At 61.1% G+C, this 56,355-nt stretch carries 57 protein-coding genes; 32 read left to right on the top strand and 25 right to left on the bottom strand.

The annotated features are described in order from the left end of the window. Positions 1–248: 248 nt before the first annotated feature. The 4 genes from infA to trxB all read right to left on the bottom strand — a co-directional run bounded on the left by infA (position 249) and on the right by trxB (position 3,046). Positions 249–467, bottom strand: coding sequence for a translation initiation factor IF-1 (gene infA, locus AB4Z35_RS23475; protein WP_002553999.1), 219 nt, complete (start codon positions 465–467; stop codon positions 249–251). A 111-nt stretch (positions 468–578) separates the two neighbouring features. Next, positions 579–1,286, bottom strand: coding sequence for an arginyltransferase (locus AB4Z35_RS23470; protein WP_008000853.1), 708 nt, complete (start codon positions 1,284–1,286; stop codon positions 579–581). 57 nt (positions 1,287–1,343) lie between these two features. Continuing rightward, positions 1,344–2,024: a leucyl/phenylalanyl-tRNA--protein transferase gene (gene aat / locus AB4Z35_RS23465; protein ID WP_442099691.1), complete on the bottom strand. Its 681-nt coding sequence runs from the start codon at positions 2,022–2,024 to the stop codon at positions 1,344–1,346. Positions 2,025–2,086: 62 nt separating this feature from the next. After that, complete coding sequence (gene trxB / locus AB4Z35_RS23460) at positions 2,087–3,046, bottom strand: thioredoxin-disulfide reductase (protein ID WP_008000849.1); 960 nt, start codon at positions 3,044–3,046, stop codon at positions 2,087–2,089. 298 nt (positions 3,047–3,344) lie between these two features. Here trxB and AB4Z35_RS23455 point away from each other — a divergent pair, with 298 nt between their 5' ends. The 6 genes from AB4Z35_RS23455 to cysG all read left to right on the top strand — a co-directional run bounded on the left by AB4Z35_RS23455 (position 3,345) and on the right by cysG (position 10,999). After that, the gene (locus tag AB4Z35_RS23455; RefSeq protein ID WP_277529934.1) at positions 3,345–5,756 is read left to right on the top strand and encodes a DNA translocase FtsK; all 2,412 of its coding nucleotides are present in this window, start codon (positions 3,345–3,347) and stop codon (positions 5,754–5,756) included. Between the two features lie 67 nt (positions 5,757–5,823). After that, positions 5,824–6,447 carry an outer membrane lipoprotein chaperone LolA gene (gene lolA, locus AB4Z35_RS23450; protein WP_223461587.1) on the top strand — a complete coding sequence of 208 codons (624 nt, stop codon included), beginning with the start codon at positions 5,824–5,826 and terminating at the stop codon, positions 6,445–6,447. Positions 6,448–6,610: 163 nt separating this feature from the next. Beyond that, a complete protein-coding gene (locus tag AB4Z35_RS23445) occupies positions 6,611–7,933 on the top strand; it encodes a replication-associated recombination protein A (RefSeq protein WP_015094400.1) in 1,323 nt (440 codons plus the stop codon). Continuing rightward, positions 7,933–8,307, top strand: coding sequence for a fluoride efflux transporter CrcB (crcB, locus tag AB4Z35_RS23440; RefSeq protein ID WP_442099690.1), 375 nt, complete (start codon positions 7,933–7,935; stop codon positions 8,305–8,307). Before AB4Z35_RS23445 ends, crcB begins: the two co-directional genes overlap by 1 nt. A 16-nt stretch (positions 8,308–8,323) precedes the next feature. Beyond that, positions 8,324–9,604: a serine--tRNA ligase gene (serS, locus tag AB4Z35_RS23435; RefSeq protein WP_442099689.1), complete on the top strand. Its 1,281-nt coding sequence runs from the start codon at positions 8,324–8,326 to the stop codon at positions 9,602–9,604. After that, a complete protein-coding gene (cysG, locus tag AB4Z35_RS23430; protein ID WP_442099688.1) occupies positions 9,605–10,999 on the top strand; it encodes a siroheme synthase CysG in 1,395 nt (464 codons plus the stop codon). A gap of 134 nt (positions 11,000–11,133) precedes the next feature. On the opposite strand, the gene AB4Z35_RS23425 is transcribed toward cysG, so the two are convergent. The 8 genes from AB4Z35_RS23425 to AB4Z35_RS23390 form a co-directional block, all read right to left on the bottom strand. Beyond that, a complete protein-coding gene (locus tag AB4Z35_RS23425) occupies positions 11,134–12,135 on the bottom strand; it encodes a glutathione S-transferase family protein (protein WP_442099687.1) in 1,002 nt (333 codons plus the stop codon). A gap of 91 nt (positions 12,136–12,226) precedes the next feature. Next, the gene (locus AB4Z35_RS23420; RefSeq protein ID WP_442099685.1) at positions 12,227–13,228 is read right to left on the bottom strand and encodes a glycosyl transferase family protein; all 1,002 of its coding nucleotides are present in this window, start codon (positions 13,226–13,228) and stop codon (positions 12,227–12,229) included. Beyond that, entirely contained in the window at positions 13,225–13,560 is a 336-nt protein-coding gene (locus AB4Z35_RS23415; RefSeq protein ID WP_046037873.1) for a TusE/DsrC/DsvC family sulfur relay protein, read from the bottom strand. Before AB4Z35_RS23415 ends, AB4Z35_RS23420 begins: the two co-directional genes overlap by 4 nt. Then, positions 13,557–13,850: a sulfurtransferase complex subunit TusB gene (tusB, locus tag AB4Z35_RS23410; RefSeq protein ID WP_442099683.1), complete on the bottom strand. Its 294-nt coding sequence runs from the start codon at positions 13,848–13,850 to the stop codon at positions 13,557–13,559. The genes AB4Z35_RS23415 and tusB overlap by 4 nt, the downstream gene beginning before the upstream one ends. Then, positions 13,850–14,212, bottom strand: a complete 363-nt coding sequence (tusC, locus tag AB4Z35_RS23405; RefSeq protein ID WP_008000828.1) for a sulfurtransferase complex subunit TusC — start codon at positions 14,210–14,212, stop codon at positions 13,850–13,852. Before tusC ends, tusB begins: the two co-directional genes overlap by 1 nt. Before the next feature lies 1 nt (position 14,213). After that, positions 14,214–14,606 carry a sulfurtransferase complex subunit TusD gene (gene tusD / locus AB4Z35_RS23400; RefSeq protein WP_442099693.1) on the bottom strand — a complete coding sequence of 131 codons (393 nt, stop codon included), beginning with the start codon at positions 14,604–14,606 and terminating at the stop codon, positions 14,214–14,216. A 207-nt stretch (positions 14,607–14,813) separates the two neighbouring features. Beyond that, positions 14,814–15,143 (bottom strand): DUF6388 family protein, encoded by a 330-nt coding sequence (locus AB4Z35_RS23395; protein WP_108230654.1) that lies wholly within the window; start codon positions 15,141–15,143, stop codon positions 14,814–14,816. 20 nt (positions 15,144–15,163) lie between these two features. Then, positions 15,164–15,412: a hypothetical protein gene (locus AB4Z35_RS23390; protein ID WP_008000820.1), complete on the bottom strand. Its 249-nt coding sequence runs from the start codon at positions 15,410–15,412 to the stop codon at positions 15,164–15,166. A 148-nt stretch (positions 15,413–15,560) separates the two neighbouring features. Between AB4Z35_RS23390 and AB4Z35_RS23385 the strand changes: the two genes are divergently transcribed. Further along, positions 15,561–15,911, top strand: a complete 351-nt coding sequence (locus tag AB4Z35_RS23385; RefSeq protein ID WP_442099680.1) for a hypothetical protein — start codon at positions 15,561–15,563, stop codon at positions 15,909–15,911. Between the two features lie 105 nt (positions 15,912–16,016). Here the strand turns inward: AB4Z35_RS23385 and AB4Z35_RS23380 are convergent, their stop codons facing one another. Further along, positions 16,017–16,442 (bottom strand): GNAT family N-acetyltransferase, encoded by a 426-nt coding sequence (locus AB4Z35_RS23380; RefSeq protein ID WP_033052504.1) that lies wholly within the window; start codon positions 16,440–16,442, stop codon positions 16,017–16,019. 166 nt (positions 16,443–16,608) lie between these two features. Here AB4Z35_RS23380 and AB4Z35_RS23375 point away from each other — a divergent pair, with 166 nt between their 5' ends. Then, positions 16,609–17,202 carry an NUDIX domain-containing protein gene (locus tag AB4Z35_RS23375; RefSeq protein ID WP_442099678.1) on the top strand — a complete coding sequence of 198 codons (594 nt, stop codon included), beginning with the start codon at positions 16,609–16,611 and terminating at the stop codon, positions 17,200–17,202. Here AB4Z35_RS23375 and AB4Z35_RS23370 read toward each other — a convergent pair whose 3' ends face one another. Beyond that, the gene (locus AB4Z35_RS23370; RefSeq protein ID WP_442099676.1) at positions 17,203–17,715 is read right to left on the bottom strand and encodes a methylated-DNA--[protein]-cysteine S-methyltransferase; all 513 of its coding nucleotides are present in this window, start codon (positions 17,713–17,715) and stop codon (positions 17,203–17,205) included. Between the two features lie 136 nt (positions 17,716–17,851). Between AB4Z35_RS23370 and ggt the strand changes: the two genes are divergently transcribed. Beyond that, positions 17,852–19,579, top strand: coding sequence for a gamma-glutamyltransferase (gene ggt / locus AB4Z35_RS23365; protein ID WP_442099674.1), 1,728 nt, complete (start codon positions 17,852–17,854; stop codon positions 19,577–19,579). 69 nt (positions 19,580–19,648) lie between these two features. Next, positions 19,649–20,182 (top strand): cysteine hydrolase family protein, encoded by a 534-nt coding sequence (locus AB4Z35_RS23360; RefSeq protein WP_442099672.1) that lies wholly within the window; start codon positions 19,649–19,651, stop codon positions 20,180–20,182. A 508-nt stretch (positions 20,183–20,690) separates the two neighbouring features. Here the strand turns inward: AB4Z35_RS23360 and AB4Z35_RS23355 are convergent. Next, a complete protein-coding gene (locus AB4Z35_RS23355; RefSeq protein WP_442099671.1) occupies positions 20,691–21,593 on the bottom strand; it encodes a LysR family transcriptional regulator in 903 nt (300 codons plus the stop codon). Between the two features lie 199 nt (positions 21,594–21,792). Between AB4Z35_RS23355 and AB4Z35_RS23350 the strand changes: the two genes are divergently transcribed. From AB4Z35_RS23350 to AB4Z35_RS23320, 7 genes are all read left to right on the top strand, one after another. Further along, positions 21,793–23,292 (top strand): purine-cytosine permease family protein, encoded by a 1,500-nt coding sequence (locus AB4Z35_RS23350; protein WP_442099669.1) that lies wholly within the window; start codon positions 21,793–21,795, stop codon positions 23,290–23,292. After that, entirely contained in the window at positions 23,289–24,131 is an 843-nt protein-coding gene (locus AB4Z35_RS23345) for a nitrilase family protein (protein ID WP_442099667.1), read from the top strand. Before AB4Z35_RS23350 ends, AB4Z35_RS23345 begins: the two co-directional genes overlap by 4 nt. 87 nt (positions 24,132–24,218) lie before the next feature. Continuing rightward, positions 24,219–25,238 (top strand): helix-turn-helix transcriptional regulator, encoded by a 1,020-nt coding sequence (locus AB4Z35_RS23340; protein WP_442099665.1) that lies wholly within the window; start codon positions 24,219–24,221, stop codon positions 25,236–25,238. A 201-nt stretch (positions 25,239–25,439) separates the two neighbouring features. Next, positions 25,440–27,236, top strand: a complete 1,797-nt coding sequence (locus AB4Z35_RS23335) for an amidohydrolase (protein ID WP_442099663.1) — start codon at positions 25,440–25,442, stop codon at positions 27,234–27,236. A gap of 18 nt (positions 27,237–27,254) precedes the next feature. Beyond that, entirely contained in the window at positions 27,255–28,994 is a 1,740-nt protein-coding gene (locus AB4Z35_RS23330; protein ID WP_442099662.1) for an amidohydrolase, read from the top strand. 109 nt (positions 28,995–29,103) lie between these two features. Continuing rightward, the gene (locus tag AB4Z35_RS23325) at positions 29,104–29,844 is read left to right on the top strand and encodes a TorF family putative porin (protein ID WP_442099660.1); all 741 of its coding nucleotides are present in this window, start codon (positions 29,104–29,106) and stop codon (positions 29,842–29,844) included. A 46-nt stretch (positions 29,845–29,890) separates the two neighbouring features. After that, entirely contained in the window at positions 29,891–31,279 is a 1,389-nt protein-coding gene (locus tag AB4Z35_RS23320) for a purine-cytosine permease family protein (protein WP_442099658.1), read from the top strand. A gap of 87 nt (positions 31,280–31,366) precedes the next feature. Here the strand turns inward: AB4Z35_RS23320 and AB4Z35_RS23315 are convergent, their stop codons facing one another. The 7 genes from AB4Z35_RS23315 to AB4Z35_RS23285 all read right to left on the bottom strand — a co-directional run bounded on the left by AB4Z35_RS23315 (position 31,367) and on the right by AB4Z35_RS23285 (position 38,609). After that, positions 31,367–32,083, bottom strand: coding sequence for a L,D-transpeptidase family protein (locus AB4Z35_RS23315; protein ID WP_442099656.1), 717 nt, complete (start codon positions 32,081–32,083; stop codon positions 31,367–31,369). Further along, positions 32,080–32,838: a M15 family metallopeptidase gene (locus AB4Z35_RS23310; RefSeq protein ID WP_442099655.1), complete on the bottom strand. Its 759-nt coding sequence runs from the start codon at positions 32,836–32,838 to the stop codon at positions 32,080–32,082. Before AB4Z35_RS23310 ends, AB4Z35_RS23315 begins: the two co-directional genes overlap by 4 nt. A gap of 33 nt (positions 32,839–32,871) precedes the next feature. After that, a complete protein-coding gene (lipA, locus tag AB4Z35_RS23305) occupies positions 32,872–33,861 on the bottom strand; it encodes a lipoyl synthase (protein ID WP_442099653.1) in 990 nt (329 codons plus the stop codon). A gap of 179 nt (positions 33,862–34,040) precedes the next feature. Continuing rightward, a complete protein-coding gene (glyA, locus tag AB4Z35_RS23300) occupies positions 34,041–35,297 on the bottom strand; it encodes a serine hydroxymethyltransferase (RefSeq protein WP_218496242.1) in 1,257 nt (418 codons plus the stop codon). Positions 35,298–35,329: 32 nt separating this feature from the next. Continuing rightward, positions 35,330–35,713 carry a glycine cleavage system protein GcvH gene (gcvH, locus tag AB4Z35_RS23295; RefSeq protein WP_008000464.1) on the bottom strand — a complete coding sequence of 128 codons (384 nt, stop codon included), beginning with the start codon at positions 35,711–35,713 and terminating at the stop codon, positions 35,330–35,332. A gap of 403 nt (positions 35,714–36,116) precedes the next feature. Then, the gene (locus tag AB4Z35_RS23290; protein WP_442099652.1) at positions 36,117–37,625 is read right to left on the bottom strand and encodes a sigma-54-dependent transcriptional regulator; all 1,509 of its coding nucleotides are present in this window, start codon (positions 37,623–37,625) and stop codon (positions 36,117–36,119) included. A gap of 69 nt (positions 37,626–37,694) precedes the next feature. Beyond that, on the bottom strand, positions 37,695–38,609 hold the full coding sequence (locus AB4Z35_RS23285; protein WP_007987347.1) for a LysR family transcriptional regulator: 915 nt from the start codon (positions 38,607–38,609) through the stop codon (positions 37,695–37,697). Positions 38,610–38,760: 151 nt separating this feature from the next. Between AB4Z35_RS23285 and speB the strand changes: the two genes are divergently transcribed. The 5 genes from speB to AB4Z35_RS23260 all read left to right on the top strand — a co-directional run bounded on the left by speB (position 38,761) and on the right by AB4Z35_RS23260 (position 45,543). Next, positions 38,761–39,762 (top strand): agmatinase, encoded by a 1,002-nt coding sequence (gene speB / locus AB4Z35_RS23280; RefSeq protein ID WP_442099651.1) that lies wholly within the window; start codon positions 38,761–38,763, stop codon positions 39,760–39,762. Between the two features lie 68 nt (positions 39,763–39,830). Continuing rightward, complete coding sequence (locus AB4Z35_RS23275) at positions 39,831–41,342, top strand: aldehyde dehydrogenase family protein (RefSeq protein WP_442099650.1); 1,512 nt, start codon at positions 39,831–39,833, stop codon at positions 41,340–41,342. A gap of 253 nt (positions 41,343–41,595) precedes the next feature. Continuing rightward, complete coding sequence (locus AB4Z35_RS23270; RefSeq protein WP_442099649.1) at positions 41,596–43,170, top strand: purine-cytosine permease family protein; 1,575 nt, start codon at positions 41,596–41,598, stop codon at positions 43,168–43,170. A 17-nt stretch (positions 43,171–43,187) separates the two neighbouring features. Beyond that, the gene (gene betA, locus AB4Z35_RS23265; RefSeq protein ID WP_442099692.1) at positions 43,188–44,876 is read left to right on the top strand and encodes a choline dehydrogenase; all 1,689 of its coding nucleotides are present in this window, start codon (positions 43,188–43,190) and stop codon (positions 44,874–44,876) included. Positions 44,877–45,084: 208 nt separating this feature from the next. Continuing rightward, positions 45,085–45,543, top strand: a complete 459-nt coding sequence (locus AB4Z35_RS23260; protein ID WP_442099647.1) for a GNAT family N-acetyltransferase — start codon at positions 45,085–45,087, stop codon at positions 45,541–45,543. A gap of 1 nt (position 45,544) precedes the next feature. Here AB4Z35_RS23260 and AB4Z35_RS23255 read toward each other — a convergent pair whose 3' ends face one another. Next, the gene (locus tag AB4Z35_RS23255; protein ID WP_008002848.1) at positions 45,545–45,862 is read right to left on the bottom strand and encodes an NIPSNAP family protein; all 318 of its coding nucleotides are present in this window, start codon (positions 45,860–45,862) and stop codon (positions 45,545–45,547) included. Positions 45,863–46,092: 230 nt separating this feature from the next. Here AB4Z35_RS23255 and AB4Z35_RS23250 point away from each other — a divergent pair, with 230 nt between their 5' ends. Together AB4Z35_RS23250 and AB4Z35_RS23245 are read left to right on the top strand one after the other, a co-directional pair. Then, a complete protein-coding gene (locus AB4Z35_RS23250; protein WP_442099645.1) occupies positions 46,093–46,755 on the top strand; it encodes an ATPase in 663 nt (220 codons plus the stop codon). 68 nt (positions 46,756–46,823) lie between these two features. Next, the gene (locus AB4Z35_RS23245; protein WP_008002852.1) at positions 46,824–47,162 is read left to right on the top strand and encodes a hypothetical protein; all 339 of its coding nucleotides are present in this window, start codon (positions 46,824–46,826) and stop codon (positions 47,160–47,162) included. A gap of 316 nt (positions 47,163–47,478) precedes the next feature. Here AB4Z35_RS23245 and ppk2 read toward each other — a convergent pair whose 3' ends face one another. Continuing rightward, entirely contained in the window at positions 47,479–48,396 is a 918-nt protein-coding gene (ppk2, locus tag AB4Z35_RS23240; protein ID WP_008002853.1) for a polyphosphate kinase 2, read from the bottom strand. Positions 48,397–48,573: 177 nt separating this feature from the next. On the opposite strand from ppk2, the gene AB4Z35_RS23235 reads away from it, so the two are divergent. The 4 genes from AB4Z35_RS23235 to AB4Z35_RS23220 all read left to right on the top strand — a co-directional run bounded on the left by AB4Z35_RS23235 (position 48,574) and on the right by AB4Z35_RS23220 (position 51,008). Beyond that, positions 48,574–49,503 (top strand): Ppx/GppA phosphatase family protein, encoded by a 930-nt coding sequence (locus tag AB4Z35_RS23235; protein ID WP_442099644.1) that lies wholly within the window; start codon positions 48,574–48,576, stop codon positions 49,501–49,503. Positions 49,504–49,526: 23 nt separating this feature from the next. Continuing rightward, the gene (locus AB4Z35_RS23230; RefSeq protein WP_442099643.1) at positions 49,527–49,970 is read left to right on the top strand and encodes an arsenate reductase ArsC; all 444 of its coding nucleotides are present in this window, start codon (positions 49,527–49,529) and stop codon (positions 49,968–49,970) included. A 62-nt stretch (positions 49,971–50,032) separates the two neighbouring features. Beyond that, positions 50,033–50,431, top strand: coding sequence for a DUF1801 domain-containing protein (locus AB4Z35_RS23225; protein WP_442099642.1), 399 nt, complete (start codon positions 50,033–50,035; stop codon positions 50,429–50,431). A gap of 187 nt (positions 50,432–50,618) precedes the next feature. Then, on the top strand, positions 50,619–51,008 hold the full coding sequence (locus tag AB4Z35_RS23220; protein ID WP_442099641.1) for a c-type cytochrome: 390 nt from the start codon (positions 50,619–50,621) through the stop codon (positions 51,006–51,008). Here the strand turns inward: AB4Z35_RS23220 and AB4Z35_RS23215 are convergent, their stop codons facing one another. Further along, positions 51,009–51,866 (bottom strand): LysR substrate-binding domain-containing protein, encoded by an 858-nt coding sequence (locus tag AB4Z35_RS23215; protein ID WP_008002864.1) that lies wholly within the window; start codon positions 51,864–51,866, stop codon positions 51,009–51,011. Positions 51,867–52,000: 134 nt separating this feature from the next. On the opposite strand from AB4Z35_RS23215, the gene AB4Z35_RS23210 reads away from it, so the two are divergent. Genes AB4Z35_RS23210 through AB4Z35_RS23195 form a run of 4 tightly spaced genes read left to right on the top strand, consistent with a single transcriptional unit; the run spans position 52,001 to position 56,242 of the window. Continuing rightward, positions 52,001–53,053 carry an agmatine deiminase family protein gene (locus AB4Z35_RS23210; protein ID WP_442099640.1) on the top strand — a complete coding sequence of 351 codons (1,053 nt, stop codon included), beginning with the start codon at positions 52,001–52,003 and terminating at the stop codon, positions 53,051–53,053. 4 nt (positions 53,054–53,057) lie between these two features. Next, the gene (gene aguB, locus AB4Z35_RS23205; protein ID WP_442099638.1) at positions 53,058–53,966 is read left to right on the top strand and encodes an N-carbamoylputrescine amidase; all 909 of its coding nucleotides are present in this window, start codon (positions 53,058–53,060) and stop codon (positions 53,964–53,966) included. 1 nt (position 53,967) lies between these two features. Beyond that, complete coding sequence (locus AB4Z35_RS23200; RefSeq protein ID WP_442099636.1) at positions 53,968–55,068, top strand: extracellular solute-binding protein; 1,101 nt, start codon at positions 53,968–53,970, stop codon at positions 55,066–55,068. Positions 55,069–55,117: 49 nt separating this feature from the next. Beyond that, entirely contained in the window at positions 55,118–56,242 is a 1,125-nt protein-coding gene (locus tag AB4Z35_RS23195) for an agmatine deiminase family protein (RefSeq protein ID WP_442099635.1), read from the top strand. The last annotated feature ends 113 nt before the right edge of the window (positions 56,243–56,355 follow it).

Raw genomic sequence — 56,355 nt, 5'->3', positions numbered from 1 at the left:
GTGTCAGCTTGCACATTTCTTGAATGTGCCACCCTCATCGCGAGCAAGCTCGCTCCCACAGGAGGGGTATCAAATCGCGCACAAACAAAAACGCCCGGCATAAGCCGGGCGTCTTGTATTGACTTGCGTAGCGAGTGGGCCCTGTCTCTGTAGGAGCGAGCTTGCTCGCGATGTTCGTCAATGATGATGCGGGGACTCTGACTTGACGCGGTGCCCTCAGGTTTTTCGCGAGCAAGCTCGCTCCTACCTTAGCGAGCGCGGTAAGTGATGCGCCCTTTGCTCAAGTCATAGGGAGTCAGCTCTACGCGCACTTTGTCGCCGGTAAGAATACGGATGTAGTTCTTGCGCATCTTGCCGGAGATGTGCGCGGTTACGACGTGCCCATTTTCCAACTCCACGCGAAACATGGTGTTGGGCAGGGTGTCGACGACAGTGCCTTCCATTTCGAAGCTGTCTTCTTTCGACATGCAGTAAAGCCCTCGGTGTCCAGTGAATGGCCCGGTGCAACTGCGCCAGGCAAAAGCGGCGTGCATTGTGCCCGAAAAGTGGGGTTCAAGCCAAGGGGTTTAGGGTGCGCTCTAGTTCAGGACAACCCAGCGCTGGTTAACCAGCAGTTCAATGGGGCGATACTGGGTCTTGTAGTTCATTTTTTTGCAGTTTTTGATCCAGTAGCCCAGATAGACCGCATCCAGCCCCAGGCGCCCGGCCTCGGCGATCTGCCAGAGGATCGCGTAGCGTCCCAGGCTGCGACGTTCTTCGTTGGGTTCATAGAAGGTGTACACCGCCGACAGACCGTTCGGCAGAAGATCGGTGACGGCGATCGCCAGCAGCCGGCCGTCGAGACGGAATTCGTAGAACCGGGAAAACGGCAGGTCGCGCACCAGGAATGTGGAAAACTGATCGCGGCTGGGCGGGTACATGTCGCCGTCGGCATGCCGTTGTTCGATGTAGCGCTGATAAAGATCGAAATACTCTTCGTTGAAACCTGGCTTGGCGGGGCGTACCTGCAAGTCGGCGTTGCGCTTGAAGATGCGTTTCTGCTGACGGTTGGGGGTGAATTGCGCTACAGGAATGCGCGCCGGAACGCAGGCATTGCAATTCTGGCAATGCGGCCGGTAGAGATGATCGCCACTGCGACGAAACCCCATCTCCGACAGGTCTGCGTAGACATGCACATCCATGGGCTGGCTAGGGTCGAGGAACAGGGTTGTGGCCTGCTCCTCGGGCAGATAACTGCAAGAGTGCGGCTGAGTGGCATAGAACTTCAAACGCGCCAACTCGGTCATGATCAACCCTCGGGGTAGTGCTTTGGATTAAGTGTAAGCCACGCTGGCAAAAGTCGCTCAGCAAACCCAGGTGGCAGAGTTGGGTTGGTCCAGGTGCCTGACCAGATAGTTGGCAAACTCGCGGCGGGGTATCGCCCGGGCTCCGAGACTGTGCAGGTGGTCGGTAGGCATCTGGCAATCGATCAGCACAAAACCGGAGTCTTTCAGATGCCGGACCAGGGTGGCAAAGCCGAATTTCGAGGMATTGTCCGTGCGGCTGAACATGGACTCGCCAAAAAACAACTGGCCCATCGCCAGGCCATACAAGCCGCCGACCAGTTCGTCCCCGTCCCACACTTCCACCGAGTGCGCGTGACCACGCCTGTGCAGCTCTATGTAGGCGTCCTGCATCGCGTCGGTGATCCAGGTGCCGTCGGCGTGATCCCGGGGGGCGGCACAGGCGCGGATGACGGCGGCGAAGTCCTCGTCAAAGGTCACTTGATAGCGTTGCTGGCGCAGCAGTTTGTTCAGGCTGCGCGAGACGTGCAATTCGTCGGGAAACAAAACCGTGCGCGGGTCCGGAGACCACCAGAGGATCGGCTGGCCTTCGGAAAACCAAGGAAAGCACCCGTGGCGATAGGCGTTGATCAACCGATCAGCGGACAGATCACCACCGGCAGCCAGCAACCCGTTGGGGTCGCGCATGGCCTTTTCCAGTGGTGGAAAGGTCAGGGAGTTGCGTTGTAACCAAGTCAGCATGGCATCCGGGCTTGTAGAAGGGGAGGGCAGTGGCGGGTGTTGGCCCGACGTAAAGTTTGCCTTCAAACGGCAGGAATGTCGTCGAGGTATTTTTCGGCGTCCAGCGCCGCCATGCAACCGGCGCCGGCAGACGTAACGGCCTGGCGATAAACGTGGTCGGCCACGTCGCCGGCGGCAAACACACCCGCAATCGCCGTGGCGGTGGCATCGCCTTCGCTGCCGCCCTTGACCAGCAGATACCCGTCGCGCATTTCCAGTTGGCCTGTGAACAGGTCGGTGTTGGGTTTATGGCCGATGGCGATAAACACCCCGGCCAGAGGCAGCTCTTTGGTTTCACCCGTTTGGCTGTCCCGCAGGCGGGCGCCGGTCACGCCGCTGGCATCGCCGAGCACTTCGTCCAGATTCTGGTTCCAGTGCAGGCGGACGTTGCCGTTGGCGGCTTTTTCGAAGAGTTTGTCCTGGAGGATCTTCTCCGAGCGCAGCTTGTCGCGCCGATGGACCAGGTGCACTTCCTTAGCGATGTTCGACAGGTACAAGGCTTCTTCGACCGCCGTGTTACCGCCGCCGACCACCGCAACCACCTGATTGCGATAGAAAAATCCATCGCAGGTCGCGCAGGCCGAAACTCCTTTGCCGGCAAATGCTTCTTCCGACGGCAGGCCCAGGTATTGCGCGCTCGCGCCGGTGGCAATGATCAGTGCGTCGCAGGTGTAGGTTCCGCCATCGCCGATCAGCTCGAACGGCCGTTGTTGCAACTTGGCAGTATGGATGTGGTCGTAAATGATCTCGGTGGCAAAGCGCTCGGCGTGTTTTTGCATGCGGTCCATCAGGACCGGCCCGGTCAGGCCTTCGACGTCGCCTGGCCAGTTATCCACTTCGACGGTGGTGGTGAGCTGGCCACCAGCCTGTATGCCGGTAATGACAACGGGTTTGAGGTTGGCGCGGGCGGCATAAACGGCTGCGCTGTAACCGGCAGGGCCGGAGCCCAGGATAATCAGGCGTGAATGCTTCGCTTCGCTCATAAAAACACCTCATAAGCCTTTGTCACAAAAGAGAATGCATGCTCAAATTGAACGGCATGTCATGTGCTGTTGACTATGCTACACCCAAGGGTCTCAAGCATGGCGTCGTGCGTACAAACCCGTACAATGCCCTGCTATATTCAGTGCGCGCCGTGTTTATAAAAACCGGAGCGCAGTGTTAAAAGTAGTCCCGGTTACGCGTGTTAACTTTTTTACCTGCCTGGATTGGGTAGTTTTTTGGCAGTTTTTATAGACATTCACCAGATGGACGCGCCCATGGCGCAGGAAAAGTAGCGTTTTGAAGAAATCCACCGCAGCACCTAAACCAGCCGTCGTTCCGCTCTGGCGCCAGCACTTGCACTACCGACTCAAGGAAGGTGCGCTGATCGCTATCGGTGCCTTGTGCCTGTTCCTGATGATGGCCTTGTTGACCTATGGCAAGGATGACCCGGGCTGGAGTCATAACAGCAAGATCGACGACGTGCAGAACTTCGGCGGGCCAGCGGGCTCCTACAGCGCCGATATCCTGTTCATGGTGCTGGGTTATTTTGCCTACATCTTCCCGTTGCTGCTGGCGATCAAGGCGTACCAGATCTTCCGTCAGCGTCACGAACCGTGGCAGTGGAGTGGCTGGCTGTTCTCCTGGCGCCTGATAGGGCTGCTGTTCCTGGTACTGTCGGGCGCCGCTCTGGCCCATATCCATTTCCATGCCGCGACCGGTCTGCCGGCCGGTGCGGGAGGAGCGCTGGGCGAAAGCCTCGGTGACCTGGCCAGGAACGCCCTGAATATCCAGGGCAGTACACTGCTGTTCATCGCGTTGTTCCTGTTCGGCCTGACCGTGTTTACCGACTTGTCGTGGTTCAAGGTGATGGACATCACCGGCAAGATCACCCTCGACCTGTTCGAACTGTTCCAGGGCGCGGCCAATCGCTGGTGGGCGGCCCGTACCGAGCGTAAACAACTGGTTGCCCAGTTGCGTGAAGTCGATGATCGTATGGATGAAGTGGTCGCGCCGACCGTCACCGACAAGCGCGAGCAAGCCAAGGTCAAGGAGCGCCTGATCGAGCGTGAGCAAGCCCTGAGCAAGCACATGTCCGAGCGCGAGAAGCAGGTGCCGCCGGTGATTGCGCCCGCGCCGCCAAAGCCCGCCGCACCGAGCAAACGCGTCGAAAAAGAGAAGCAGGCGCCGCTGTTCGTCGACAGCGCCGTGGAAGGCACCTTGCCGCCGATCTCGATTCTTGATCCTGCGGAAAAGAAACAGCTCAATTACTCGCCTGAATCCCTGGCTGCGGTTGGCCACTTGCTGGAAATCAAGCTCAAGGAATTCGGCGTTGAAGTCGCAGTGGATTCGATTCACCCGGGCCCGGTGATTACCCGTTACGAAATCCAGCCGGCTGCCGGCGTAAAAGTCAGTCGCATTTCCAACCTGGCCAAGGACCTGGCCCGTTCCCTGGCCGTGACCAGCGTGCGCGTGGTGGAAGTGATCCCGGGCAAGACCACGGTCGGTATCGAGATCCCCAACGAAGACCGGCAGATCGTGCGTTTCTCCGAGGTGCTGTCGACCCCCGAGTACGACAACTTCAAATCCCCGGTCACCCTGGCCCTGGGCCATGACATCGGCGGCAAACCGGTCATCACCGACCTGGCGAAAATGCCGCACTTGCTGGTGGCCGGTACCACCGGTTCCGGTAAGTCGGTGGGTGTGAACGCGATGATCCTGTCGATCCTGTTCAAGTCCGGCCCGGAAGACGCCAAGCTGATCATGATCGACCCGAAAATGCTTGAACTGTCGATCTACGAAGGCATTCCGCACCTGCTGTGCCCGGTGGTCACCGACATGAAGGACGCCGCCAACGCCCTGCGCTGGAGCGTTGCCGAGATGGAGCGACGCTACAAGCTGATGGCCAAGATGGGTGTGCGAAACCTGTCGGGCTTCAACGCCAAGGTCAAGGAAGCCCAGGACGCAGGCGAGCCGTTGAGCGATCCGCTGTACAAGCGTGAAAGCATCCACGACGAAGCGCCGCTCCTGCAAAAGCTGCCGACCATCGTGGTGGTGGTCGACGAATTCGCCGACATGATGATGATCGTCGGCAAGAAGGTCGAAGAACTGATCGCCCGTATTGCACAGAAAGCTCGTGCGGCCGGTATCCACTTGATCCTCGCGACCCAGCGTCCGTCGGTGGACGTGATCACCGGTCTGATCAAGGCCAACATCCCGACTCGCATGGCGTTCCAGGTGTCGAGCAAGATCGACTCGCGGACCATCATCGACCAGGGCGGTGCAGAACAACTGCTGGGCCACGGTGACATGCTGTACATGCCGCCGGGTACCAGTCTGCCGATTCGTGTTCACGGTGCTTTCGTGTCCGACGATGAGGTTCACCGCGTGGTGGAAGCCTGGAAGCTGCGGGGCGCGCCGGAATACAACGACGACATTCTCAATGGCGTCGAAGAGGCGGGCAGCGGCTTCGAAGGCAGCAGCGGTGGCGGCGATGGTGACGATCCCGAGGCCGACGCGCTGTACGACGAAGCGGTGCAGTTCGTGCTGGAAAGCCGTCGCGCCTCCATTTCCGCGGTTCAGCGCAAGCTGAAGATCGGCTATAACCGCGCCGCGCGCATGATCGAAGCCATGGAAATGGCCGGGGTCGTGACGTCCATGAACACCAACGGTTCGCGTGAAGTCCTGGCCCCTGGCCCGGTGCGCGACTGACCCGAGTATGAAAGGAGTGGCGCCCTTTGGCGCCACTCGCACTCCCACGAATGTTATGAGGACTCCCATGCGTCTGATCCGCATGCTGTTGCTGCCGGTACTGGCTTTGACCACGCTCTCGGCTCACGCCGATGACAAGGACGTGGCGCGCCTGACCCAACTGCTGGAAAAATCCCAGACCCTGACCGCACGTTTCTCGCAACTGACCCTTGATGGTACCGGCACCCAGTTGCAGGAAACTGCCGGCGAGATGTCGCTGCAGCGTCCGGGCTTGTTCTACTGGCACACCGATGCGCCGGCCGAACAGACCATGATCTCCGATGGCAAGAAAGTCACACTGTGGGACCCGGACCTGGAGCAGGCCACCATCAAGAAGCTCGACCAGCGCCTGACCCAGACACCAGCGTTGCTGCTGTCCGGTGACGTGTCCAAGATCAGTCAGAGCTTCGACATCAGTGCCAAGGAAGCCGGCGGCGTGATCGACTTCACCCTCAAGCCGAAGACCAAGGACACGCTATTCGACAGCCTGCGCCTGTCGTTCCGCAACGGTCTGGTTAACGACATGCAGTTGATCGACAGCGTCGGCCAGCGCACCAATATCCTGTTCACCGGGGTGAAGGCCAACGAGCCGATCCCGGCTTCCAAGTTCAAGTTCGATATCCCTAAAGGGGCCGATGTGATTCAAGAGTAAAACGCCGGGTCTGTGGGAGCGAGCTTGCTCGCGAAGGCGGTGTGTCATTCAATCAAAATGTCGACTGACACGGCCTCTTCGCGAGCAAGCCCGCTCCCACAGGATCTTTGTCCAATCTCTGGACGGTGTGGCATATAAGCCCAGTGAGGTTTCACAGGTAGTCATGGATCTGTTTCGCAGCACCCCGATCGCCCAGCCCTTGGCCGCCCGCTTGCGTGCGGCCAATCTGGACGAGTACGTCGGTCAGGAACACGTGCTCGCTCGCGGCAAGCCCTTGCGCGAAGCCCTGGAGCAGGGTGCCCTGCACTCGATGATTTTCTGGGGGCCACCCGGGGTGGGTAAAACCACGCTGGCGCGATTGCTCGCGGAAGTCTCGGATGCACACTTCGAAACGGTCTCGGCAGTGCTGGCCGGGGTCAAGGAGATCCGTCAGGCGGTGGAAATCGCCAAGCAGCAGGCCGCGCAGTACGGCCGCCGCACTATTCTGTTCGTCGATGAAGTGCATCGCTTCAACAAGTCCCAGCAGGATGCGTTCCTGCCCTATGTCGAGGACGGCACGCTGATTTTCATTGGCGCGACCACGGAAAACCCTTCGTTTGAACTCAACAACGCCTTGCTGTCGCGAGCGCGCGTCTACGTGCTCAAGAGCCTCGACGAAGCGGCCTTGCGCAAACTGGTGCAGCGCGCGCTGACCGAAGAGCGGGGCCTGGGCAAGCGAAACCTGACCCTCAGCGATGAAGGCTTCCAGATGCTGCTGTCGGCCGCCGATGGCGATGGCCGGCGCCTGCTCAACCTGCTGGAGAACGCCTCGGACCTGGCCGAGGACAACAGTGAAATCGGCACCGAACTCCTGCAAAGTCTGCTCGGTGACACCCGCCGCAGGTTCGACAAGGGTGGCGAAGCGTTCTACGACCAGATATCCGCGTTGCACAAGTCGGTTCGCGGCTCCAACCCCGACGGCGCGTTGTACTGGTTCGCACGCATGATCGACGGCGGTTGCGATCCGCTGTACCTGGCCCGGCGCGTGGTGCGCATGGCCAGCGAAGACATTGGCAATGCCGACCCGCGCGCCCTGAGCCTGTGCCTGGCGGCGTGGGAAGTGCAGGAACGCCTCGGCAGCCCGGAAGGTGAGTTGGCGGTGGCCCAGGCCATCACCTATCTGGCCTGCGCGCCGAAAAGCAACGCGGTGTACATGGGCTTCAAGACTGCATTGCGCGCCGCCGCCGAGCACGGCTCGCTGGAAGTGCCGCTGCACCTGCGCAACGCACCGACCAAGCTGATGAAGCAGTTGGGCTATGGCGATGAATACCGTTACGCCCACGATGAGCCGGACGCCTATGCCGCCGGAGAAGACTATTTCCCGGAAGAACTCGACCCGATTCCGTTTTATCAGCCCGTGCCTCGTGGGCTGGAGCTGAAGATCGGCGAAAAGCTCAATCACCTGGCGAAACTCGACCGTTTAAGCCCCCGGCAGCGGAGAAAATAGTGCTTGCCTTGATCGTTGCGGTTTCCGTTGGCGGGATCGCCGGCACGTTGTTGCGCTTCGTCACGGGCAACTGGATCAATGCGAATTGGCCGCGGCACTTCTATACCGCGACGCTGGCCGTTAATATCGTGGGCTGTTTGCTGATCGGTGTTCTATACGGTCTGTTTTTGATACGCCCGGAGGTGCCTTTTGAGATTCGCGCCGGGTTGATCGTTGGCTTCCTCGGGGGGCTGACGACTTTTTCATCCTTTTCACTGGATACGGTGCGCCTGCTGGAAAGCGGGCAAGTGCCGCTGGCCCTGGGCTATGCGGCGCTCAGCGTATTCGGCGGGCTGCTTGCCACCTGGGCCGGCCTGTCCTTGACCAAACTTTGATAAACGAGAAACCGACATGCTCGATTCCAAACTGTTACGTAGCAACCTTCAGGACGTAGCGGACCGCCTGGCATCCCGTGGCTATACCCTGGATGTTGCGCGCATCGAAGCGCTGGAAGAACAGCGCAAGACCGTCCAGACCCGCACCGAAGCACTGCAGGCTGAACGTAATGCGCGCTCCAAATCCATCGGTCAGGCCAAGCAGCGCGGTGAAGACATCGCGCCGCTGATGGCGGACGTCGAGCGCATGGCGGGCGAATTGAGCGCCGGTAAAGTCGAACTCGACGCGATCCAGACCGATCTGGACTCGATCCTGCTGGGTATCCCCAACTTGCCGCACGAATCGGTTCCGGTTGGCGACGACGAAGACGGCAACGTCGAAGTGCGCCGCTGGGGCACCCCGACTGCCTTCGATTTCCCGGTTCAGGACCACGTCGCCCTGGGCGAGAAGTTCGGCTGGCTGGATTTTGAAACCGCCGCCAAGCTGTCCGGCGCCCGTTTCGCCTTGCTGCGCGGCCCGATCGCTCGCCTGCATCGCGCCCTGGCGCAGTTCATGATCAACCTGCACGTCACCGAGCACGGCTATGAAGAGGCCTACACGCCTTACCTGGTCCAGGCACCGGCGCTGCAAGGCACCGGTCAGTTGCCGAAGTTCGAAGAAGACCTGTTCAAGATCGCGCGCGAAGGCGAAGCCGACCTGTACCTGATCCCGACCGCCGAAGTGTCGCTGACCAACATCGTCGCCGGCGAAATCGTCGACTCGAAACTGCTGCCGATCAAGTTCGTCGCCCACACGCCGTGCTTCCGCAGTGAAGCCGGCGCATCGGGTCGTGAYACTCGCGGCATGATCCGCCAGCACCAGTTCGACAAAGTTGAAATGGTGCAGATCGTCGAGCCGTCGAAGTCGATGGAAGCGCTGGAAGGCCTGACCGCCAACGCCGAGAAAGTCCTGCAACTGCTGGAGCTGCCTTATCGCACCCTGGCGCTGTGCACCGGCGACATGGGCTTCAGTGCGGTCAAGACCTACGACCTGGAAGTGTGGATCCCGAGCCAGGACAAGTACCGCGAGATTTCGTCGTGCTCCAACTGCGGCGACTTCCAGGCCCGTCGCATGCAAGCGCGTTTCCGCAACCCTGAAACCGGCAAGCCGGAACTGGTGCACACACTGAACGGCTCCGGCCTGGCGGTGGGGCGTACACTGGTGGCGGTGCTGGAGAACTATCAGCAGGCCGACGGTTCGATCCGAGTGCCTGAAGTTCTCAAGCCGTACATGGGTGGCCTTGAGGTCATCGGCTAAATGAACTATCTGCCGCTGTTTCACAACCTTCGCGGCAGTCGTGTGTTGGTCGTCGGTGGGGGGGAAATTGCCTTGCGCAAATCCCGCCTGCTGGCCGATGCCGGTGCGCTGCTGCGGGTGGTTGCACCTGAAATCGAAGCGCAATTGCGCGAGCTGGTTGCCGGCAGCGGCGGCGAGTGCCTGTTGCGTGGTTATGCCGAGGCGGATCTGGACGGTTGCGGGCTGATCATTGCCGCCACCGACGACGAGGTGCTGAACGCACAAGTCTCCGCCGATGCCCATCGGCGTTGCGTGCCGGTCAACGTGGTGGACGCGCCGGCCCTGTGCAGCGTGATCTTCCCGGCCATCGTCGACCGTTCCCCACTGATTATCGCGGTGTCCAGCGGCGGCGATGCGCCGGTGCTGGCGCGTTTGATCCGCGCCAGGATCGAAACCTGGATTCCTTCCACATTCGGTCAGCTGGCCGGACTGGCTGCGCGTTTTCGTCATCAGGTCAAAGGCCTGTTTCCGGATGTGCAGCAGCGTCGGGCGTTCTGGGAAGATGTTTTCCAGGGCCCGATTGCCGATCGGCAACTGGCCGGGCAGGGCGGTGAAGCCGAGCGTTTGCTGCAAGCCAAAATCGACGGTGAAGCGCCAGTGGCCACTGGTGAGGTTTATCTGGTGGGCGCAGGGCCGGGCGATCCCGACCTGCTGACGTTCAAGGCATTGCGTCTGATGCAGCAAGCCGACGTGGTGCTGTATGACCGTCTGGTAGCGCCGGCGATTCTCGAACTGTGCCGTCGCGACGCCGAGCGGGTTTACGTCGGCAAGCGCCGTGCCGATCACGTGGTGCCTCAGGATCAGATCAACCAGCAATTGGTGGATCTGGCCAAACAGGGCAAGCGTGTAGTGCGATTGAAGGGGGGCGATCCGTTCATCTTCGGTCGTGGCGGTGAAGAGATCGAAGAGCTGGCGGCCAATGGCATCCCGTTCCAGGTCGTGCCGGGGATCACGGCGGCCAGCGGTTGCGCGGCCTATGCCGGGATTCCGCTGACACACCGCGATTACGCGCAATCAGTACGCTTTGTCACCGGGCACCTGAAAGACGGCTCAACCGATTTGCCGTGGGCCGATCTGGTCGCGCCGGCACAAACCCTGGTGTTCTACATGGGGTTGGTGGGCTTGCCGGTCATTTGCGAACAGTTGATCAAGCACGGTCGCGGCGCTGATACCCCGGCGGCGTTGATCCAGCAGGGCACCACGGTCAACCAGCGAGTGTTCACCGGCACCCTGGCGGACCTGCCGCGGCTGGTGGCGGAGCACGAAGTGCATGCGCCGACATTGGTGATCGTCGGTGAAGTGGTGCAGCTGCGCGAGAAACTGGCGTGGTTCGAAGGGGCTCAGGGGCAGGTCTGAGGACCGAGTCGCCCTATTCGCGAGCAAGCCCGCTCCCACATTCGACCGGGTTCTATCTGAAGAATGCGGTTAACTGTGGGAGCGGGCTTGCTCGCGAAGAGGCCCGCACATTCACCGCAAAATTCAGATCAAACTCAGGCCTTGCGCCAAACCCCTTTCCCGCTCAATCGCTCCCGATCATGGGGCGCGGTGAAGTCCTGGGCCGGGCCTTTCGGCACCACACCCGTCGGGTTGATGGTGCGGTGACTGGCGTAGTAGTGGTTCTTGATGTGGGTGAAATCCACCGTCTCGGCGATCCCCGGCCACTGATAAATCTCGCGCAACCAGTTCGACAGGTTCGGATAATCCGCAATCCGCCGCAGATTGCACTTGAAGTGCCCGTAGTACACCGCATCGAAGCGAATCAGTGTGGTGAACAGACGGATATCCGCCTCGGTCAGGTACTCGCCAGCCAGGTAACGGTTGGCGCCGAGCAGCAGCTCCAGTCGATCCAGCTCGGCAAACACGTCGTCGAAGGCTTCTTCATAAGCCTGTTGCGACGTGGCAAACCCGGCGCGATACACGCCGTTGTTCACCGCCGGGTAAATCCGCTCGTTCAGCGCATCAATTTCACCCCGCAGTGGCGCCGGGTAGAAGTCCAGGTCATTGCCGGTCAGATCATCGAAGGCACCATTGAACATGCGGATGATTTCCGATGATTCATTGTTGACGATGCGCTTTTGCTGTTTGTCCCACAGCACCGGTACGGTGACGCGGCCGGTGTAGTTGGCGGCATCGGCGGTGTAGCGCTGGTGCATGAAGTCGAAGTGATCGAGCTTGTCGCCGGTCGAGCCAAGGTGCTCATCGAAGGTCCAGCCGTTTTCCAGCATCAACCAACTGACCACCGAGACGTCGATCAGGTTTTCGAGGCCTTTGAGTTTGCGCAGGATCAGCGTGCGATGAGCCCACGGACAGGCCAGGGACACGTACAGGTGGTAGCGCCCGGGCTCGGCCGCAAAACCACCGACGCCGGTCGGTCCCGGCTTGCCGTCAGTGGTCAACCAGTTGCGACGTTGCGCCTGTTCGCGCTGGAACTCGCCGTCCTTGCTGCTTTCGTACCACTTGTCCTGCCAGCGGCCATCAACTAACAAACCCATGTTCAAGACTCCCGAAACCCATAATCGTTGCAGTTGAGTCTATTCCGATGAGTTCGAACAAAAAGCGCAAAGATCGGGCGTGAATGATCGGTTAAATCGATTTGTCCCGCGTCGCCCAGTATTTTTCTGCGGTTTCGAAGGCCTGTTCGCGGCTTTGTCCGAGGCCACGCAAGGCCAGGGCCATGGTCGAGATCAGGGCCATTTGTGGGTAGCTGTCGACCACATCGCCACGCCACACCGCTTTCATATGTTCAGGTTCAAGCGAGGCGGGTTTGACGTGACGCTGCGCGGACAACTGCGGCCATTCCTCATCCCAGCTCTCGCCACCGCTCGTACCGTACAGGTGGCTGTCGGCGTCCGGGTTGATCTCGATTTCGCCGCCATCGCCCTTGATCACGATGGCGGTATCACCGAGCAGTCCGCTGGCATCGCGATGCACGGCCTGATAGCCAGGGTGGAAAATGCTTTGCAGGCCGCAACGCGCACCCAGCGGATTGAGAATCCGCGCCAGCGAGTGGATCGGCGAGCGCAAGCCCAGGGTATTGCGCAGGTCGATCATCCGTTGCAACTGCGGTGCCCAGTCCACCAGCGGCATGAAGGCCAGGCCGCCGTTATCCAGCGCCGTGCCGACCTGTTGCCAGTTGCGGCACAGCGGGATGTTCAATTCGCCCAGCAGTTGCTCGGTGTACAACCGGCCAGCCGTGTGGGCGCCGCCGCCATGCATGAAAATCCGCAAGCCATTCTGCGCAAGGCACTTGGCCGCCAGCAGAAACCACGGCAGATGACGCTTCTTGCCGGCATACGTCGGCCAGTCCAGATCCACCGCCAGTGCTGGCGGATTCAGGCGCTCACGCAAGGCTTCGGTGAACCCGGCCATTTCCTCGGCGCTTTCTTCCTTGTGCCGCAACAGCATCAGGAACGCCCCGAGCTGGGTTTCCTCGACCTTTTCATCGAACACCATGCCCATGGCTTCGCGGGCTTCAACCCGGGTCAGATCGCGGGCGCCGCGCTTGCCTTTGCCGAGGATCCGCACGAATTGGGCGAACGGATGCTCGGCGGGCGTTTCGAGGGTCAGTGCTGGGTAATCAGTCATAAGCAATTCGTCGGTTTGGGCAGGCCCGCCAGTTTCGCGGCGAGTTTGGCGGGAGTGCCTTTGAACAGGCGGTTCAGGTGCAGGCTGTTGCCTTTTTCCGGGCCGAGTTTCAGGGCGGTGTACTTGATCAGCGGACGGGTGGCCGGTGACAGCTGGAATTCGGCGTAGAAACTGCGCAGCAGTTCGAGGACTTCCCAGTGTTCGGGCGTCAACTCGATGTCTTCGGCAGCCGCCAGGGCACTGGCTACATCGGCAGACCAGTCACTCAGTTCGACCAGGAAACCGTCCTTGTCCAGCTCGATGGCGCGGGCGCCAACCGTCAATGCATTCATAGCCAACTGTTGACCTTGTCGTAGTGAATCGACAGTTCGACGAAGGCCGGGTAATCGATGGCCCGGACCCAGTCTGGAACCACAAGCGCACGGGCCTGGGCATCTTCGGCCAGGACGAACAGTTTCAGGCCACGTGCGCTGAGCGCAGCGAACGGCGCGGTGCCTGGCTGCAATGCATAGGCCGCATCACCGGACAACAGCAACCCGTCGTTGGCGCCGATCGCGCGCAGGCAACTGGTCAGGCGTTCGTCGCCGAACGGGGAATGAGACAACACATGCAAAGTCGACATCAGAGGGTGATCACCTGGTCGTAACGATCAATGAGGGCGCTGATTTCGTGGGCGGCCAACACTTGGGCTTCTTCCAGTGACAGGCCGCTCGGGTCCAGGCCGCGCTGGGTGATGCTGTCGCCACAGGCAAACAGTTCCTCGACACCGAACATCGGCAGGGCCTGCAGATTGGCACTCAGGTCTTTCTGTTGCAAGGCCTTGGCGTTCTGACTGGCGGCCAGCTGGAACACGCCGTCATCGAGAAACAACAGGCCAATCGGCAGATCGAAGGCACCACCGGCCAGCACGATATCCAGTGCTTCCCGCGCGCCCGGGCCGGACCATGGCGACTGACGGCTGATGATCAACAGGGACTTGGCCATGTCATGCGCCTCCGAAACAGATCAGGCGGTCGGCATCCTGCGCCGCGTCATGCAGTTGGCCGAGGCCGGACAATTCCCACGGTGCACCGACGGCAACAGCCTCGCGCTGATAACGCTTGGCCTCTTCTTCATCCAAGACACCACGACGCAGGGCGGCGGCGATGCACACTACGCCATCAAGTTGATGGTCGCTGACGAATGTGCGCCATTGCTTGGGCAAGTCCGGTTCATCCTGGGGTGTGACCACGCTGCCGGACGCGTTGTAGACGCCATCCTGGTAGAAAAACAGCCGGACAATCTCATGCCCGCCGGTCAGCGCCGCTTGGGCGAACAGTAAGGCGCGGCGCGAGGAGGGCGCATGGGCGGCGGAAAACACGGCGATGGCGAACTTCATGGTGCACTCGATCAGCGAAACTGCGGCCATGATAATGCTTTATCGGCGGGGCGGCTAAAACGATGTTGCCTGTTATGGCCCCTTCGCGAGCAAGCCCGCTCCCACATTGAACCGCGCCCTTCAGATAGAACTCGGTCGAATGTGGGAGCGGGCTTGCTCGCGAAGGCGGACTGACAGACAACACCAATGCCTGTTCTTGAGCAAACCCTATGGTTCTATCCCATACAAGTCGCAATACTCCAGCCAATCCATCCCGGCCATCTCCGCCACTTCCCGGTGCACTTCACGGCGCTGGGACTCATAGTCCTGTGGCGTGGCGGCCGTCAGTTGCAAGGTCAGTTCCCAGGCAAACAGGCCAAGGCGTTCGGCTTGCGCTTCAAAAGCTTCATGCAGGCGTTCCTCGCGGTATTGCGCCGGGGTTTCTCCCTTGGCCTGCGCCAGCAGCGGGTTGAGGTTGTCGAGGTCGTGGCGCAACTCGGGGCGTTCGTCGAGAAACCGCTTCAGTGCCTGTTCATGTTGCTGTTCGGTTGCCGCCATGGTCGCTCCTTGAGTGGGGATTACGAAGACTGCTTCTTGCTGGCCTTGGCCGCTGCTGCCAGGCATTCGAGGGCAAACTGTTCGGTATAGGTCATCTGGATCGGTGTGGTTTCGCCTTTGACGGTTCTTTCGCCGTTGAGGATGTAGCGAATCCGCTTGTCGGTGACACCGATTCGCTTGGCGATCCATGAAGGCGTCTGACCGATCTGGCTGATCAGCTTGTCGGCATATTCAGCGGTCGGTTTGTAAAACTCGGCATTGGGTGTCATCAGAATTCCAGTGATAGGCGCGATGCGGCGGTATTGGCGCGACAGGGTGCGCGAATCGTCGCGCGGTGTCGCGGTATAAATGCAGTAAAGCAGAACGATACGGGCTGCCGGGGTGATAAAGTCCGCTTTTTCCTGATGAGTGAATGCAATGCGATTTCTGATGGTGGCGCTGGCCGTGACGTTGCTGGCGGGATGCGCGGGCTCGGCGATGAACGATGCCCGCGCCAAGGCCCCGTACAAGACCCTGAACTCGGAAAAACCGGCAAAAGACGTCGCCCAGTGCGTGCAGTTTTCCTGGCAGGACGAGGCCGTGTTCGGTGTCGATGCCGCGGCGTATTTGCAGGCAGGCGAGAAGGGCGTCACGACGGTTTACACGCGTTCGGCAGAGTCTTTCGTCGACGTGACCACCGATGCTTCGGGCACGGCGTTGAGCTACTACGCGCAGAAGGACGATTTCGTGGCCAAGCGCCGGTTGGCGGCGTTGGCGACTTGCCTGTGATCTGAAAGCTTGATGCATTACCCCTGTGGGGATCAGTCGACATCAATGTTGACTGAAGGACCGCTTTCGCGAGCAAGCCCGCTCCCACATTGGTTTTGTGTCGAGTCAGTAAATCAGGCGCTTCTGGAAGAAGAAGTGCTTGTGGCCCGGCGGATAGTCGGCAATGTGCCCGATCTCGCTATAGCCGCATTTCTTGTAGAACTCCGGTGCCTGGAATTCAAAGGTGTCGAGCCACAGCCCGACGCAGCGCCGTTCCCGCGCCAGGTCCTCGGCCATCTGCATCAGCTTCGAGCCCATGCCCTGTCCCCGCGCCTGTTCCGGCACCACCAGCAAGTCAATGTACAGCCACTGGTAAAAAAATCGGCCATGCAGGCCGCCGAGGATTTCGTCGTTGTCGTCGCGCACCAGCAAGGCGATGTGCTCAGGCACGTTACCTTCGGCCTTCGAGCCGTTGTACGCGCGCAATGGCTTGAGGATCGCCTGGCGTTGTTCTTCCGTGGGGTTTTGCGACAGTTCGATACGCAGGTTCATGGCTATATCCATATGGCATTGAAGCCGCAGCCTATCCCGGTTGCAGCGATTGTTCCATCCCCGGAAAAGTTGAACCGCCGTCAACGCGCAGCTTGCTTGAGGGGGCAAGCGCTGTTCGTTTTCATTTAACATGTGGGCCCTCAGACAAGTAACAGGACGCGTTGTCATGTCGAACACAGCCGAGCGGGTCAACATCCTTGAGTCTCAGGTGTTGTCCCACGACTGGTACCTGCTCAGGAAAATCACCTTCGATTACCGCCGCAACAACGGCGAGTGGCAACGCCAGACGCGAGAGGTCTACGACCGTGGCAACGGCGCGGCGATTCTGTTGTACAACCGCGAAAAGAGAACCGTGGTACTGACCCGGCAATTTCGCCTGCCGGTGTTCGTCAATGGCCACGATGGGCTGTTGATCGAAGTGGCGGCGGGGCTGCTGGAAGGCGCGGCACCCGAAGACCGCATCCGCGATGAGGCGGAGGAAGAGACGGGTTACCGCGTGCACCACGTGCAGAAAGTGTTCGAGGCGTACATGAGCCCCGGTTCTGTGACGGAAAAATTGCACTTCTTCATCGCTGAATACGATGCGACCTCGAAAGTCAGCGACGGTGGTGGGCTGGAGGCGGAAACCGAGGAACTGGAAGTGCTGGAATGGCGTTTCGACGACGCGCTCGAAGCGTTTTACCGCGGCGAGATCTGCGACGCCAAGACCATCATGCTGCTGCAGTATGCGGCGATGAAAAATCTGTTCCCCCAAGCATGATCAAAAGCCTGGCAGGCGTGCCGTGCCGGGCCATTGCCCACCCTCCAGCGTCAGCAACAGCTCCTTCGCCTCAAGCCCTCCGGCAAACCCGGTCAGCTTGCCCGACGCGCCAATCACCCGGTGACACGGCGCCACGATCGATATCGGGTTCTTGCCATTCGCCGCGCCCACCGCCCTGACCGCTGCCGGGTTGCCGATCTGCTCGGCGATCTGGCTGTAGCTGCGGGTCTCACCGAACGGGATGGTCAGCAGCGCCGCCCAGACCTTCTTCTGAAATTCCGTGCCAGCAAAATCCAGTTCCAGTTCGAAGCGATCGCGGGTGCCGGAAAAATATTCGCCCAGCTGCGCAGCCGTGCGCACCAGGATCGGGTTGTCCGGCGCTTCGCGCATCGGTCCGAGGCGCACCCGATCGGGTTTGTCGTTTTCCCAGAGGATAGCCGCCAGTCGTGAACCGTTCGCGACCAGCTTCAACTGGCCGACAGGTGAAGCCACGGTGGTGCAGGTAAAGGTCATGCCAGGGCTCGCACGAAATTGCTGAACAGGCGTTAAGGATACTGTCTCGACGGGGAGGCGCAATACGTAATCCCGACCATACTTGGCTACGGCTTTTGAAGCGTTTTCCTACGAAATAACAAGAAGAGACCGAATCATGAAGTATGAACCTTTTGCCAAATCGCTGATTGCGACCTCATTGGCACTCAGCTGTCTGACTGCTCACGCCGCCTCCGTGGCCCCGGCTACGGGAGAAAACGGCATGGTGGTCACGGCCCAGCACCTGGCCAGCCACGTGGGCGTGGATGTGCTCAAGAACGGCGGCAATGCCGTGGATGCGGCGGTCGCGGTCGGCTATGCGCTGGCGGTGGTGTACCCCGCGGCTGGTAACCTCGGTGGCGGCGGTTTCATGACCATTCAACTGGCGGACGGGCGCAAGACCTTCCTCGACTTCCGTGAAAAAGCCCCGCTGGCCGCTACCGCCAACATGTACCTGGACAAGGAGGGCAACGTCGTTCCCGATTTGAGTACCCGTGGCCATCTGGCCGTAGGTGTGCCGGGCACCGTTTCGGGCATGGAACTGGCGCTGTCCAAGTACGGCACCAAGCCGCGCAAGGAAATCATCGCCCCGGCCATCAAGCTTGCGGAAGACGGTTTTCAACTGGAGCAGGGTGACGTCGATCTGCTGGACTACGCCACCGACATGTTCAAGAAGGACATGAAGGATTCAGGCTCGATCTTCCTCAGCAACGGTGAGCCGATGCAGGTCGGCCAGAAACTGGTGCAAAAGGACCTCGGCAAGACCCTGCGGGAAATCTCCGAGAAAGGCGCCGACGGTTTCTATAAGGGCTGGGTGGCCGACGCCATCGTCACCTCCAGCCAGGCCAACAAGGGCATCATCACCCAGGCCGACCTCGACAAATACAAGACCCGTGAACTGGCGCCCATCGAGTGCGACTACCGTGGCTATCACGTCGTTTCCGCACCGCCACCGAGCTCCGGCGGCGTGGTGATCTGCGAGATCATGAACATCCTCGAAGGCTATCCGATGAAGGATCTGGGCTACCACTCGGCCCAGGGCATGCACTATCAGATCGAGGCGATGCGCCACGCCTATGTGGACCGCAACAGCTACCTGGGCGACCCGGATTTCGTGAAGAACCCGATCGCCCACCTGCTGGATAAAAACTACGCAACCAAGCTTCGCGAAGCGATCAAGCCACAAAAAGCCGCGGTATCCAGCGAACTCAAGCCCGGCGTAGCGCCCCATGAAGGCAACAACACCACGCATTACTCCATCGTCGACAAATGGGGCAACGCAGTGTCGGTGACCTATACCCTCAACGACTGGTTCGGTGCCGGTGTGATGGCGAGCAAGACCGGGGTCATCCTCAACGATGAAATGGACGACTTCACCTCGAAAATCGGCGTGCCGAACATGTACGGCCTGGTGCAGGGCGAGGCCAACGCCATCGCGCCCGGCAAGGCGCCGCTGTCGTCCATGAGCCCGACCATCGTCACCAAGGACGGCAAAGTGGTGATGGTGGTCGGTACGCCGGGTGGCAGCCGCATCATCACCGCGACCTTGCTGACCATGCTCAACGTGATCGACTACGGCATGAACATCCAGGAAGCAGTGGATGCACCGCGTTTCCACCAGCAGTGGCTGCCGGAGGAAACCAACCTGGAAGCCTTCACCACCAGCCCGGACACGGTGAAAATCCTCGAAAGCTGGGGCCACAAGTTCGCCGGTCCCCAGGACGCCAACCACCTGGCGGCGATCCTCGTCGGCGCGCCGTCCCTGGGTGGCAAACCGGTGGGCAAGAACCGTTTCTACGGAGCGAACGACCCACGGCGTAACACCGGGTTGTCGTTGGGTTATTGAGGCTTGTATCCGCAAGGGGACGGGCTTATGTTCGTCCCCTGATTCCTCGACACATCAAGGAAGGAAATCATGACCACTGCGTTGTTAATCATCGACGTTCAGCAGGCTTTGTGTTCCGGTGAGTACGCGTGCTTCGAGATCGGGCGTGTCATCGATACGATCAACGACCTCTCGGCCCGGGCGCGCAAGGCCGGCGTTCCGGTGGTGCTGGTCCAGCACGAAGAAGCGGACAGTCCGCTGGTGCATGAAGCTGCCGGCTGGCAACTGGCCGAAGGGCTGGAAACCTCGCCCAAGGATCATCGCGTGCGCAAGACCACACAGGATTCGTTCTACCAGACCAACCTGCAAAAACTGTTGCCGGTGCAGGACTTCGAGCGCCTGGTCATCTGCGGACTGCAAACCGATTATTGCGTCAATGCCACCGTGCGCCAGGCCCTGAAACTGGGCTACGACGTGGTCCTGGCGGGCGACGCCCATTCCACCGTCGACAACGGCAATCTCAGCGCCGAAGACATCATTGCCGAACACAACAAGGACCTGAAGCGCCTGACCGGTTCCGTGGCGCGGATTGATGTGATACCGGCCAAGGATATTCAACTCTAATCCACCACATTTCCCTGTGGGAGCGAGCCTGCTCGCGATGGCGGCAGTCCATTCGACATCAGTGTTGACTGACCGGGCGCTATCGCGAGCAAGCTCACTCCCACAGTGATTTCAGTTGCTGGCAGATGTTGCGTACACCCACTAACCCTGTGGGAGCGAGCCTGCTAGCGATGGCGTCCTTACAGCCAGCATTGATGTTGGCTGATCCACCGCTTCGCGAGCAAGCTCGCTCCCACAGTGATTTCGGTTGCTGGCAGATTTTGCGTACACCCACCACCCCCTGTGGGAGCGAGCCTGCTCGCGATGGCGTCCTTACAGCCAGTATTGATATTGGCTGACCCACCGCTTCGCGAGCAGGCTCACTCCCACAGTGATTTCGGTTGCTGGCAGATTTTGCGTACACCCACCAACCCCTGTGGGAGCGAGCTTGCTCGCGAAAGCGTCGCTACAGTCAATATTGATGTTGACTGATACACCGCTTTCGCGAGCAAGCCCGCTCCCACAGGACCTACGGCGCTTCGAAAATCTCGATCAACTCATTCAGGAACGCACTCACCAGATCGCGCTGGCGAGACGAATGCCGCACCGCCGCATGAAAGCTCACCTCATAGCGCAGCAGGTCCGGATTCAGCGGGTGCAACTGTCCCAGCTGTTCATGGCGGGTCGCGTAGTGCTGCGGCAGAAACCCCAAATGCTGGCCTGACAGAATCAGCAGGGCCGCGCCGTCCATGCTGTCGGTGAGCACGGTCAGGCGTTCAATTGACGTGGGGGCCGGCATTTCCGGCAGCGGATGGCTCGGCCAGACCCAGTCGAACCCGCTGACATCTTCGCGGGTCAGTGCGCCGACTTGCCCGAACAACGGATGCGAGGGCGCGCAGTAGGCGATCTGGGTTTCCGGGAACAGCGGGAAATAATCGATGCTGGGCAAGCGGTGCCAGAAGTAACCGATGGCCAGGTCGATATGGCCGTTGATGATTTTCTCTTCCAGCAGGGACGACGACAGCTCGGTGAAATGGAAGTACAGCCCCTCGTGCCGAGCCCGCAAACGGGCAATGGCCAGGCCGATTTTCCTGTTCGCCACCGGATCGATTTGCCCCAGCAGGCCGATGTTGATGCTGCCCGAGACTTTGCGGTTGATGTGCTGCACCTCGACCCGAAAACCCTCGGCCGCCGCCAGCAAGCGTCGGGCCGCCTCGATGAACTGTGTGCCTTTGGGTGTTACGGAAAACCCGCCGCGCCCGCGCTCGCACAGGCGGAAACCGACCCGGGCTTCCAGCGTCGCCAACTGCGCGCTGATCGTGGGCTGCGTGGTGTTGAGGGCGGTTTGTGCCGCCGAAATGCCGCCGGCCTCAACGACGGTCAAAAATACCCGGATCAGACGCAGATCCAGCTCCGATACAGTTCCCAGCATGGGGGCTCCCGATTCTCGCTTACATAGATTTTGATCTATGTGAACAGTGTGCCTGCGATATTTTATTGCCCGAACTCACACCCTACATTGCCGTGAAACCAGCGTCATCGTCAGCTTTTTCTGGAGTTTCACCTGAACTGGACGTCGTAGCGAGCGCTGTACCCACAAAAACAACAAACAACAGCATAGGAACAATCGTATGTCAGGTTCCCCAGTGTCTGCGCGCGCCGCCGAGTCGAGTGGCGGGTTGGCCATCGAAGGCCACTCGATCGATTACATTCCGCAAAGCGAACGCCACGCCAAACTCAGCAGCCAGGGACCGTTCTGGTTTCTCGGCAATTTCCACTTCTTCACCATCTCCATCGGTTTTGTCGGCCCGAGCCTCGGTTTGTCGGCGTTGTGGACCATGCTCGCCGGTGCCCTGGGCATCATGTTCGGCACCATTTTCATGGCGTTCCACGGCTCCCAGGGCCCGGAAATGGGCCTGCCACAGATGATCCAGTCCCGCGCCCAGTTCGGTTATCGCGGGGTGATCCTGGCGTTGATGGCGACCATGTTTGTGTTCGTCGGTTTCAACGTGGTGAATATCTCGCTGATCATGAACGGCCTTGAGCATGTGTTCGGCATCGACCCGACCATCGTCGCCGTCGCGGTGGTGCTGATCGGTGCGCTGTTGTCGATCTACGGCCACGACCTGATGCACAAGGCCTTCAAGTGGGCCTTGCTGGCGACCTTGCCGCTGTACGCACTGGTGACCATCGCCTTGATGTTCGGTGCGGGTCAGGAAGGCGTCACGCCGGCGACCGATCTGGGCTTCAACTGGGTGGCCTTCGCCACGCTGTTCGCCATCGGTGCCAGTTACAACATTTCCTATGCACCCTACGTGTCTGACTATTCCCGTTACCTGCCGAAAAACACCAGCCGGGCGAAACTGATCGCCGCGGTGTTCATCGGCGCCTCGTTGTCCGGCAGCTGGATGATCGGCCTCGGCGCCTGGATGGCGCAGCAGTTGAAAGCAGCGGATGCGCTGGTGGCGTTGAATCAGGTCGGTTCCTCGATGGTGCCGGGGTTGGGCAATCTGCTGGTGATCGTCTCGGTGGCGGGCTTCCTGCCGATCATCGCGCTCAACACCTACAGCGCCATGCTGACGCTGCTGACCGGTGTCGACTCGATCAAAAAAATCACCCCGACTCCCCGCGCCCGCGTGCTGTCGATCAGTGTGATCAGCGTGATTCTGTTGACCTGCGTGCTGTCGATCAAAGGGGACGGTATCGCGCTGCTGAACACCTTCCTCGTGCTGTTGCTGTACTTCCTCGTACCGTGGACCGCCGTCAACCTGGTCGACTACTTCTTCGTGCGTAAGGGCCGCTATGCGATCCCGCATTTCTTCACACCGAAGGGCATCTACGGCGCCTGGCAATTTCGCGGCATTGCCTCGTACCTGATCGGCTTCGCCGCCATGGTGCCGTTCTTCTACATCTTCGATGCCGCCGCCGGCAAAGAGGTTTTCGTCGGCCCGCTGGCGCGGGTTCTCGAAGGCGTGGACATCGCCTGGCTGGTGGGCCTGGTGGTCTCGGGGCTGACCTATTACCTGCTCAGCCGCTCGATTGATCTGGCCGCCGAACGCCGGGTGATCGACGCGCTGAGCGAAAGCGACATCGTCGCCATGACCCACTCATCTGCGGAGGCAGGGCGTTGAACAGCGTAAAAAATACTGTGGTCGCCTGCTGCCAACTGGCACCGAAAATAGGTGACCTGGGCTACAACCGTACGCTCACCGAGCGCGCGATTCGTCAGGCGGCGTACCAGGGCGCGCAAATCGTAGTGCTGCCTGAGCTGGTGCAGAGCGGCTATCTGTTTGCCGACCGCGACGAAGCGCTGACCCTGGCGGAAACCACTGATGGCCCGACCTTGCAACTCTGGCAGGCCTTGGCCCGTGAGCTGAACCTGGTGATAGTCGGCGGATTCTGCGAGCGCCTGCCCGGTGATGAGCTGGCCAACAGCGCGGCGATGATCGATGCCCAAGGGTTGCGTGCGGTGTACCGCAAGGCGCATCTGTGGGACGCCGAAAAAGAAATCTTCAGCGCCGGCGATGCCGCGCCACCGGTGGTCGAGACGGTTCATGGGCGTCTCGGCATGCTGATTTGCTACGACCTGGAGTTTCCCGAGTGGGTGCGACTGCCGGCACTGGCCGGAGCCGATCTGTTGTGTGCGCCGGTCAACTGGCCCGACGGTCCGCGGCCGCAAACCGAGCGCCCGGCGGAAGTCTTGCGGGTGCAGGCCAATGCCTCGGTCAACCGCATGTTCATTGCAGCATGCGATCGCTATGGCCATGAACGCGGGGTCGGCTGGGTGCAAGGGTCGGTCATCGTCGATGCTGACGGTTACCCCTTGGCCGGTCCGGCGGAGCAGGGCGGCGAGCAAATCCTGCTGGCGACGCTGAACCTCGCCGAAGCGCGCAACAAGCGCATCAGCGCCCGCAACGACCTGCATCAGGACCGCAGACCACAGTTGTACGGATTGAACAGCAGTTTGTAACCGTTGATGTCACGGCGAACTGGACGCCATTCCCGAGCCTATGGCATCGTCGCGGCAACAGACCATGCAGTGAACGGGATCGCAAAAATGGAGGGGGCAAACCAGGTTGACGACAACAGGTCGCTGGCCACGCTGAAGGCGTTCAATCATTGCGTGTTGCACCTGGGGCGGCTGGCACGGGAAAGCGGGGCGTCGCGGTTCATCGCCGATGGCCTGCAAACATTCGCTCAACTGGTGCCCTTCACCTCTGCGTGGTGGGGCGAGATGTCGCCACCGAGCAACACCACCCCGCAAAGCTGGATGCACGGACGCATCAACCTGCCCGAATCCTTTGCCGCCGAATGGCAGCCGGTAGCGGCCAACGACAAATTCTCCCATACCACCTTGAATCAACCCGGCGAGGTGTTGCGCGACAGCGGTTTCAACGACCCCTGCGAAGCGGTCAACGACTTCGCCCGGCGTCACGACCTGTTTCATTTGATGTGCATCACCTTCGAACTGCCGGAAAGCGGCTTGATGTTCTTCGTCTGCCTCTACCGTGGTGAGCATGAGCAGGCATTCAACGAAACGGAAGGCGAGCTGTTTGCGGCTTACTGCGATCACCTGTTCCAGCTGTGGCGGTTTCAGGTGCAGGACATGATCCGCTTCGACACCGACAATGGTGCGAGCGACTTCGGGGTCGCGCGCATGGACGGCAGTCTGCTCTATGTCGGCGCCCGGTTGTGTGCCGCGATTCAGCGCGAACTGCCCGGCTGGCGCGGTTCGACACTGCCGGTCGAAGTCGTTGCGCAATTGTCCAAAGCCCCCTGTGTGATTCGTCTGGGCCGCTGCGCCCTGACCCTCAGCCCCAACGCCGAACACGTCATCCTTTCCCTCGAGGCACCGTCGGGCGGGGATGGCCTGGCACCACGGGAACGCACCGCAGCGATGCTGTTCGCCGCCGGCCATTCCTACAAAGAGATCGCCAAACTCCTCGCCCTGAGCCCCGCGACCGTGCGCACCTATTTGCGTAATTGCTACTTGCAGCTCGGTGTGAAAAGCAAGGTGGAGCTGGGCTCGGTCCTGCGTTCGCCGGGTGCGCTGGTGGAGTCCGTGCGCCGGGATTAATCCCCGCCGTTTCAATTATTTGCCTGACCCCTCCTCATTTGCAGAGGTCCATTCGAGCGTTGCGCCCTATAGGGTAGTCCCTGTCTATCAAGGGCTTGTGCAGTCGCTTCGGGCCGCTTCAAAACAATAAGAACAGGGGTGAGGCATTTGAGACTTTCCAGGTTGTTCATCGCCGTTGCGTCGACAACGGCATTTTCCTGCATGGCATTGGGCGCGACGCCCGCCGACACGGTCATGCGCAATGGCTACGTCTACACCGTCGATGGCCAGGATTCCGTGCAGCAGGCCATTGCCATTTCCGGCGGCAAGATTGTCTACGTGGGCAACGATGCCGGGGTCGACGCCTACATCGGCAAGCAAACACAACTGATCGACCTGGCCGGGCGCATGCTGATGCCGGGCTTCGTCGATGCCCACATGCACCCGGGGGACGGCGGTCGCGCCATGACCTTGTGCGATCTGAAGTACCAGGCGATGACCCGCAAGCAGTTCCAGGCGAGCATCCAGGCCTGTCTCGATGCCGACAAGGACAAGGGCCCGGATGTCTGGCTGGAAGTGGGCAGTTGGGATCGCATGGGCATGACCGGGCTCGACGGTGACCCCGACAAATCGACCCTGGATGCGCTCAAGACCAAACGGCCGATCCAGGTCCGCTCCACCGATTTTCATACCGTGCTGGCCAATTCCCGTGGCCTGGAAATGGCCGGCATCAACCAGCAGACCAAGGACCCCGAAGACGGCAAGTACCGACGTGACAGCGCCGGCAACCCGAACGGCATCTGCGAGGACGGAGCCGCCGAATCGATGGCCGCCGTGGTGCCGCCCGCCACCGACGCGGAAAAACTCAACCAGCTGCGAGCTGCCCTCGACGCCATGCGCCAACAGGGCATCACCAGTTTCTTCGACGCATTGTCCGGCCCGGAAAACGGCAAGGGCTTCAGCAGCCTGCAAAAGTCCGGTGAATTGACCGCCCGGGCCTTGCTGGCGATCAAACTCGACCCGGCCGCTGCGACTGCAGACCCGGCGAAAACCATCGCCGAGGCCAAGGCACTGGCCAATACCTACGACCAAGGCGAAGTGAAAGTCGCACCGGGTGTGAGCATGCGCCACGTCAAACTGTTCATGGACGGCATCATCAATGCCCCGGCGGACACCGGGGCCATGTTGACGCCGTACCTGCACAACAGCGGCACTGACAAGGCGCCGAAGTGGACACCGGGCAAAAACCTGGGCGAACTGTACTTCCCGCCGCAAGTGCTCAATCCGTTGTTGCTGGAGGCGGTCAAGGCCGGGTTCGATCCGCACCTGCATGCCACCGGCGAGCGCGCGGTGCGGGATGCACTGGACAGCGTTGCCTACGTGCGCGAGCAACTGCCGGGCAATCATTTCCGCCCGGCCATCGCTCACGCCGAGTCTGTCGATCCGGCTGACTATTCGCGCTTCAAGGCACTGGACGTCACGGCCACCATGTCGTTCCAGTGGGCACAGCAGGCACCGTCCACGGTCGACGGCACCAGCGATCACCTCGGTGCCGAGCGATTCGAGCGCATGGAACCCTCGGGCAGCATCGCCCGTGCCGGCGGCCGGGTGGCGTTTGGCAGCGATTGGCCGGTCGATCCGCTGGATGAGTTCCTCGCCTTGAAGGTCGGCGTTACCCGCTCCGGCGACCCCAGCAACCCGCACAGCTATGGCCCCAAGTACGCCGGGCGACTCAACGCCGATCCGGCGCTGTCGCGAGCCGAAGTGCTGCGCAGCATCACCCTCAATGCCGCCGAACAGCTGAAGCTGGACGCGGTGGTGGGTTCGGTCGAAGTCGGCAAGTTCGCTGACCTGATCGTGCTGGACAAGAACTTCATGCAGGTGCCCGAGGAGGAACTGGGTCGCAACGACGTGCTGCTGACGCTGGTCGGCGGCAAGGTCGTGTGGGCCAAGGCGCCGTTCATGGGGCTTGCGCCACAGGTAGTTTCCCAAGCTGTTACTTCCCGATCCGCCCCATAAAAATTAGAGAGCGTTCCGATGCGATTGATTCCAAACCTGTTGGCCGCCGCGCTGGCGTTATCGTCGGTGCAAGCGATGGCCGCCGCCGACCTGGTGTTGTTCAACGGCAAGGTCTTTACCGCCGAACCCGGCCAGGCGCTGGTACAGGCTGTTGCGGTGCAAGACGGCAAGATTCTGAAAGTGGGCAGTAATGCCGAAATCAACGCCCTGGCCGATGCCGGGACCCGGCGTATCGACCTGGCGGGCAAGGTGTTGATGCCAGGCATGATCGACACCCACAGCCACCCGGTCGTGGGCGCTTTCGACAGCATGAAAGCCAATCTGCTGGACGAGGTCAAACCCTTGCCGGAACTGGAGCAATGGTTGATCGAAGAGGACAAGGCCGGCCGTGCCCGGGCCGGTGATGTGATCAGCGTGGCCGGGGTCAGTTCGGCCTATTGGGAGAAAAGCCGTGAACTGGGCAAGGTGTTCAATCAGGGGCGTTGGGCCGATCAGCCCATCGTATTCAGCGGCATCGACGGCCACACCGGTTGGGCCAACAACGCGATGCTCAAGCGTCTGAATATCGACGCAGCACTGGTCAAAAGCCTGCCGGAAAAAGAGCGCGGTTATATCGGGCATGAACAGGACTTCACGCCTAACGGTTACTTTGCCGAATCCCGCTGGGACGTGGTGCGCAGCGGGATCCCCGCGCCCAGCCCGGAGACCATGCTCAAGGCCGCTCGCGAGGCGGTGAGGGTCAACAATCAATACGGCATCACCGCCTGGATGGATGCTGCGGCGAACGGTGGCAGTGAGGATTCGCTATTCGATTTCAAGGCCACCACGGAAAGTGTCGGCGTGCTGCCGCTGTACAAGGCGCTGGCGCAGAACGGTGAACTCAGTGCTCACGTCGCGGCATTGATGGTCACCAATCCGAAGAGCCGCCCGGCCGATCTGGAAGTGATCGCCACGGTGATGAAGCAGTTCGAAGGCGTTCCCAACCTGACGTTCCCCGGCATCAAGGTGTTCACCGACGGCATTCTCGAATTTCCGGGGCAGACCGCCGCGGTCATCGTACCGTTCAAGAACAGCCACAAGAATGGTCAGCTGCTGATCGACCCGGCGCACTTTGGTGAGCTGGTGGTGGCGGCGGAAAAACGCGGCTGGATCGTGCACATGCACGCGGTCGGCGACCGCGCGGTGCGTGAGTCGCTCAATGGCGTGGCCTATGCGCGCAAGCTCGACCCGACGCCGGTGCCGCACAGCATCGCTCACCTGCAATTGGTCAATCCCAAGGAATTTGCGCGCTTCAAGCAACTGGGGGTGATCGCCTCCATGCAACTGCTGTGGGCCACCGGCGAGACCTACACAGTCGAACTGGTCAAACCCTACATCAGCGCTTTCGCCTACGGTTACCAGTATCCTGCCCGGTCGCTGCATGACGCCGGCGCGGTGATTGCCGGCGGCAGCGACTGGCCGGTGTCCAGCCCCAATCCGTTCAACGCCATTGCCCAGGCCAGCACGCGCAAAGGGCCGCTGGGTGTGCTCAATGCCAAGGAGAGCATCGACCGCCAGACCATGTTCTACGCCTACACCCTCAACGCCGCCAAAACCCTGCGCCTGGAGCAGCAGATCGGTTCGCTGGCACCGGGCAAGCAGGCTGACCTGATCATCCTCGACCGCGATGTGTTCAAGGTCAGCGATGACGACCTGTTCGAGACCAAAGTCCTGAACACCTTCTTCGCCGGCAAGCAGGTCTACGCGCCCGCGTCCTGACCTGCGTTCAACCGCACTGCCTGAAAACTGCCAGGCCCCTCGCATTGCGACGGGCCTGGCAGCGCCGTGGCTGAAATTCCCCGTACCCCCATAAAAACAAGAGAAGCGCATGAACGCACTTTCAGCTTTGACCCTCGCAGCACTGGCATTGGCGCCTTTGACCAGCCAGGCCCTGGCCCTCAACGATGACTTCAGCCTGGACATGACCCTGGGCGTCGTCAGCGACTACCGTAGCCGCGGCATCTCGCAGACCCTGGGCGATCCGGCGGCCCAGGCCGGCGCAACATTGCTGCACAGCAGCGGCCTGTACATTGGCGCCTGGACCTCCAATGTGGACTTCGGTGGCGGCTTCGATACCCGGCAGGAACTTGAGTACTACGCCGGGTACTACTGGCAGGCGACGGACGCGATCAGCCTCGATCTGGGCTACATCAAGTACGACTACCCGAAAAATTCCGAATTCAACCTGAGTGAGATCTACGCCATTCTCGACGTCTATGGCGTGAAGCTCGGCGCCTATTACTCGAAGGACACACCGAACGTTTTCGGTGAAGACCAGGACACCCTCTACACCTACGTCGGCTACAAGTTCACGCTGCCGGCCGAGGTCGGCCTGGAGCTGCGGGTGGGGCGCAACGATGTGAAAGACCCGGCCTTCTGGTCCGCCAACGGCGACAACCGCGAGGCTTACTACGAGTGGGAAGCCAAGCTGACCCGCGACTTCGTCGGCGTGACCTGGGGCCTGAGTTATGTCGACACCGACCTGACGAAAAGCGAGTGCAGTGGCTGGTATGGCTATGACGATCTGTGCTCGGCCACGGTGGTGGCGAGCGCCACCAAGACCTTCTAAGTTCTATCCCTGATAACAAAAACAGTTCCTCAAAGGAAACACCGTCATGAGTGTGCAACGAAGTCCCCTGATCGAAACCCGCTCGATTGATTYCATTCCCGAGGCTGAGCGTCATGGCAGTCTCTATAGCCAATTCACCCTGTGGCTTGGCGCCAACCTGCAGATCACCGCCATCGTCACCGGCGCCCTGGCCGTCGTACTCGGCGGCGATGTGTTCTGGTCACTGATCGGCTTGCTGATCGGTCAGCTATTCGGCGGTGCCGTGGTGGCGCTGCATGCGGCGCAAGGGCCGAAGCTCGGCCTGCCGCAGATGATCTCCAGCCGAGTGCAGTTCGGGGTGTATGGCGCGGCGATCCCGATTGTTTTGGTGTGCCTGATGTACCTCGGTTTCAGCGCCACCGGCGCGGTGCTGTCGGGGCAGGCGATTGCGCAGTTGATCAGCGTCAGTGACAGCGCCGGCATCCTGATTTTCGCGGCGTGCATCGCATTCCTGACGATCTTCGGCTATCGGGTGATTCACCTGGTCGGGCGGGTGGCCAGCGTGCTGGGCATCATCGCTTTCGCCTACCTGTTCACCCGTTTGATGACCCTCAACGATATCGGCCTGCTGCTCGACAATCGTCATTTTGGCTGGAGCACCTTCCTGCTGGCGGTGTCGCTCTCGGCGTCCTGGCAGATCGCGTTCGGTCCTTATGTGGCGGATTACTCGCGTTATCTGCCGAGCAAGACTTCATCGTGGAAAACCTTTGCTGCCGTGGGTCTGGGCACGGTGCTGGGGGCTCAGGCTTCGATGGTGCTGGGGGTGTTCGCCGCCGCGTTGGCCGGGGCGAATTTCCGTGGGCACGAAGTGGCGACCATTGTCGGCCTGGGCAGTACCGGGGTGATCGCGTCCTTGCTGTACCTGAGCATTGTGTTCGGCAAGGTCACGGTGTCGACCCTCAACGCCTACGGCAGTTTCATGTGCGTGGCGACCATCCTCAGCGGTTTCTGCCGTCGCCTGGAAATCACCGCCCGCCAACGCATGCTGTTTGTGCTGCTGATCGTCGCGGCATCCACCACGCTGGCATTGCTGGGGCAGTACTCGTTCCTCAACTCGTTCAAGTACTTCATCCTGTTTTTGCTGACGTTCTTCACTCCGTGGAGCGCGATCAACCTGGTGGATTACTACTTCATCAACAAGGAGCGTTACGACGTCCCGGCACTGTCCGACCCGGCAGGGCGCTACGGTCGCTGGAACGTGCTGGGGATCAGCGTCTATGTGATCGGCGTGTTGATCCAGTTGCCCTTTGTCGACACCCATTTCTACTCCGGGCCGATGGTCGCGCAACTGGGCGGTGTGGATATTTCGTGGATCGTCGGGTTGTTGGTGCCGGGGGTGATTTATTACGCGCTGGCGAAGCCGTCGATGAGTGCCGTGGTGGTTGAGCGGGGTTAACACCGGAAAAGCGGCGAGCTTTTGTGGCGAGGGGGCTTGTCGGAACGCCGCACCGCCCCCTCGCCACAGGTTCGGTGTCAGGCGTGATTAACGTGCTGGCAGGCTCCAACGCTCACGCAATTGCTCGTACTGCGTTTCGGGCAATTGCACCAGCACCGGGGATTTGCCCGGGTCGATCCAGTTGAACAGCTGGGCGATATCCGCCGGGTCCATGGCCGTACAACCACGGGTCGGTGCCGTGGGGCCGCGCCAGATGTGAAAGAAAATGCACGAGCCGGCAGTGGGGGTAGCCGGGGTGTTGTGCTGGATGAAAATGCCTTGGCGGTACAAGTCATCGTTGCGGCGCATGCGTTCGGAACTGGTCCAGTCCTTGGCGACCAGCGTGCCGTCCACCAACTCGTTGTAGCGAGCCGACTGGCTGTCATCCACGCATTCGATGGTCGGCGTCAGCGGCAAGTAGGGCAGGCGAGTGTCGGCCGAAGGCGCGTAGCCAAACKCGGTGCCCAGCTTGAACATGCCGGCCGGGGCCTTGCCGTCGCCCTCCTGTTTCACCGGTCCTTCAGGTTGCCTGATGTCGAGCAACCCTTTGCCCCAGCCCATGCCGTTTTTGCCGAGCACCACCGCAAACGGCGCTTCGAATTTTTCAAAGGTTTTGCCGTGCCGCTCATAGCGCTGAGCAGTGGCTTGAATGTCATCCCAGTTTTTACTGGTAACCACGATCAGCTGATCGCTGCCGTCGAGTCCTTGGGCCATCGCAACCCATGGAAAAAACAGCAGCAACAGGGTTTTGAGCAGATTGTTCATGGCGCCAACGGCGTAATGGGGAAGTCCATGACGTCCGGCTTCTGCGTATTCCCGCTATACGTGAAGTGCCACCACTCGGCCGAATAACCGCTGAAACCTTCTTTTTCCATCGCGCTGTTGAGTCGCTGGCGATTGGCTTTGGCCGTGGCATTGATCAGCGCCGAATCGGTGTGTGCCCGTTCATCGAAGCAATCGAAACCGGTGCCCATGTCGAGCGCGCCGTCGTGCCAGCGCTGGCCGTAAGGGGCGGTGCAATCCACCGGCGTGGCCGAAGGTGTCCAGGTGTCGGCGGGCAGGGCGTCGGGGCCGGTCAGGGTCAGGTCGACGGTATTGCCCCGGGAATGATTGGACACCCGGGCCACGTAACCCAGGCGCCAGAAGTCCTGCTTGTCGACCCGTGGATAGAATTCGGTCTTGAGCGGGTCGCCGGGCTCGGTGGCGAAGCGGCCCATGTCCGCCACCGCACGCTTGGGTCGATAGCAGTCGAATACCTTCAAACCGTAACCCTCGGCTTTCAGCGCCGTTTGCACTCGGGCCAGGGCTTTGGCGGCGTCCTCGGACAACAGGCACTCCGGCGCCTGATAACCGTCAAGCGGATGCCCGGTGAAATTGTGCGCGCTGGCGTAGCGGATGTCCTGTTCGATGCCCGGGTCGACCGAACGCAGATACACCATGTGCCCGGGTTTCGGCTCGTCGGCCATGCACGGCAGGGCCAGGCTCAGGCACAGCAACAACAGACAGGGTGAACGAGACATCGGGAGCGGCTCCATGCATGACCAGTCAACCCATCATGGCTTGAAACCGCCTGCACCTCCATGAAGTTGTTGATCGGCGTGATAGGACGAGCGCACCAGCGGCCCGGACGCGACGTTCTTGAAGCCCATGCGCATGCCTTCCTCGGCGAACCAGGCAAAGGTGTCCGGGTGCACGAAGCGCTGCACCGGCAAGTGACTGCGGGAGGGCTGCAGATACTGGCCGAGGGTCAGCATGTCGACGTCGTGCTCGCGCATGCGCTGCATGACCTCGATGACTTCCTCGTCGGTTTCGCCCAGGCCCAGCATAAGCCCGGATTTGGTCGGCACGTGGGGCACCGCGTGCTTGAATTTCTGCAGCAGGTCCAGCGACCACTCGAAGTCCGAACCCGGCCGTGCGGCCTTGTACAGGCGCGGCACGGTTTCCAGGTTGTGGTTGAACACATCCGGCGGCTCAGTGGCGGTGATTGCCAGGGCCACGTCCATGCGTCCGCGATAATCCGGCACCAGGGTTTCCAGTTGCACGCCGGGCGACAGCTTGCGGATCTCGCGCAGGCAATCGACAAAGTGTTGGGCGCCGCCGTCGCGCAAATCGTCGCGATCCACCGAGGTGATCACCACGTACTTCAGGCGCAGCTCGGCGATGGCCACGGCCAGGTTCATCGGTTCGTTGGCGTCCAGCGGCTTGGGTCGGCCATGGCCGACATCGCAGAACGGGCAGCGACGGGTGCAGATGTCGCCCATGATCATGAACGTGGCGGTGCCACCGGAAAAACACTCGCCGAGGTTGGGGCACGAGGCCTCTTCGCAGACGCTGTGCAGCTTGTGTTTGCGTAGCAGTTGCTTAATCCGCTCGACCTCGGGAGAGATCGGCATGCGCACGCGAATCCAGTCGGGTTTGCGCGGGAGTACATCCGTGGGAATGATCTTTACCGGAATCCGCGCAACCTTGTCCGCGCCGCGCAGTTTGGTGCCGATTTCTATTTTCATCGGGCCTGCACCAGTCGGTTCCACAATAGTGCTCATGTACTTTGTCCTTTTGAGCAAAGGGAAAACGCACAACCTGTAGCAGCCTGCGTCCGGCTGCGAAGCAGTCGTAAAACCGGAATTCGCGGTGAATCAGACAAACCACGTCACCCGAATTTACGACTGCTGCGCAGCCGGACGCAGGCTGCGCCAGCTGCTACAGGTTGTGCGGTGGAGGGTCAGTCGCGGTAGACCGGGAAGTCGGCGCACAGGGCGGCCGCCTGGCGGGCGACATTGGCCTCGATGTCGGCATCGCCCAGGTGATCGAGGATGTCGCAGATCCAGCCGGCCAGGGCGATGCTTTGCGCTTCCTTGAAACCACGGCTGGTGATCGCCGGCGTACCGATACGCAGGCCGGAGGTTACGAACGGCGATTGCGGATCGTTGGGCACGGCGTTCTTGTTCACGGTGATGCCGGCGCGGCCGAGAGCGGCGTCGGCGTCCTTGCCGGTCAGGCCCTGGCGGATCAGGCTGACCAGGAACAGGTGGTTATCCGTGCCGCCGGACACCACGTCATATCCGCGCTCGATAAACACCTGCGCCATGGCCTGGGCGTTACGGATCACCTGCGCCTGATAAGTCTTGAATGCCGGCTCCAGCGCTTCCTTGAAGCACACGGCCTTGGCCGCGATCACGTGCATCAGCGGGCCGCCCTGACCACCGGGGAACACCGCGGCGTTGAGCTTTTTCTCCAGCTCCGGATTGGCCTTGGCCAGAATCAGACCGCCACGCGGACCGCGCAGGGTCTTGTGCGTGGTGGTGGTGACCACGTCGGCGTAGGGCAGCGGGTTCGGGTACAGACCGGTCGCCACCAGGCCAGCGACGTGGGCCATATCGACGAAGAAGTACGCTCCGACCTTGTCCGCAATCTGGCGGAAGCGCGGAAAGTCCAGGGTCTTCGAATAGGCCGAGAACCCGGCGATGATCATCTTCGGCTTGTGCTCGACCGCCAGGCGCTCGACTTCGTCGTAATCGATCAGGCCCGTGGTGGTGTCGATGCCGTACTGCACGGCGTTGTACAGCTTGCCGGAAAAACTCACCTTGGCGCCGTGGGTCAGGTGACCGCCGTGGGCCAGGCTCATGCCCAGCACGGTGTCGCCCGCTTGCAGCAACGCCAGATACACCGCCGCGTTGGCCTGGCTGCCGGAGTGCGGCTGGACGTTGGCGTAGTCGGCGCCGAACAGTTGTCTGGCGCGGTCGATGGCCAATTGCTCGACCACATCGACGTGCTCGCAGCCGCCGTAATAGCGCTTGCCCGGATAGCCTTCGGCGTACTTGTTGGTCAGGCCGCTGCCTTGGGCTTGCATCACCCGCTGGCTGGTGTAGTTCTCCGAGGCTATCAGTTCGATGTGGTGTTCCTGCCGCGCATCCTCGGCATTCATCGCCGCCAGCAGTTCGTCGTCGTAGCCTTTGATCTGGTCGTGCTTGCTGAACATGGTGTGGTCCTTTTTCTGGATTGGTGGGGGCTTCAAGCGTCGGCGTGTTCGGCGGTCAGGCGTTCATAGGCGTCCAGATCCAGCAAGTCGCTCAACGCCTCGACATCGACCGGTTTGAAACGAAAGAACCAGCCTTCGCCCAACGGGTCTTCGTTGACCAATTCCGGGGTGCTCTCGAGCGTCGCGTTGATCTCGACCACTTCACCGTCCAGCGGCATGCCGATACTGCTGGCGGCTTTCACCGACTCCAGCACCGACACTTCAGCGCCTGCATCGAAGGCGCCCAGTTCAGGCACCTGAACGAACACCACATCCCCCAGCGCCTGCTGGGCAAACGCCGTGATGCCGACGGTGACCAGGCCATTGCTCTCAAGGCGCAACCATTCGTGATCGACGGTGAAACGCAATTCGCTCATATCAACTCCTTATTGTTTTAAGGCTCGTGGCGGGGCGACGAGCGGGGTTGGAGGAGTGATAGCAAGGGCGGTGCCAATGTTTATTAGTCGTTTTAAATCAATGGCTTAAAGTATTTCTACAAGAAGGGGATAACGAGTGCTGTATTGAAATCAATACGGGCAAGTAAAGCCTCGGACGCAAGCACCGTGATTGCTGGCAGGCAAGTGGTTGTCTTGATTTCGCTACGCTGTATCGATTTGCGAACGGAGAACTCGAGCACGACTCAGCCCCCTGTGGGAGCGAGCCTGCTCGCGATTGCGGTGTGTCAGGCAACACTGATATCGGCTGATACGGCCTCATCGCGAGCAGRCTCGCTCCCACAGGGGGCAGTGTTGTGAGGGGGATTGTGTTCTGGCAGAGGTATCAGGCCTTGTTGGGAATCCCGTACTTGCGCAAGCGAATGGCAATGGCGCTATGGGACGTCTGCAACCGCGCCGCCAGCAACCGACTGGACGGATAGCTGCGGTAAAGCTGTTCCAGCAGGTTCTTCTCAAAGTCGCCAACCGCTTCTTCCAGGCTGCCGACTTCGCCGTCGTTTTGCCGCTCAACGGCGGTGCGGGCGATGTCGAGGTCGTCGATGTCCACCAGCGGATTTTCGCAAATCGCCGCCGCGCGGAAGATCACGTTTTGCAGTTGCCGCACATTGCCGGGCCAGCGGTTGCCGAGCAGGGCGCTGAAGGTGCTTGGCGCCAGGCGACAGGCCGGCCGCTGGATCTGCGCGCAGGCCTGTTGCATGAAGTGATTGGCCATCAGCAGGATGTCGTGACCGCGCTCGCGCAGCGGCGGTACTTGCAGGTTGAGCACGTTGAGGCGGTAGAACAGGTCCTCGCGAAACCGCCCTTCGGCGACCATTTTTTCCAGGTCGCGGTGGGTCGCGCTGAGCACCCGCACATTGACCCGGACCTCTTTGTCGCCCCCCACCCGACGGAAGCAACCATCGCTGAGAAAACGCAGCAGTTTGGCTTGCAGATAGGGCGACATTTCACCCACTTCATCGAGGAACACCGTACCCTGATCGGCCAGTTCCAGCAGGCCGAGCTTGCCGCCCCGTTGTGCGCCGGTGAAGGCGCCGGGGGCGTAGCCGAACAGCTCGCTTTCGGCCAGGCTCTCCGGCAGTGCCGCGCAGTTCAGGGCCAGAAACGGCGCGTCGTGACGCGGGCTGATGGCATGGCAGGCACGGGCCACCAGCTCCTTGCCGGTGCCGGTTTCGCCCTGGATCAACAATGGCGCATCGAGGGCTGCCACCCGTTGCGCGCGGGCCTTGAGCGCGCGGATCGGCGGCGATTCGCCGAGCAGCGCATCGAAGCCTTCGGCATGGTCATGGTGCAGCGCCGACAGGCGTTCGCCAATGCGATTGGGTTGATACAGGGTGAGCAGGGCGCCGGCGTCGGTGATCGGCATCGCGTCGAGGAGCAAGGTCTGGCCACCGAGGCTGACCTCGTGCATCGGCAGGCGGAAATGATGGGCGATCAGGGTGCGCTGCAAATCGGCATCGTCGAACAGCGCAGTCAGCGATTCACCGGCCGGTTCGCGGCCGCAGAGGGCGATCAGCGCCGGGTTGGCCAGCAGCACATGGCCGCGATCGTCCACCGCCAGCACCGGGTCGGAACTGGCTGCCAGCAAGGCGTCCAGTTGCAGGCGCCGGCGTTGCCCCGGGAGGATGTCGACCATGGTCACGGCCTGCACGCCGCGCACATCAAAAAGGGCTTCGCGCAACTCTTCGAGCACCTCGGCGCCGAGGGTCGGCGCATCGATGTAGACGTTCGGCGGGACCATCTCCACGGCGTCCAGGTTGAAACTGCGTCCACCGAGCAGGGCCAGCACTTCCTGGGTGATTCCGACGCGGTCGATGAAGGTGACGTGGATGCGCATGACGGGCCTGCAAGGTTGGCGAACTAAATTCAGTATGCCCGGCAAAATTTCAATTTGGCGAGTGTCACCTCACGGCGTGCCGGTTTTACGGGCGCTGGCGGCCAGGTCCTCGAGGAACGCCTGGAGGATGGGCGGCGGTGCCGTACCGCGTCGGGTGATCACGTCGAACGGCGATTTCAGACGCAAGCTCGCGGGTGCCAGTTGATGCATCTCACCGCTCTTGACCCATTGGGCGGCAAAGTGCTCCGGCAGAAAACCCAGGTAGGCGCCGGAAATGATCAGGATTGCGGTGGCTTCGATGTTGTCCACGGTGGCGGCCGCCTTGCTGACGCCCAGGTGCTCGAGGTCGTATTGCTGCATGTAGCCACGCACGACGATCCGCCCGGCAGCGACTTCTTCGAGCAGCTCCTCCCCTTCAGCCTGGCTGCCAAACAACGGGTGGCGCCGCCCGCAATACAAACCCAGGGCTTCCTGGTACAGCGGCGATTGCAGCAGCCCCGGCACATGGATCGGGAAGTGCCCGATGGCGAGATGAAGTCGACCGTCGAGCACCCGTTCTTCGAGCTCCGCCGGAGTGCCGACGTACACGTTCAGGTGCACGTCATGCCCGCGGGAGACAAAGCGCTGGGTGGTGCGCGGAATGGGCGAATCCGGGTCGGTGATCGTGGTGTCGATGATCCCCAGGTTGAGCTTGCCGCTGATGTGCTGCTTGAGCACGTCGGCGTCCATGCAGAAGTTTTCCACCGCCGACAGCAGGCGCTGGGTGGCTTCATGAATGGCCACCCCTTGTTCGGTCAGGCGAAAGCCGCTGCGCCCGCGCTGGCAGAGTTTGACCCCGAGACGGGTTTCCAGATGGGTCATCTGTTCGCTGATGGTTGACTGCCCGGCGTTCAATGCCGCCTGCGCAGCGGAAAAGCCGCCACACCTGACAATCGTGGCAAATACTCTGAGCAACTTCAGATCGACATCGTGTAGCTGAATCACCTGGAACCTCCCGCCTGTGGATGCATCGGTAATACCGATATGAGTATCTGATGTTTAGCATTTTTTCCACGAAAACCTGCGCCCATAGTCTTTCCAACGGCGGTCGCCTTGCAGTCCGCCAGGCCGATAACAAGAAGTGGAGAGGCTAGAAATGTCGAACAACGGTTATGAATCCGGTCGCCTGAACCTGCCATTCGTGGGTCATTGCACCTTTGGCAAATCCCCGGTGTGCACCGATTGGGATGCTCTGGATGCCAACGTCGCGGTGCTTGGCGTGCCCAACGACATGGGCACCCAGTGGCGCTCCGGCGCACGCTTCGGACCACGCGGGATTCGCGAAGCATCGACGCTGTTTTCCTTCGGCCATGCCGGCGCCTACGACCACGAAGACGACGTGATGTACCTCACCGCATCGGACGTGCGCATGGTCGACGTCGGTGATGCCGACATCGTCCACACCGACATGGAAACCAGTAACAAGAACACCGAATACGCCGTACGCAAGATCCTCGATGCCGGCGTGATGCCGGTGGTGCTCGGCGGCGACCACTCGGTGCACGCGCCAGTGATCAAGGCCTTCGAAGGCCGCGGCCCGATCCACATCATTCACTTCGATGCGCACCTGGATTTCGTCGACGAACGCCACGGCGTGCGCTACGGCCACGGCAACCCGCTGCGTCGTGCTTCGGAAATGAACCACATTGTCGGCATGACCCAGATGGGCATCCGCAACGTGTCGTCGTCCAACCGCGACGACTACGAAGCGGCCCATGAAGCCGGCTCGAAAATCCTCTCGGTGCGTGATGTGCGTCGCCTCGGCGTCGAGGGTGTGCTGGCGCTGATCCCGCAGAACATCAATTACTACATCACCATCGACATCGACGGTTTCGACCCGTCCATCGCCCCTGGCACTGGCACCCCGAGCCACGGCGGCTTCCTCTACTACGAAGTGCTGGAAATCATCCAGGCCCTGGCCAAGCGCAGCAAGGGCAACATCGTCGGCATGGATCTGGTGGAAGTCGCGCCTGTCTACGACCCGACCGGCATGACCTCGATCCTCGCCGCGCAACTGTTGCTCAACAGCATTGGTTTCATCTTCCACGAGCGCGGCAAGGTGCGTGCGGCCGCCGAGAGCGAAGCCTCTCCAGCCTGATATCGAAACCACAAAGCTCAGAAACCAGAGCCCCGGCAGTGCCTGACTGCCGGGTAGAGAGAACAAAAATGGACACGATCGTCAAAAGTTACCTGCAAAAATTCGGCGTCAGCGAAGCCACCCAGACCTTTCTCAGCAAGGTCCAGAAAATGTTCATCGGCGGCGCCTGGGTCGAAGCCAGCGACGGCCAGACCTCCGATGTGATCGAACCTTCGACCGAAGGCCTGATCACCCGCATTCCCATGGGCACCACCGATGACCTGGACCGCGCCGTGCAAGCCGCCCGTGCGCAGTTCGACGGCGGCACCTGGCGCCAGGCCAAACCGGCCGAGCGCGAGCGCATGATGCAACGCCTGGCCGACCTGATTGAGCAGAACGCTGCCGAGCTGGCGGAAATCGAATCCATCGATATGGGCAAGTCCGTGGCTTTCGCCAAGGACGTGGACATCCAGGGCACCGTCGATACCCTGCGCTACTTCGCCGGCTGGGCCACCAAGCTGCACGGCCGTACCGTCGAACCTTCGCTGCCAGGCAACTACCTGGCCTATACCCGCAAGGAAGCGGTAGGCGTAGTCGGCGCCATCGTGCCGTGGAACTTCCCGCTGCAAACCATGGCCTGGAAACTCGGCGCGGCACTGGCGACCGGTTGCACAGTGGTGGTCAAACCCGCCGAGCTGACCTCGTTGTCGGCCCTGCGTTTCGCTGAACTGGTGCAGGAAGCGGGCATCCCTGACGGCGTGATCAACATCGTCACCGGGCGCGGCAGTGTGGTCGGTGCGGCCATGGCCACCCACCCCGGCATCGACAAACTGACCTTCACCGGCTCGACTCCGGTCGGTCAGACTGTCGGCCGCGCAGCGCTGGATGACATGAAGCGCCTGACCCTCGAACTCGGTGGCAAATCACCGGTCATCGTCTGCGCCGACGCCGACATCCCGGCCGCCGCCCAAGCGGTCGCCAACGGCGTGTTTTTCAACTCCGGGCAGGTATGCGACGCCGGTACACGGGCCTATATTCATAGCAGTGTCTACGACGAATTCCTGCGTGAGCTGATCGCCTACACGCGCACCCTGAAAATGGCCCCGGGCCTGGACCCGGACTGCTTCATCGGCCCACTGGTCTCGGCCCTGCAAAAGCAGCGTGTGACCGAGTACATCGAAACCGGCAAGGCCGAAGGCGCCGAACTGGTCTACGGCGGCCAACCGGTCGATGGCCCTGGCTTCTTCGTCGAGCCGACCATCTTCGCCCACTGCCGCAACGACATGCGCATTGTCCAGGAAGAGATCTTCGGCCCGGTGCTGGTCACCGCACCGTTCGACGATGAGGAAGAAGCACTGGCCCTGGCCAATGACTCGCCCTATGGCCTGGCTGCGGCACTATATTCCAACGACCTGGGCAAGGTGCACAGCCTGATCCCGCGCCTCAAAGCCGGTTCGGTCTACGTCAACGCCCACGGCACCCTCGATCCGTCGATGCCGTTCGGTGGCTACAAACAGTCCGGATTCGGCAAGGACCTGGGCGCCGAGCAGCTCGATTACCTGCTCGAAACCAAGGCAGTCTGGATCACGCTGCCAGGCTGACGCTGATCAGTTAAGACAAGGAACAATGCAATCCCTGTGGGAGCGAGCTTGCTCGCGATAGCGGACTGTCAGCCAACATCAATGTTGCATGTCACGCCCCCATCGCGAGCAAGCTCGCTCCCACAGGTTTTGCGCCAAAGTTGAAAGCAATTGCACCTTTGAAATTCGGGAACGGCAAGGACGCGCCCCGGGAGTCGTTCACCCGAAAGAACGCGGTTACCTCGTCATGATCTTCCAACAATAAGAGTCCATCATGAACACTAACGCCAAGTCCGCCTCGAGCGTGTCCAGCCTCGACGAAAAATCCGTCGTCGAGGGGCATTCGATCGACTTCATCCCCGAGAACGAGCGCACCGACAAACTGTCGAGCCAGGGCCCGTTCTGGTTCCTCGGCAACTTCACGTTCTTCACCATGACCATCGGCTTCGTCGGCCCGAGCGTCGGCCTGACTGCGCTCTGGACCACGCTCGCCGGCACGCTGGGCATCATGTTCGGCACGCTGTTCATGGCGTTTCACGGTTCGCAAGGCCCGCACCTTGGCTTGCCGCAGATGATCCAGTCTCGCGCGCAGTTCGGCTATCGCGGGGTGATTCTGGTACTGCTCGCTACGCTGTTCGTGTTCGCCGGCTTCAACATCGTCAACCTGGTGCTGATGATGCAGGGGCTGCACACGCTGTTCGGATTCAACCCGGCGGTGATCGCGGTGGCGGTGACCATACCGGCGGCGGTGTTGGCAATTCTCGGCCACGACTGGATGCACCGCAGCTTCAAATGGGCATTGTTCCTGTCGCTGCCGCTGTATGGCCTGGTGACCGTGGCGGTGTTGATGGGTTGGGTGCCGGACGCAGCCATGCCGGCGCTGGCGGCGGGCGAAACGGCCCCGGCGCCACTGGGTTTCAACTGGACCGGTTTCATCGCGCAGTTTGCGGCGGCCGCCAGCTACAACATCGCCTATGCGCCTTATGTGTCGGACTACTCGCGCTACCTGCCGAAGAACACTTCCAGTGGCAAGCTGATCGCGGTGGTGTTTCTCGGGGCGTCGCTGTCCGGTGCGTGGATGATTTCCGTGGGTGGCTGGCTGGCCGATCACCTGCACTCCACTGATGTGCTGGTGGCCCTCGGGCAAGTCGGCAACACCGTGTCGCCGCTGGTGGGCACGGCGGTGGTGGTCGTCACCATCCTGGCGTTCCTGCCGGTGATCGCGATGAACATCTACAGTGCCAAATTGACCACGCTGACCTGCGTCGACTCAATCAAGCACATCGAGCCAACGCGCAAGGCACGCATCCTGGCCATCGGCTTCGTGATCCTGCTGCAACTGGGCGTGGCCCTGAGCATCCAGAGTTCCGGCAAAGGCCTGTCGGTGCTGGGGATCTACCTGGTGGTGATGCTGTACTTCCTGGTGCCCTGGACCTCGGTCAACCTCACCGACTACTTCTTCGTGCGCAAGGGCCGCTACGCCATCCCGCACTTCTTCATGTCCCACGGCAACATCTATGGCAGCTGGGGACTGCGCGRTATCGCAGCCTATGCCATCGGTTTTATCTCGATGATCCCGTTCTTCTACATATTCGACGGCGTTGAACAGCGCGAGGTGTATGTCGGCCCGCTCGCCAAGGCACTGGGCAGCATCGACATCGCCTGGCTGGTCGGGCTGATCGTCTCGGGGCTGGCGTACTACTGGCTGAGCCGCTCGATCGACCTCAAGCGCGAAGAAGCGGTGATCCAGCACATCGAAAAAACCTCCCCGCAATACACCACCGGCGACACGCTGACCCACAAACAGCAGCCACCGCGGGTATTCACTGAATCGACGGTCGGGAGATAACTATGACCACGCAAAGAATGACCACGCAAAAATACGACTACATCATCATTGGCGCAGGCTCGGCAGGTTGTGTGTTGGCCAACCGCCTGAGCGAAGACCCGGCCACCTCGGTGCTGGTCCTGGAATTCGGCGGCAGTGACAAGAGCGTAGTGATCCAGATGCCCAGTGCCTTCTCGATCCCGATGAACACCAAGAAGTACAACTGGCGCTACGAGACCGAACCGGAGACTTACCTCAACGGCCGGCGGATTCACTGCCCACGGGGCAAGGTGCTGGGCGGTTCGTCGTCGATCAACGGCCTGGTGTACATCCGTGGCCACGCGCTGGATTTCGACGAATGGGAATCCCTCGGTGCCGAAGGCTGGGGCTATCGCAACTGCCTGCCGTACTTCAAGCGCGCCGAAAGCTACGAGTCGGGTGGTGACAACTATCGCGGGCAGACCGGGCCGCTGCACACCACCAACGGCAACCACATGAAAAACCCGCTGTACGGCGCCTGGGTCGAAGCCGGTGCGGAGGCGGGTTACATCAAGACCGAAGACTGCAACGGCTACATGCAGGAAGGTTTCGGTGCCATGCACATGACCGTGAAAAACGGCGTGCGCTGCTCCACGGCCAACGCCTATCTGCGCCCGGCCATGGGCCGTCCGAACCTGACGGTGATCACCCATGCGATGACCCGCCAGATCATCCTCGAAGGCAAGCGGGCGGTGGGGGTCATGTATGACCACGGTGGCCAGACTCACCAGGTGTATTGCAACCGCGAAGTGCTGATCTCGTCCGGCCCCATCGGTTCGCCGCACCTGCTGCAACGCTCGGGTATCGGCCCGGCGGAAGTCCTGCGCAAGGCCGGGATCGGCGTGCGCCATGACCTGCCGGGGGTAGGGGAGAACCTGCAGGATCACGCCGAGGTGTACATCCAGTTCGGCTGCAAGGAACCGGTGACCCTCAACAGCAAGATGGACCCGCTGAGCAAGCTGATGATCGGTTTGCGCTGGTTGCTGTTCAAGGATGGCCTCGGCGCCACCAACCATTTCGAGGCCGGTGGTTTCATCCGCTCGGAGAAGGGCCTGCGCTGGCCGGACATCCAGTTCCACTTTCTGCCGGCGGCGATGCGCTACGACGGCAACAAGCCGATCAAGGGCCATGGTTTCATGGTGCTGACCGGGCCGAACAAACCGAAAAGCCGTGGTTATGTGCGGGTGCGCTCGGCCGACCCGTACGAGCATCCGGAGATTCGCTTCAACTACCTGCAACGGGAAGAGGACCGCGAAGGCTTCCGCCGCTGCATTCGCCTGACCCGCGAGATCATCGGCCAGAAAGCCATGGACCGCTTCCGCGACGGCGAAATCGCCCCGGGCGCGCAGGTGACCAGCGATGAAGACCTCGACGCCTTCGTGCGTGACAACCTGGAAAGCACCTACCATCCGTGCGGTTCGTGCCGCATGGGCGAGGACGACATGGCGGTGGTCGACTCCGAATTGCGCGTGCGCGGCATCGCCGGTCTGCGGGTGATCGATTCTTCGGTGTTCCCGACCGAGCCGAACGGCAACCTCAATGCGCCGACCATCATGCTGGCTGAACGGGCGTCCGATCTGGTGCGTGGCGTGAAGATGCTGCCGGCGTCGAATGTGCCGGTGGGGTTGGTCGAAGGCTGGGAAAGCAGCCAACGCAGTTCGTTGCCGGGGCGTAATGTGCGGGTCTGACCGCAACCCGCAATCAATGTGCAAACCTAATGTGGGAGCGAGCTTGCTCGCGATGGCGGTGGATCAGTCACATCAATGTTTGATGTGCTGCCGCCTTCGCGAGCAAGCTCGCTCCCACAGGGATCTCGGTGCTTTCAGAAAATTTTACGTCGCTATGCCGATGCCATTGCTAGTCTGTAAATCCTTGAGACCGCAATGGAGCACCCTCATGGCTATTGAAGCCCTGCGCGCCGACGCATCACACATCGACCAGATCGCCCCTTTGTTTGACGCCTACCGGATGTTCTACAAGCAGCCGTCGAACCTTTCGCAATCGCGTGCCTTCATCGCCGAGCGTATCGCCCGGGATGAATCGGTGATTTTTCTTGCCCGGGACACCGACGGTGAAAACCTCGGGTTCGTCCAGCTGTTCCCGACCTTTTCCTCCATCGACGCCCACCGCACCTGGTTGCTCGGTGATCTGTTCACTACGCCCGCCGCCCGGGGCAAAGGCGTCGGCACACTGCTGATGAACACCGCCCGCGACTTTGCGAAGCTGGCCGGCGGCAAGGGCATGACCCTGGAAACCGCCACCGACAACTTCACCGCTCAGCGCCTGTATGAATCCCTGGGCTGGGTGCGCGACCCCGGTTACTACACCTACTGCCTGGATCTGAAAAAAGACTGACTCAGCGATCCTGCTCGCCGAACACCGGCCGCATGAATGAACGCTCGTAGCTGAGGATGAATTTTCTCTCTTCGGCGTACTTGAATGCCGCGATGCAGTCCGGATCGCTCATCGATTGCTGCCGGTAATGTTCGTACGCTGCCAGGCTGGGAAAGGTGAACAGCGCCAGGGCGATATTGTTGGCGCCCTCCGAAGGCAAAAAGTAGCCGTGGTGCTGGCCGCCGAACTTCTCCACCAGGGGGATCCACAACTTGCCGTAGTGCTCGAATGCGTCGAGCTGGTAGGGATCGAGCACGTATTTCAGGTAGCAGGTCACCATTGTTTCGTTCCTTGATCAGGTTTTGAGGGCAGTCGCCACTGTAATCAACAGTGGGCGCCCGGCACAGCCGCTTGTTCGACATTGACCGGCAGGTTTACGCCAGAGGCCTGTGCTGGCGCCGCCGCACTATTGGTTCAGTCAATAGTCACCATCAAGAATCGCAAGTTCTGTTTTTTGCGCAAAGGCGGAAAATTGCCTGCATTGAACACGCTGCTCAAGGAACCTGCGCGATGAAAGTCTTGACCCGACTGGCTGTGATTGTCCTGATGCTGGGCAGTGTTGCGTCCACCGCATCGGCCTTTGCCGCCGATACAGCTGACTGCCATTTGCCGCCCATTACCGGCGTGAATGCAGGGCTGCAATACGGTCAGACGGTCGGGGTGCTCTACAGCGCAAATACCGTGGAAAACCTGCAATACCTCGAGCAATACCACTCGGTGGCGGTGAATGGCGCGAAAAACGCACTGGATGCGCGGATTCGCCAAGCGTTCGTCAACAGCTCCGATCCGCAACTGGCGATCGACTGGCTGATGAGTTCGCTGCACAACACCTTTCTGTCGGTGACGGTCTACGACAACCTCGATGCGCTGGTGCAGGCCCACCCGGACGTGGTGGTGATGCTCGATACCCACAACCAGTTGCTGACCCAGCGTAACGACCGGGTCGAGGCGCGTTTCGCCGCGCGGTTCTACGACGCCAACCTGCAATACATCGGCAAGGCCGAAGGCACGGTGGAAAAACAACTGCCGTCGGTGTGGATGCATGGCAGGGCCGCCCCCGAGATCGCCGCGCAAATCGAACAGCAACGCGACCTGCAACTGACCGCGCTGAAACAGTTCGATGCGTCGTTGAAAGTGCTGGTAACGGCCGGTTTAACCGCAGCAACAAATTAAAAAGCTCCGACGTCCATTGAGCGGCGGGCAACCCAATCCACCGTGGAATTCTTTTCAGGACCTGATTCATGCGCACTGTTTTTGCCCCGACCCTGGCCTTCGCCTCGCTGCTGCTGGCCGGTTGTGCCACGCCGAACAATCCGACCATGACCTTGCAGACCAGCAAGTCGCCCGAGGAGTACACCCATTGCGTGGTGCCGAAGTTGCAGCACGATGCGTTGGCGCCCACGGTGTCGCAGACCCAGCGCAGCTACCGGATCGTCGTTTCGAGCAAAGTGGCGGCGGACAACGTGCTTGAAACCTATAAAGCCTCGAATGGCGGCAAGGTGTTCCTGTACGAGCGCAAGCTGCTGGCCTCGGCGTTCGTGCCATCGACGTTCGAGCGTGCGGCGCAGGAATGTCTGTAAGCGCAATTTCAGGCAAAAAAAAGCCGCCGGGAGAGGCAGCAGAAAGTTAAAGCACGCATTGGATGACTGGAGTATGGCGATCGGTGCATGACAATTCGATGACGACTTGATGGCCATTCGTCAGACACCGAAGATCCCGCTGCGAGTGATTAACTGTGGCGAGGGGGCTCGTCGGATCGCCGCACCGTCCCGTTGGGTTGCGAAGCGACCCCAAAACCAGGCGTCGCGGTTTTTCAGGTATACCGCGTGGTTCTGATTTACGACCGCTTCGCGGCCGAACGGGGGCAAGCCCCCTCGCCACAGGTCCTGTGTTGAGTCAGTAAACCTCCGGCACGATGATTTCCTGGGGTACAGGCCCCCGCGAGTAGTCTTTCTGGCGCTCGCGCTGTGGCAACTCGATCACCGGCAACTCGACCTCTTCATAAGGCATCTGGCCGAGCAGGTGATGGATGCAGTTGAGCCGGGCCTTCTTCTTGTCGTCGGCCTGCACCACCCACCAGGGCGCTTCGGCGATGTGGGTGCGCTCGAGCATGATTTCCTTGGCCTTGGTATAGGCCTCCCAGCGGCGGCGCGACTCCAGGTCCATGGGGCTGAGTTTCCACTGCTTGAGCGGGTCGTGAATGCGGCTGAGAAAGCGCAGGTTCTGTTCCTGGTCGGAAATCGAGAACCAGTACTTGATCAACTGGATGCCGGAGCGGGCAAGCATGCGCTCGAATTCCGGCACGGTGCGGAAGAACTCTTCGTACTGGTCGTCATTGCAGAACCCCATGACCTTTTCGACCCCGGCGCGGTTGTACCAGCTGCGGTCGAACAGCACGATTTCCCCGGCGGCGGGCAAGTGCGAAACGTAGCGCTGGAAATACCACTGCGTGCGTTCGCGGTCATTGGGCGCGGGCAGGGCGGCCACCCGGCAGACCCGGGGATTGAGGCGCTGGGTGATGCGCTTGATCACGCCACCCTTGCCGGCGGCATCACGGCCTTCGAACAGGATCACCACTTTGTGCCCGGTTTTCACCACCCAGCTCTGCAATTTCACCAGTTCGCCTTGCAGGCGAAACAGTTCGGCGAAGTAACGGCGCCGGGCTTCTTTCTCGCTGCCATCCTCAATGTGTTCATCGAACAGTGCGTCCAGGTTGTGTCCGTCTTCCGATAATTCCAGTTCCAGCTCTTCGTCACTGATATCGAGCAGCTCGCGGTGAATGCGCTGGATCAAGGTGTCCTGATTGGAAAGCATGGTGAGACACTCGGGTCGTGGGTGGCACAGCCGATGCTAGTCACAGTTTGTTACGAAGTGGTGATGCCCGCTGGTGTCATCTTGGTGTCATCGAAGCCATGGCAAGATCCTCGCAATCCGTCTTGAGTGCCCGGCGGCCGTCAGCCTGCCGGCAGATGAATGTGCAAGGAACCCCGTATGAAAGACGCCCCGCTGTTTGCCGCCATCGATCTGGGCTCCAATGCGTTTCGCATGATGATTGGCCAGTCGGTTAGACGGAACCAGCAGATGGTCATCCAGGAAGTGAAAACCCTGCGTGAACCGGTGCGTCTTGCCGAAGGCCTGCAGGGCGGGGCGCTCGATGAGTTGGCGCTGGACCGGGGCTGGCAGGCGCTGGCGCGATTCGGCAAGAAGTTGCGCGGTTTCGAGGCCGGGCGCGTGCGGGCGGTGGCCACCAGCGCGGTGCGCGAAGCGGACAACGCGCCGCTGTTCCTGGCCAGTGCCGAACGGCACCTGGGCTTTCGCATCGACGTCATTTCCGGTCAGGAAGAGGCGCAACTGGTGTACGCCGGCGTGTCCCACACCTTGCCGGCGCAAAGCACGCGGCTGGTGGTGGATATCGGTGGTGGCTCCACGGAAATGATCATCGGCCGTGGCGACCAGCTGCTGGTCACCGAGAGCATTGCCATCGGCAGCGGAACCTTCGGTGCGCACTATTTCCATGGCGGGCGGATCGTGGCCGAAGCGCTGCTGGAGGCCGAACGCGCGGCCACGGTGCAATTGGAGCGCATTGCCCGCCGTTACCGCGCCATGGGCTGGCAGCAGGCGATCGGTTCTTCAGGGACGGCGCGGATGCTGGCCAAGGTGCTCAAGGCCAACGGCTTGAATGATGACGGTCAGAGCGGCATCACCTACGGTGGCCTGTTGCGCCTGTCGTTGCGCCTGCTGGAAGTCAAACATGTGAAACACCTCAAGTTGGCGGGTTTGCCCACCCATCGCCTGAGCATCTTGCCCGGCGGTCTGGTGCTGATGCTGGCGGCGTTCAAGGTGTTCGGGATCACGCATATGATTGCGTCTGAACCGGGTCTGCGGTTCGGCGTGTTGCATGGATTGATGAGCAAACACTAAAGTCCGCCAGTCGAGGTAAACCCATGACCGACCCCCGTCGCGTGCTGTTCGTCTGCGCCAGAAACGATGTCCGCTCACCCATGGCCGAAGCCCTGCTGTGCCACATCGATCCTGCCGACTTCCAGGCCTTCAGCGCCGGGCTCGAGGCCAGCGAGATCGATCCACGCACGTTCGAATCCCTGGATCACATCGGTGTCGATACCGGCGGCTTGYGCAGCAAGTCCCTCGAAGATTTCGAAGGCCAGGAGTTCGACTACGTTATCACGCTGTGCGACAAGTCCTCCGAAGAGGCCGCGCGCATGCCGTTTACCGCTGAAGTGATGGTCTGGAGCTTTGAAGACCCGACCACCAGCGAAAGACACGACCCGTTCCGCCATACCCTCCAGGAAATCGGCGACCGCATCAAAATGTTCGTCACCGTGAAAACCCGCCCCGTGCCCCAGGCGCCGTCAGTCAGCGAATCCTGAAAACCTTCGAACACCGTCTACCCTCATCGGTCACAACCATCATGATGAGGGTGCAGACGGTGATGAAAACGGACAAGGTTGAAACAAACGAAGCCTCGGCGCTGATCGACGAACGAATCCGGGAACTGGCCGACTGGCGCGGCGAAACCCTGTCCCACATTCGCAAGATCATCCAGCAGGCCGACCCCGAAGTGATCGAAGAGTGGAAGTGGCGCGTGCCGGTGTGGTCCCGTGCCGGCATCCTCTGCACCGGCGAGACCTACAAGCAAGTGGTCAAGCTGACCTTCGCCAAGGGTGCGTCGCTGGACGATCCGTCGAAACTGTTCAATTCAAGCCTTGAAGGCAATACCCGCCGTGCCATCGATATTCGCGAGGGCGAGCAGATCGATGAAACGGCGCTGAAGGCGTTGGTTCAGGCAGCTATTGTGCTCAATACATCCCGAACCCAATCCAAAAAGTAAGCCATACACAAGTCCCTGTGGGAGCGGGCTTGCCCGCGAAGAGGCCATCACATCCAGCACAGTAGGTGACTGATACATCGCATTCGCGGGCAAGCCCGCTCCCACAGGGTCCGTGTTGACCCGATATCTTGGGATATCCTCGACGGACATGTTCCAATAGCGAGCATTCGCAGACTGGAAACGCAACATGAAGAAAATCGCCGCCCCGACCCTCGCCCTGGCGCTCACCGCAGGCCTGTTCAGCACACCCACCCTTGCAGCGGGCGATGCACAGGCCGGGGAGAAAGTCTTCAAGCGCCTCTGCAGCGGCTGCCACCAGATCGGCGAATCGGCTCGCGCCTTCTTTGGCCCGCAACTCAATGGCGTGATCGGCCGCCATTCCGCCGTCACCACGGACTACGTGTACTCCGATGCGATGAAGTCAGCCAACCTGGTCTGGGACCGCGAAACCCTGATCGCCTACCTCGAAGCACCGAAAAAAGTCGTGCCCGGTACCCGCATGATTTTCTGGGGCCTCAGTGACCCGGAAAAAATCGAAGACCTGTTGGCCTATCTGCAAACTTTTCCGGCGCAGTAATCACTCGCCCAGGTTCTCCACCAGCCATTGAGTGAAGCTGCGCGCCATCGCCGTGTTCTCGCTGTCGCGATGTGTCAGCAGCGCCCAGTTCGGACCGCGGATGGTTTGCTCCACCATCGGCTGCAACAGCCCGGTGGCCCGCGCCTGCCGACTCAGCAACTGGCTCACCAGCGCAATGCCGAGCCCGGTGCAGGCCGCGTCCAGCAATAAACCCGGATCGGAAAAATTCAGCCCCTGATCCATCTGCCCCACATCAATCCCCGATTCCACCGCCCAGTGGCTCCAGTCCATTTCCCGCTCGCCATGCAGGGTGGTGCGCTGTTCCGCCGGCACCGCCAACAGGCTCGGGTGGCACGCCGGGTAGAGGCGGTCGGCGTGCAGCACCTTGAAACTGCATTCGGCCTGGGAACTGATGTCGTCGCGCACCGCCAGGTCGATGGTCTGGCTGGCCATATCCGGCACTTCATCGGTGCTGAATATCCACAGATCGACCTGCGGATGCTGGCGACGGAAGTCCCCCAAACGCGGCAACAACCAGTGCCGGGCGAACGCCGGGGTGGTGTTGAGCACCAGTTGATTGGGTTTCTGGTACTGCCCCAACCGGCGAATGCCCACCGCCAGTTGCTGCAACAACGCCTGGGTGGTGCTGAGCAGATCGTGACCGGCATCGGTCAGGCTGACGCTGCGCCCGCTGCGATAGAACAGCGGTTGTTCCAGGTACGCCTCAAGGCTGCGGATCTGCTGGCTGATCGCTGACTGGGTGAGGTGCAGCTCTTCGGCGGCCTTGTGAAAACTGCCCAGCCGGGCGGCGGCTTCGAAGCCGCGCAGAGTGCTCAGGGGCGGCCAGTGTTTGAGCATATCGATAAGTTCCTCTAATCAGTTGCCTGCAAAATCCATCGTTTGTTTGCCCGTTTTGTCAGCCGTAGCATGCATGCCAAGACCGCCAAGGCAGTTTTCATTGAACACAATGACTTAACTTAGAGGTGCTTGTCATGCAGCAGAACGCAATTCAAAACAGCGGTTGGATGATGCCAGCCGAGTGGGTCACCCACGCCGCCACCTGGATGGTCTGGCCGCACAACAAGACCCTTTGGGAGTCGGGCTGGCGGGTGACGCTGCCACAGGTTCAAGAGGACTTCGCCCGCGTGGCCAATGCCATCGCCCGTTTCGAGCCGGTGAAACTGGTGGTCGATCCTTCAGCCGTCGCCGGCGCCAAAGCCTTGTGCGGGCCGAACATCGAATTGATCGAACTGGCGGTCAACGACAGCTGGTGCCGCGACTCCGGCCCGAGCTTCGTCTGCCACCCGCAGCAAGGTGTGGCCGGTGTGAGCTGGCGCTTCAATGCGTGGGGCGGCAAGTCGGCCCACGATCTGGACGAAAGCCTGGCCCGCCGCGCACTCAATCATTTGGGCCTGGAATGTTTCGGCACGGCGCTGAGCAACGAAGGTGGCGCTATCCATGTGGACGGCGAGGGCACGCTGATCACCACCGAATCGGTGCTGCTCAACCCCAACCGCAATCCGGGCGTGACCAAGGCCGAGATCGAAGAAATCTTCAGCCGTCTGCTGGGCGTGAAGAAAACCATCTGGCTGCCGGGTGATCCGGACTACGTGACCGGTGACATGACCGACGGCCACGTCGATGGCGTGTGCGCCTTCGCCCGCCCTGGCGTGTTGCTGGTGGACGCCACCCACGACCAACAATCGGTGTACGCCGAAGTGGCCCGGGAGAACCGTCGCGCCCTTGAACTGGCCACCGACGCCCAGGGCCGCCAGTTCGAGCTGATCGAACTCTATGAAGCCACCGATGCGGTGGACACCGAGGCCGAAGTGTTCTGCGCCTCCTACACCAATTTCTACATCGCCAACGGCGCGATCATCATGCCGGCCTACGGCATCGATGCCGATAATGTCGCCGCCGAAGTGCTGGCGCAGGCGTTCCCCGGTCGTGAAGTGGTGCCGGTGCGGATCAACCATCTGGCCCATGGCGGCGGGGGCGTGCATTGCATCACCCAGCAACAGCCGGCCTGGCCGGTGCGGGGTTGATGCCATGACGCTGCTGACCATCGCCACCACCCAGATGCCTTGCACCTGGGACCTGAAACACAACCTCGATCAAGCCGAGCAACTGGTCCGCGAGGCCGCGGCCAAGGGCGCGCAAGTGATCCTGTTGCAGGAGCTGTTTGCCACGCCGTATTTCTGCATCGAGCAACACCACAAACACCTGGCGCTGGCCGAGGAATATCGCGACAGCCACGTGCTCAAGCGCTTTGCCGCATTGGCGAAAGAGTTGGGCGTGGTGCTGCCACTGAGCTGGTACGAGAAGGCCGGCAATGCCTACTTCAATTCGTTGAGCGTGGCCGACGCCGACGGGCGCTTGTTGGGCGTGTACCGCAAGACCCACATCCCCAATGCCATCGGCTATCAGGAGAAGGAATATTTCAGCCCCGGCGACAGCGGGTTCCGGGTCTGGGACACCGCGTTCGGGCGCATCGGCCTGGGCATCTGCTGGGACCAGTGGTTCCCCGAGACCGCGCGCTGCCTGGCCTTGATGGGCGCCGAAGTGTTGTTGTTCCCGACCGCCATCGGCTCCGAACCGGGTTGTGCAACCCTGGATTCGCGCGATCACTGGCAGATGACCATGCGCGGCCACGCCGCCGCCAACCTGCTGCCGGTGGTGGCGGCCAACCGTGTCGGCCGGGAAGCGGCGACCACCGACCCGGCTCTGCAAATGAACTTCTACGGCTCGTCGTTCATCTGCAATCACAAGGGCAAATTGCTCGCCGAAGCAGATCGTGACAGCACTGGCGTGCTGGTCCACACCCTGGACCTGGCGGCCATGCGCGAAGACCGCCTGACCTGGGGCATCTACCGTGACCGCCGTCCGGAAATGTACGGCGCGTTGCTGACCCAGGACGGTCGCCAGATCCACTCACGCTGGGCAACCCAAGGGGTGTGACATGAACACGATCAACAAGCTTTGCCTGGCCATGGGGCTGGCGCTGACCTGTGCGGTGCCTGCGCTGCATGCCGAGGAGAAAACCCTGCGGCTGTACAACTGGGCGGATTATTTTGCCGAGGACACCCTCAGCAAGTTCACCGCCGAAACCGGGATCAAGGTGATCTACGACGTCATGGATGGCAGTGAAACCCTGGAAGCCAAGATGCTCGCCGGCGGCAGCGGTTACGACCTGATCTTCCCCGGCGACACCGTGGCTGAACGCCTGATGCGTGCCGGCAGCCTGCAACCGCTGGATCAGTCCAGGCTCACAGCCCTGAATGACGTCGAGCCCGGATTGCAGAAGCTGCGCTCGCACTATGAGCATTCGAGCCAGGCCACGGTCCCGTACACCTGGGGCACCATCGGTCTGACCTACAACGCCGACCAGATCGCCCAGCGTGTGCCGGGCGCACCGGTCAACAGCCTGGACATGCTGTTCAAGCCGGAGCTGGCGGCGAAGTTTGCCGATTGCGGCATCTCGATGATCGACTCGCCAGACGAAGTGCTGGCGGTGGTGCTCAACTACCTCGGCCGCGACCCGCGCAGCGGCAAACCGGCAGACCTGGCGGCGGCCAGTGAGTTGCTGATGAAGTTGCGGCCGTACGTTCGTAAATTCCAGTCGCAACCGGTGACCGACCTGGTCAATGGCAACCTGTGCATGTCCCTCGGCTACAGCGGCGACATGACCCAGGCGCAGCGCACGGCCGACAGTGCCGGCAAGAAAACCATCTTCCACTACCGCATTCCCCGCGAAGGCACCACGGTGTGGATGGACACCATGGCCATTCCCGTCGACGCCCGGCACCCGGAATACGCCTACGCTTTCATCAACTTCGTGATGCGCCCGGAAAACATGGCGGCCATCAGCAACTTCACCGGCTACCCGACCTCCAATGCCAAGGCGCGGCCGGACGTCGATGCCGCGATGCGCAACAACCCGGACATCTACCTCGATGAAGCCACCTACGCGCGGCTGATTCCCGGCAAGGACATTCCCCAGGCCGACATGCGGGCACGCATGCGCACCTGGACCAAGTTCAAGACCGCTACCGTTAAATGATCACCGGCCGGCCCGCGGGTCGGCCAAACCCCGAATTTCAGGAAAACACATGCCGACTCGTCGAACATTCATCAAGCAGGTATCGGTCGTCGCCGCAATGGGCGCGGTGGCGTCCATGGGATTGGGTTTTGCCTCCATGCCGGTGCGAGCGGCCGGCAAAGGCAATTGGTACATGCCCGATGAAGGTGACAAACACCAGCGGGCCTTCATCGCCTTCGGCGCACAGGCCGCGATCTGGGAGGATTTCACGCCCCACGTGCAAGACGCCCTTGGCCGGATTGCCCGCAGCATTGCCGAATACGAGCCGGTCACCGTGTTCTGTCGCCAGAGCGAACGGCGCCTGGCCGAAGCCAAATGCGGCAGCCACAACACGACCTTCGTGATCGCCGAGCTGGATGACATCTGGATGCGCGACATCGGCGCCAATTTTGTCGTCGATGGCAACGGCGACCTCAGTGCCGTGGACTTCAACTTCAATGGCTGGGGCAACAAACAACAGCATGCAGACGATGCGCAACTGGCCGCCCTGGTCGCCGAAAACGCCAAGGCCGATTACCAGCGCAGCGAACTGGTGGGCGAGGGCGGTGGCATCGAAGTGGACGGCCACGGCACCGGGATCATGACCGAAAGCAGCTGGATCAATCACAATCGCAACCCCGACTGGACCAAGGCCGACGTCGAGGCAGAACTGAAAGAACGCCTGGGCCTGCGCAAAATCATCTGGCTGCCGGGCATCAAGGGCAAGGACATCACCGACGCCCACGTCGATTTCTATGCGCGTTTCGTCAAACCCGGCGTGGTCATCGCCAACCTCGACAACGACCCCGAGTCCTACGACTACAAGGTCACTCGCGCCCATCTGCAGATACTGGAAAACGCCACGGATGCCGATGGCCGCAAGTTGCAGGTGCATACCGTGTCGCCACCGCTCAACCCGCGCAACAGCCGGTTCAGCAAGGACAACCAGGACTTTGCTGCCGGCTACATCAACTACTTCGTGATCAACGGCGCAATCATCGCGCCGCAATTCGGCGACGAAGAAGCCGACGACAAAGCCTTCGACCTGCTGTCCGAACTCTACCCGGACCGCAAGGTGGTGCAACTCGACATCKACGCGATCTCCGCGGGCGGTGGCGGGATTCACTGCGTGACTAGTCATCAGCCGTTGGCGTGAAGACTTTGGCTTGTACACAAAACCTGTAGGAGCGAGCCTGCTCGCGATGGACGTTAACGATGCGCGTGTTTACTGACTAAACGCAGCGCTCTTGAGTCCATCGCGAGCAGGCT

This window comes from Pseudomonas sp. KB_15 (assembly GCF_052114525.1).
Lineage (GTDB): Bacteria > Pseudomonadota > Gammaproteobacteria > Pseudomonadales > Pseudomonadaceae > Aquipseudomonas.
Note: the sequence above shows the minus strand (reverse complement) of the source record. Positions and strands in the feature narration are given on the sequence as shown.

Excerpts from the sequence above, each read along its gene's own strand:
- infA (WP_002553999.1), bottom strand. The coding sequence starts at position 467 with ATGTCGAAAGAAGACAGCTTCGAAATGGAAGGCACTGTCGTCGACACC.
- AB4Z35_RS23470 (WP_008000853.1), bottom strand. The coding sequence starts at position 1,286 with ATGACCGAGTTGGCGCGTTTGAAGTTCTATGCCACTCAGCCGCACTCT.
- trxB (WP_008000849.1), bottom strand. The coding sequence starts at position 3,046 with ATGAGCGAAGCGAAGCATTCACGCCTGATTATCCTGGGCTCCGGCCCT.
- lolA (WP_223461587.1), top strand. The coding sequence starts at position 5,824 with ATGCGTCTGATCCGCATGCTGTTGCTGCCGGTACTGGCTTTGACCACG.
- AB4Z35_RS23445 (WP_015094400.1), top strand. The coding sequence starts at position 6,611 with ATGGATCTGTTTCGCAGCACCCCGATCGCCCAGCCCTTGGCCGCCCGC.
- cysG (WP_442099688.1), top strand. The coding sequence starts at position 9,605 with ATGAACTATCTGCCGCTGTTTCACAACCTTCGCGGCAGTCGTGTGTTG.
- AB4Z35_RS23425 (WP_442099687.1), bottom strand. The coding sequence starts at position 12,135 with ATGGGTTTGTTAGTTGATGGCCGCTGGCAGGACAAGTGGTACGAAAGC.
- AB4Z35_RS23420 (WP_442099685.1), bottom strand. The coding sequence starts at position 13,228 with ATGACTGATTACCCAGCACTGACCCTCGAAACGCCCGCCGAGCATCCG.
- AB4Z35_RS23415 (WP_046037873.1), bottom strand. The coding sequence starts at position 13,560 with ATGAATGCATTGACGGTTGGCGCCCGCGCCATCGAGCTGGACAAGGAC.
- tusB (WP_442099683.1), bottom strand. The coding sequence starts at position 13,850 with ATGTCGACTTTGCATGTGTTGTCTCATTCCCCGTTCGGCGACGAACGC.
- tusC (WP_008000828.1), bottom strand. The coding sequence starts at position 14,212 with ATGGCCAAGTCCCTGTTGATCATCAGCCGTCAGTCGCCATGGTCCGGC.
- tusD (WP_442099693.1), bottom strand. The coding sequence starts at position 14,606 with ATGAAGTTCGCCATCGCCGTGTTTTCCGCCGCCCATGCGCCCTCCTCG.
- AB4Z35_RS23395 (WP_108230654.1), bottom strand. The coding sequence starts at position 15,143 with ATGGCGGCAACCGAACAGCAACATGAACAGGCACTGAAGCGGTTTCTC.
- AB4Z35_RS23390 (WP_008000820.1), bottom strand. The coding sequence starts at position 15,412 with ATGACACCCAATGCCGAGTTTTACAAACCGACCGCTGAATATGCCGAC.
- AB4Z35_RS23385 (WP_442099680.1), top strand. The coding sequence starts at position 15,561 with ATGCGATTTCTGATGGTGGCGCTGGCCGTGACGTTGCTGGCGGGATGC.
- AB4Z35_RS23380 (WP_033052504.1), bottom strand. The coding sequence starts at position 16,442 with ATGAACCTGCGTATCGAACTGTCGCAAAACCCCACGGAAGAACAACGC.
- AB4Z35_RS23375 (WP_442099678.1), top strand. The coding sequence starts at position 16,609 with ATGTCGAACACAGCCGAGCGGGTCAACATCCTTGAGTCTCAGGTGTTG.
- AB4Z35_RS23370 (WP_442099676.1), bottom strand. The coding sequence starts at position 17,715 with ATGACCTTTACCTGCACCACCGTGGCTTCACCTGTCGGCCAGTTGAAG.
- ggt (WP_442099674.1), top strand. The coding sequence starts at position 17,852 with ATGAAGTATGAACCTTTTGCCAAATCGCTGATTGCGACCTCATTGGCA.
- AB4Z35_RS23360 (WP_442099672.1), top strand. The coding sequence starts at position 19,649 with ATGACCACTGCGTTGTTAATCATCGACGTTCAGCAGGCTTTGTGTTCC.
- AB4Z35_RS23355 (WP_442099671.1), bottom strand. The coding sequence starts at position 21,593 with ATGCTGGGAACTGTATCGGAGCTGGATCTGCGTCTGATCCGGGTATTT.
- AB4Z35_RS23350 (WP_442099669.1), top strand. The coding sequence starts at position 21,793 with ATGTCAGGTTCCCCAGTGTCTGCGCGCGCCGCCGAGTCGAGTGGCGGG.
- AB4Z35_RS23340 (WP_442099665.1), top strand. The coding sequence starts at position 24,219 with ATGGAGGGGGCAAACCAGGTTGACGACAACAGGTCGCTGGCCACGCTG.
- AB4Z35_RS23335 (WP_442099663.1), top strand. The coding sequence starts at position 25,440 with ATGGCATTGGGCGCGACGCCCGCCGACACGGTCATGCGCAATGGCTAC.
- AB4Z35_RS23330 (WP_442099662.1), top strand. The coding sequence starts at position 27,255 with ATGCGATTGATTCCAAACCTGTTGGCCGCCGCGCTGGCGTTATCGTCG.
- AB4Z35_RS23325 (WP_442099660.1), top strand. The coding sequence starts at position 29,104 with ATGAACGCACTTTCAGCTTTGACCCTCGCAGCACTGGCATTGGCGCCT.
- AB4Z35_RS23310 (WP_442099655.1), bottom strand. The coding sequence starts at position 32,838 with ATGTCTCGTTCACCCTGTCTGTTGTTGCTGTGCCTGAGCCTGGCCCTG.
- lipA (WP_442099653.1), bottom strand. The coding sequence starts at position 33,861 with ATGAGCACTATTGTGGAACCGACTGGTGCAGGCCCGATGAAAATAGAA.
- glyA (WP_218496242.1), bottom strand. The coding sequence starts at position 35,297 with ATGTTCAGCAAGCACGACCAGATCAAAGGCTACGACGACGAACTGCTG.
- gcvH (WP_008000464.1), bottom strand. The coding sequence starts at position 35,713 with ATGAGCGAATTGCGTTTCACCGTCGATCACGAATGGTTGCGCCTTGAG.
- AB4Z35_RS23290 (WP_442099652.1), bottom strand. The coding sequence starts at position 37,625 with ATGCGCATCCACGTCACCTTCATCGACCGCGTCGGAATCACCCAGGAA.
- speB (WP_442099651.1), top strand. The coding sequence starts at position 38,761 with ATGTCGAACAACGGTTATGAATCCGGTCGCCTGAACCTGCCATTCGTG.
- AB4Z35_RS23275 (WP_442099650.1), top strand. The coding sequence starts at position 39,831 with ATGGACACGATCGTCAAAAGTTACCTGCAAAAATTCGGCGTCAGCGAA.
- betA (WP_442099692.1), top strand. The coding sequence starts at position 43,188 with ATGACCACGCAAAAATACGACTACATCATCATTGGCGCAGGCTCGGCA.
- AB4Z35_RS23260 (WP_442099647.1), top strand. The coding sequence starts at position 45,085 with ATGGCTATTGAAGCCCTGCGCGCCGACGCATCACACATCGACCAGATC.
- AB4Z35_RS23255 (WP_008002848.1), bottom strand. The coding sequence starts at position 45,862 with ATGGTGACCTGCTACCTGAAATACGTGCTCGATCCCTACCAGCTCGAC.
- AB4Z35_RS23250 (WP_442099645.1), top strand. The coding sequence starts at position 46,093 with ATGAAAGTCTTGACCCGACTGGCTGTGATTGTCCTGATGCTGGGCAGT.
- AB4Z35_RS23245 (WP_008002852.1), top strand. The coding sequence starts at position 46,824 with ATGCGCACTGTTTTTGCCCCGACCCTGGCCTTCGCCTCGCTGCTGCTG.
- ppk2 (WP_008002853.1), bottom strand. The coding sequence starts at position 48,396 with ATGCTTTCCAATCAGGACACCTTGATCCAGCGCATTCACCGCGAGCTG.
- AB4Z35_RS23235 (WP_442099644.1), top strand. The coding sequence starts at position 48,574 with ATGAAAGACGCCCCGCTGTTTGCCGCCATCGATCTGGGCTCCAATGCG.
- AB4Z35_RS23225 (WP_442099642.1), top strand. The coding sequence starts at position 50,033 with ATGAAAACGGACAAGGTTGAAACAAACGAAGCCTCGGCGCTGATCGAC.
- AB4Z35_RS23220 (WP_442099641.1), top strand. The coding sequence starts at position 50,619 with ATGAAGAAAATCGCCGCCCCGACCCTCGCCCTGGCGCTCACCGCAGGC.
- AB4Z35_RS23215 (WP_008002864.1), bottom strand. The coding sequence starts at position 51,866 with ATGCTCAAACACTGGCCGCCCCTGAGCACTCTGCGCGGCTTCGAAGCC.
- AB4Z35_RS23210 (WP_442099640.1), top strand. The coding sequence starts at position 52,001 with ATGCAGCAGAACGCAATTCAAAACAGCGGTTGGATGATGCCAGCCGAG.
- aguB (WP_442099638.1), top strand. The coding sequence starts at position 53,058 with ATGACGCTGCTGACCATCGCCACCACCCAGATGCCTTGCACCTGGGAC.
- AB4Z35_RS23200 (WP_442099636.1), top strand. The coding sequence starts at position 53,968 with ATGAACACGATCAACAAGCTTTGCCTGGCCATGGGGCTGGCGCTGACC.